The organism is Kitasatospora sp. NPDC002551, from assembly GCF_040296005.1.
Taxonomy (GTDB): Bacteria; Actinomycetota; Actinomycetes; order Streptomycetales; family Streptomycetaceae; genus Kitasatospora.
The window spans coordinates 1-54,629 of the sequence record NZ_JBEOWI010000007.1 but is presented as its reverse complement, the minus strand read 5'-3'; the positions used below and the strand labels follow the sequence as shown (position 1 = coordinate 54,629).

The following is a 54,629-nucleotide window of genomic DNA, read 5'->3' as shown; positions in this document are numbered from 1 at the left end:
CCGCGCGCCAGCGGCACCCGCACACAGGCGGCCTCGACCACGCTCGCCCCGGTGTAGCGCAGCACCGTGCCCAGCGCCGCCTCGGCGCCCAGGCCCCGGCCGGTCCCGGCGGCGTTGATCCAGGCGGTCGGCTTGTCCGCGATCTCGATGCCGCCGACCGTCCAGTCCAGCAGGTTCTTGAAGGCCCCCGGCAGGGTCCCGGCGTACTCGGGCGTACAGATCAGCAGGGCGTCGGCGGCCTCCACCGCCGCCCGCAGCTCGGCCACCGGCTCCGGCAGCGGGTCGGTGTCGAGGTCCGGGTTGAAGTGCGGCAGCCCCGCCAGCCCGGTGTAGTAGGTGGTCGCGACGCCCTCGGTGGCCAGCGCGACGGCGGCGGCGGTGCGCAGCACGGTCTCGTTCACGGACCCGGCGCGCAGGCTGCCCGGGAGCAGCAGGATGTGACGGTCGATCGGCATGGCCAGGAACCTATCGGCCGGCTCAGGGCACGACCACCGGCCGCCAGGGAACGGGACTGGAGAGGATCATCGAGCTGGCCGGCTGCCCGTAGCCGCCGAGGCGGTCGATGAGGGCCTCGAAATCGGCCATCGCCGGAACGGCGACCAGCAGCACGCAGCAGGCGCCCCCGGTGACCCGGTGCAGCTGGAGCACCTCCGGCCACCGGGCCACCTCCGGGTCGCGCAGCACGCAGCGCGGGCCGTAGCACTGGAGCTGGACCAGCGCGGTGATCGGCAGGCCGGAGCGGGTGAGGTCCACGTGGGCGTGGTAGCCGGTGATCACCCCGTCGGCCTCCAGGCGGCGGACCCGTTCGGCCACGGCGGGTGCGGACAGGCTCACCCGGCGGGAGAGTTCGTTGTAGGAGAGCCGCGCGTCGGCCTGCAGCTCGGCCAGCAGGCGGCGGTCGACGGCGTCCACGGCGGCTCCTGAGGGTGTGGTCCGGTTGGCTGGATCCCGCTGCTTTGCGATCGTGAAGAGGATCGGGAGAACACCTCTCGAACGACAGGCGCGGCCGCGGTTGCCGTGCCCGCCGCCCATTCAAATGCGGGACGAGCCGCCGCACAATGGGGCTCCGGTACTCACCGAGGACGTCAGGAGGATCGGGCATGGGGCACGACACGGTGGAGAAGCCCAACCTGTCGTTCGGTCGGGACGGTGCGCCGGAGCGGGGCACCCCCTACGCGCGTTACGCCCGGCTGGACGAGCTGCACAGCCTGCAGCACCCGCTCAGCGAGGTGCCCGCCGAGCTGTCGTTCATCGTCACCACCCAGGTGATGGAGCTGCTGTTCGGCCTGCTGCGGCACGAGTGGACGCTCGCCCAGCGCGCCCTGCGCGAGGACGACCTGCCGGGCGCGCTGGCCGCGCTGCGCCGGGGCACGCACGTCCAGGACGTGCTGGTGGAGTCCTGGGACCTCCTGGCCACGCTCACCCCGCGCGAGTTCAACGCCTTCCGCCCGCTGTTCGGCGAGGCCTCGGGCTTCCAGTCCTCGGCCTTCCTGCACCTGGAGTTCCTGCTCGGCAACAAGAACCCGGCGCTGCTGAACATGTACCGGGACAGCCCGCGGACCCACGCGGAGCTCACCGCGGCGCTGCGCTCCCCCGGCCTGTACGACGACGCGCTCGCGCTGCTGGCCCGCCGCGGCCTGGACGTCCCGGACACCGTCTCCGCGCAGCGGTACCGGCCCGACGAGGCGGTCGCGGCGGCGTGGCGGCGGGTCTACACCGAGGCGGAGCACGCCGGGCTGCTGCCGCTGGCCGAGGCGCTGCTGGACGTCGCCGAGCGGGTGACGCGGTGGCGTCAGCGCCACTTGGCGGCGGTCAAGCGGTCGATGGGCGGCAAGCCCGGCTCCGGCGGCTCCAGCGGTCTGACCTGGCTGCGCCGCTCCGCCGAGCAGGACGTCTTCCCCGAGCTGTGGACGATCAGGGACGAGCTGTGACGGCGCCGGGCGCGGCGGGCATGAACAGGCAGTGGGCACGGGCGACACGATGGAGGGGCAGGGCATGATCACGCGCGAGGAGTGCGCGGCGCTGGACGCCGCCGACCCGCTGGCGGCGTTCCGCGGGGAGTTCGCCCTGCCGCCGGGGGTGATCTACCTGGACGGCAACTCGCTCGGCGCGCTGCCGGTCCGCACCCCGGAGCGGGTGCGGGCGGTGGTCGAGCAGGAGTGGGGCCGGGAGCTGATCCGCAGCTGGAACGACGCGGGCTGGTTCGAGCAGCCGTACCGGCTGGGCCGGCGGATCGCCCCGCTGGTCGGGGCCGCCCCGCAGGAGCTGGTGGTCTGCGACACCACCTCGGTGAACCTGTTCAAGGTGCTGGCGGCGGCGCTGCGGCTGCGCCCCGGCCGCTGTGCCGTGCTGGGCGACCGCGCGGCCTTCCCGACCGACCTCTACATCGCCGAGGGCGTGACCGGGCTGGTCCCGGGCACCCGCAGCGTGCTGATCGACCCGGCCGAGCTGGACGAGCACCTGGACGGGGACGTCGCCGCGGTCGTGCTCTCGCACGTCGACTACCGGACCGGCGAGCTGCTGGACATGCCCGGGATCACCGCCCGGGTGCGGGCCGCCGGGGCGCTGATGATCTGGGACGTCTGCCACTCGGTGGGCGCCCTGCCGGTCGAACTCACCGCGAGCGGCGCCGACTTCGCGATCGGCTGCACCTACAAGTACCTGAACGGCGGCCCCGGCGCACCGGCCTTCCTGTACGTCGCCGAGCGGCACCTGGCGGCCGGGCCGCCGCAGCCGCTGAGCGGCTGGTTCGGGCACGCCCGCCCGTTCGCCTTCGAGCCCGGCTACGAGCCGAAGGAGGGCATCGGCCGCTTCCTCACCAGCTCGCCCTCGCTGCTCGGCCAGGCGGCGCTGGAGGCCTCGCTGGACGTCTGGGAGCGGGCCGACCGGGCCGCCGTGCGGGCCAAGAGCCTGGCGCTGACCGATCTGTTCATCGCTCTGGTGGAGGACCTGGACGGCGTCGAGGTGGTCACCCCGCGCGAGCACGCCCGGCGCGGCAGCCAGGTGGCGCTGCGGCACGCCGACGGCTACCCGGTGGTGCAGGCGCTGATCGCCCGCGGGGTGATCGGGGACTTCCGGGCGCCGGACCTCATGCGCTTCGGCTTCACCCCGCTGTACCTCTCGCACACCGAGGTGTGGGACGCGGCGCGGCACCTGGCGCAGGTGCTGGAGAGCGGTGAGTGGAAGGACGGGCGTTTCGCCCGGCGCGGCGAGGTGACCTGAGCCCGGGAGCCCGCCGCCGGCCCGCGGCGGCGGGCTCCCGGTGTCACGCCGCCGTCAGCTCCTCGATCAGCTTCCCGTACACCGCGAAGGCCGGCTTGGGCGTGTAGTCGTCCCGCAGCAGGCCGAAGCGGTGGAACGGGCCCGGGCCGGCGCTGTCCGCGTCGCGCAGGCCGAAGTGGCCGTAGCCGGTGAGGTTGAGTTCGCCGGCGAGGCCCGCGACCGTCCGGACCACCTCCTCGACCACCTCGGCCTGCCGCTGCTCCGGGCGGCCGGGGCCGGTGGGCCAGCCGTGCTCGCAGACCCGGACCGGCACCCCGGGCCCGATGCCGGCCCGGGTGACGACCTCCCGGCGGAAGCCGGTGAGCACCGCCGCGACCGCCGCGCCGAGATGCGCGGCGGGCACGGGACGGAAGACGTCGGGGAAGAAGTCCAGGCCGACGTAGTCGAGCGCGCGGTGGAACCGCTCGTCGGCGAGCTCGCCGAGGGCGGGCCAGAACGGGTCGGCCGGGTCCGGGCTGAACGCCGCGTTGAACCCCACGGCGAGGTCGAGGCCGAGCGCCAGCGCCTCCTCCTTGGCCGCGACGACCCCCTCGACCAGGGCCCGCCGGACGTTCGGCACGGAGCCGTCGAGCACCGGGAGGCCGACGTTCGGCTCCTCGCAGATCTGCAGGGTGCCGATCCGCCCGCCCTCCTCGCGGACGGTCCGCCGGACGAACTCCGGCCAGCCGTCCAGCCGGCCGTCCGGCGCCCGGAACTGGAGGACCAGGTCGAGCCGGCGCCCGCCGCCGGTGTACTGCTCCGGGGCGGCCGGGGTCGGCGGGGTGGCCGGTCCCCCGGGGTAGGAGCGGTAGGCGCGGACCAGCAGGGCGGGCGCGGCGCCCTGGAGTGCGCGCAGCGCGGCGGTGATCCGCGCGGGGTCGTCGGGGCGGACGGGGGTGATCACACGGCTCTCGTCGCCGAGCAGGCCGCCGGGGTAGATGCCGAAGGTGAAGGTCATGGGCCCCACCGTAGCCCAAATTCCTGGTGTCACTACAAGTTTGGTGCGGCACTATGATTCCCGGCATGGGACTTCGCGAGGAGAAGAAGCGGCAGACCCGGACCCTGCTGGCCGACACCGCGACGGGGCTGTTCGCCGAGCACGGGTTCGAGCGGGTGACGGTGGCCGATGTCGCCCGCGCCGCCGGCGTGGCCGTCACCACGGTGTTCAACTACTTCCCGACCAAGGAGGACCTCTTCTTCGACCGCCAGGACGAGGTGGTCGACCGGCTGGCCCTGGTGGTGCGGCAGCGGCCGGCGGGCAGCTCGCCGGTCGACGCCGTCCGGGCGGAGCTGCTGGCCGGGCTGGACGCCGGCGAGCCGACGTACGGGCTGGACCCGCGGGCCGCGGCGTTCTGGCGGACGGTCGAGGGCAGTACGGCGCTGCGGGCCAGGCTGCTGGAGCTCGGCGAACGGGCCGAGGAGGCGCTGGCCGCCACCCTGGCCGAGGAGGCCGGCCTCCCGGCCGGGGCCCCGCTCCCCCGGATGGTGGCGGGCGCGCTCGCCGGGGCGCACCGGGCGGCCCTCGCGGAGGTCCGGCGGGGTGTGGTGGCCGGCGAGCCGGCGGACGCCGTCCGGGCCCGGGTCACGGCGGCGGTGACGGCGGGCTTCGGCCTGCTCGCCGAGGGGCTCGCCGGGTGGCCGGGCGGGCGCGCGGGGGCCTGAACGCGACGGGCCGCCCGGTCGGGGAGACCGGGCGGCCCGAGCTGTGCGGCGAGCGGCCGCCGCGAACCGTCAGCTGTGGCGGCCGCGACGGCGGGCGGCCAGGACGGCGAGGCCGCCGAGGGCGAGCAGGCCCGCACCGGCGAGGCCGAAGACCACCGGGGCGTTGCCCGCGCCGGTCGACGGCAGCTGGCCGCCGCCCCCGCCGCCGTGACTCGGCGCCGGGTGGTGGGTGGTGGGACCGTGGCTGGTCGGGCCGTGGCTGGTGGGCGCGGCGCTGGAGGTGCTGGACGTCGCGGTCGGGCTGGTCGGGGCGGCCGAGGTGGTGGTCTCGGTCGGCGTCGGGGTCGGCGAGGTCGGCGCCGGGGACGTGGTGGTCGGCGTCGGGGAGGTCGGCGCCGGCGAGGTGGTGGTCTCGGTGGGCGTCGGGGTCGGCGTCGGGGAGGGCGAGGTGGGCGTCGGGCTCGGGGTGACCTCGCAGTCCGGCAGGTCCCCGTCGAACGGGTAGCTGTGGATCTCGTAGCCGCCGCTACCGGTCTGCACCAGATTGCCCGCCAGGTACACCCGGCCGTTGAGGCCCGGCATGTCGATGGTCGTGGTGCCGGCCGGGTTGCCCGCCATCACGGCGCCCTGGAACTGCGCGCTGCCGTTGATCTGCGCACTGGTGGCCGTGGGGAAGTTCCACATCAGCTTGGAGCGCATCTCGGTGGTCGGGTCGCCGGGCAGCCCGGTGCCGGTGTAGGTGTTGATCACCGGGTCGGCGGACAGCATGTTGACCACGACGGTGGCACCGGCCGGGATGTTGTTGAACACCAGGCCGATCTGCCCGCCGGTCGGCGAGGTGAGGTTCCCGGCGACGTTGAAGACCTGCTTCATGCTGGTCCCGTCACCGGTGAAGGTCGCCTCGCTGCTGGTGAGCGCCACGGTGCCGGTGGCGGTGGCCCGCCCGACACAGGCGGAGACGTCCTCGATCTGGGTGAGCACCGACTGGTACGGCGCGGCGGCGTTGGCGTCCTGGATCGCCTGGCCGGTCGGGTCGATGTTGACCGTGCCGGTGAGCGTGCCCGCGTAGCGGAGGTTGCCGAAGGCCTGCCCCTGGGAGTCGCTGCCGCCGATCAGCAGCGAGTTGCCGGGCAGGACGCTGACGTTGCCGCCGACGGTGAGGAAGTCGCTGCCGTTCGGCGGAGGAACCCGCGAGCCGACGCCGACGACGCCCGCGTTGAACGCGCCGCCGCCCTGGCTCTTGTCGACCGTGAAGTTCCCGAGGGTGACGATCTTGCCCTCGGCCTCGGCCGCCCGGCCGGTGACCGTGTAGTTGCCGCCGGTGAAGACGTTGATGGTGGCGTCCCGGCCGGGGAAGTCGCCGTTGTTCGGCGGCGGCCAGGTGGCCGGGCAGTCCGGCCCGCTGCACGCGCCCAGCGGCGGGGCCAGCGGCGCGGCCGAACCGACCGTCAGCACCGCCGCGAGCGGCAGCACCGCGGCGGCGGTCGCCACCGCGATCCGGACGTTCCGCCGGCCGCGGGGGGCGGGGGGCCGCTCCACGGTGGCTCTTCTGTGACCGGGCGCACCGGTTCCCTGACTCATCGACACTTTCCTCCGCGCAGAGAAATGGCAGGTGGGGCGCACCTGCCGTGTTCCGGCTGATCCTGGATCATCCCGGTCGATTCCCAGAGAATCCAGAGATTCGGGATATCCGATACCAAATCGGACGATCCATACCCTACAGACCATCAGCGTTGATCCGAAAATCCTCCGGCCGGGCGAGCCGACCGTGTCTCCCCCGCACGGACGCGGCCCCGCTAGGTTGGGGGCATGACTTCCGCGGGCCTGACCTCCGACGCCTCCGCCGCTCCCGACGTGATCGCCACCGTCGCCACGAGCGCCGACGTGCTGCGCCGCCCCGGGGCCGGCGAGCACCTGCTCACCGCCGTGGAGAAGGAGCGCGCCGCCCGGTTCCGGCACGAGTCCGGGCGGACCGACTTCATCGCCGGGCACGTCCTGGTCCGGCTCTGCGCCGCCGACCTGCTCGGCGTCCCGGCCGCCGCGCTGACGCTCGCCCAGCACTGCCCCGACTGCGACAAGGGCGACCACGGCAAGCCCTACCTGCCCGACCACCCCGGGATCGAGGTCAGCCTCTCGCACACCAGGGGCGTGGTCGCGGCGGCCGCCGGGCACCGGCCGGTCGGCGTCGACGTCGAGCTGACCGACCGCGGCGGCACCCTGCTCGACGTGGCGCCCCGGGTGCTGGCCGAGGAGGAACTGCGGCAGGTCCGGGAGCACACCGACCCGGCCCGGGCCTTCCTGCGGCTCTGGGTCCGCAAGGAGGCGCTGGTCAAGATCGGCCGGACCACGCTGGACGGCCTCGCCTCCGTCGACCTCTCCGGGCTGCCGCTCGACCTGCCCGGCGGGGCGCCGCTGCTCAGCCCCTTCGAGGGCTTCCAGGTGCTCGACTGGGTGGACGAGGCGCACGGCGCGGCCGTCGCGGCGGTCAGCGAGCTGCCGCCGCGGGCGGTGGCGCTCGACGCCCTGCGCGCCTGACCGGGGCGGGCGCCGGCGGGCGGGCGCCGGCGCGGGCGGGGGCCGACCTGGGTGGGGGCCGGTCGGATAAGCGGTGTTAGCGTCCTGGGCGGGGCGAGGAGAACCGTGCGCCCCGGCTGCCCGCGCCGCGACCGCCGCCGGGCCGCCCCCGTTGACTCCCAAGGGTGCCCCGCCATGGCCAAGTTCCTGCTGAGCCTGCACGTCCTCGCCTCGGTGCTGTTCATCGGCCCGGTGGCCGTGGCCGTCAGCATGTTCCCGCGCCGGGCCCGGGCCGCGCTGGCGGGCGGGCCCGAGCAGGCCGCCGACGCCGGCATGCTGCGGCTGCTGCACCGGATCACCCAGGTCTACGCGCTGCTCGGGATCGCCGTGCCGGTCCTCGGCATCGGGCTCGCCCAGGTGATGGACGTGCTCGGCCAGTCCTGGATGATCGTCTCCATGGTGCTGACCGCCGTCGCGGCCCTGGCGCTGCTGCTGTTCGTGCTGCCCGCCCAGCAGGCCGCGGTGGACGCGCTCGCCCTGGAGAACGGCTCGGAGGACCACGGCAAGGCGGTCAACGGCCTCAGGCTGCTGCCGATGACGGCCGGCGTCTTCAACCTGCTCTGGGCGGTCGTCGTGGTGCTGATGATCGTCCGGCCGGGTTCGACCACCGGCGCCTGACGCCCCGGCGCCCGCGGTAGTAGCCTCCGGCCATGACGATCATGGTGGGGATGGGGCCGGAGGCCGCCGGGACGGGCGTGGGCGTACTGCTGCGCGGCTGGCGGGAACGGCGCCGGCTCAGCCAACTGCAGCTGGCCCTGCTGGCCGACTCGTCGGCCCGGCACATCAGCTTCATCGAGAACGGCCGGGCCCGGCCCAGCCAGGAGATGGTGCTCCGGCTCGCCGAGCACCTCGACGTCCCGGTCCGCGAGCGCAACGCGCTGCTGCTGGCCGCCGGGTACGCGCCGCACTACCCCGAGAAGCGGCTGGACGACCCGGCGATGGCGGCCCTGCGCTCCGGGATGGAGCGGCTGCTCGCCTCGCACGACCCCTACCCGGCGCTGGTCGTCGACGGGACCTTCCAGGTCCTCGCGGCCAACCGCGCGCTCGGACTGCTGCTCTCCGGGATCGCCCCGCACCTGCTGGATCCACCGCTCAACGCGATGCGGATCACCCTGCACCCGGAGGGCGTCGCACCGCGGATCGTGAACCTGCGGCAGTGGCGGCGGCACCTGCTGGAGCGGATGGAGCAGCAGGTCGGACTGGTCCGCTCGGAGCCGCTGCGGGCTCTGCTGGAGGAGGTCCGGGCCTACCCCGAGCCGTCCGGAGCGGCGGCCCAGGAGGCCGAGGAGGACATCACCGAGCTGTTCCCGTTCGCGCTGCCGCTGCGGATCGTCCACGAGGGGCGGGTGCTGTCGTTCCTGTCGACGATCGCCACCTTCAACACGCCGATGGACGTGACCGTCTCCGAGCTGGCCATGGAGACCTTCCTCCCGGCCGACCCGGAGACGGCCGCCTACCTCCAGGCCGCCGTCGGGGCGGTGCGGTAGCGGCGACGATCCGGTGCCGTCAGCCGGGCAGGCGGCGCAGGGCGGTGAACTGGAGCACGGCGAAGAGGGCCACGGCGGCGGCCTGGAAGGGGATCCAGACGTAGCCGGCGGTGGTCGGCGCGAACCACAGCTCCATCGCCACCACGCTGAGCACCGTCCAGAGCAGGTTGATGTCGATCACCGCCCGCACCGCGAGGCCCGGCGGCTGCGGGCGGGCCGCCAGCAGGCCGACCGCGAGGCCGAACACCGCCAGCACGGCGCCGAGTTCGAGCAGGGTCGAGCGGCCGACACCCAGCAGCTCGCCGAGCGGCCCGGGGAAGGCCAGGTAGGCGAGGCCGTTGCCGCCGCTGACGACGGCGTCGAGGGCGAGGAAGCCGCGCAGCGCCTTGAACGAGGCGGGGGCGGTGCGGCCGGCGGTGCTCAGGCTGTGCGCGGACATGGCGGATCGGCCTCCGGGAGTGGGGTGGGAACCCGGCCGGCGGTGCCGCCGCCGGGTGGGCACCACTGTGCCGGGGGCCCGGCCGGGCGTCGATTACCTCCGGGGTCATGCCCGGGCGCGCGGCCGACGCGGCGGCACGCCCGCCCGCTTCACGGCCCGCGCCACGATCGTCGTCTCGGCGCGGCCGACGCCCAGCGGGCCGAGGGTGTCAGTGACCCGGGAGCGCACCAGCCCGGCGCCGTCCAGCCGGTACAGCCGGCGCCGCACGGTCGGCTCCGGGGTGCCGACGGCCGCCGCGAGCGCCGCGTGGGACTGCCGGACGTCCTCGCCGAGCCGGGCCAGCAGCGCGCGGTCCAGGTCGTCCAGCACGACGCCGCCCGGGGCGGGGCGGGCGACCGGGGGTTCGGCCGGCGCGGCGGCCTCGGCCTCGCCCAGGTGGCCCGAGCGCCACCGGCCGGCGTCCGCGAAGGCGTGCAGCACCGCGTGGACGGTGGTCTCGGCGACGGCGGCGGTGGCGGGCGTCGGCGTCGGCGTCGGCGTCGGCGAGCATCACCGCGCCGATCTCCTGGCCGCCGGGCATGACGTCGACGAGCGGCACGTCCGGCCGGTCGGCGAGGGCCCGGGCGACGGTGTCGGCCTTGCCGCGCAGCACCCGGATCCGCAGCAGCAGCGCGCCGACCGCGGCGTCCCCGGCGTCGGGCGTCCGGACCACCCGGACCAGGCCGGACCGCTGGAGCCGGGCGAGCCGGCGGGTGACGGTGCGCGGGGAGATGACGAGCACCTCGGCGATCAGTCCGGCCCCGGCCCGGCCGTTCGCCTGCAGCGCGCAGACCAGCCGGCGGTCCAGGGTGTCCAGCACGGTGTCCGGATCGGCGGCTGTGACGTCCATGGTGTCCGGTCTCCGTCGCTCCGTCGCCTTGCGGCGTCCTGTCCGGCCGGTCCGGCGGTACTCCCGGACCACGCGACCGGGACGAACGGGAGGGGGACGACGGGCGGCCACGAGGTGCGGGAACTGCGCGGGTCGCCGCCATGGGCGGCGACCACGCACTCTCCCGCCCAGGGGACGTGACGGTCCGTCATATTCCGAACAGGGCGGCCGCGTTGTCGTGGCAGACGGCGCGCAGCCACTCCTCCCCCAGTCCGAGCCGCTCCAGAGCCTCCAGCTGATGCCCGTACGGGTAGGGGATGTTGGGGAAGTCGGTGCCGAGCAGGACGCGGTCGCCCAGCGCCCGCAGCCGGGGCAGTTCGACGCGCGGGAACGGCGCGTCCCGCTCGGCGAAGTCGGTGAACGCCATGGTGGTGTCCAGCCGCACGCCGGGGTACCGCTCGGCGAGGTCGAGGAAGCCGGTGTACTCGTCCATCCCGAGGTGGGCGACGACCAGGACCAGCCGGGGGTGCCGGGCGAGCACCTCCCCGATCGGCCCCGGTCCGGTGTGCTTGCCGGGGACGGGGCCGGAGCCGCAGTGGGTGACCACCGGGGTGCCGGTCTCGGCGAGCAGGCCCCACACCCCGTCGAGCGGTCCGTCCCTCGGATCCCAGCCGCCGACCTGCAGGTGCGCCTTGAACACCCGGGCGCCGCCGGTGAGCGCCCGCGCGACGTACCCGGGGGCGCCGGGCTCGGGGTGGAAGGTGGCGGTGTGCAGGCAGCCGGGGGTGCGGGCGGCGAAGTCCGCGCCCCAGGCGTTGAGCCACTCGGCCATCCCGGGCTTGTGCGGGTAGAGCATCGCGGTGAACGCCCGGACCCCGAACTCCCGCAGCCGGGCGACGCGTTGCTCCTCCGCCTCGCGGTAGGTGATCGGCCAGGGGCGGCCGGTCAGCGGGCCGGCCGCGTCGAAGTACGCCCACACCTTGTCGAGGACGTTCTGCGGCATGAAGTGGGTGTGGACGTCGATCAGGCCGGGCAGGCCGAGGCGCTGCCAGAAGGCACGCACCCCGGCCGCCTGGCCGGGCACGCTCATGCGGCGGGCACCGGACGGGCGCGGTCGATGATCGCCCCGGCGTCCGGACCGGGCGGCAGGGTGCCGAAGGCCGCGCCGTGGTCGCCGCCGAGCCGCGAGGCGCAGAACGCGTCGGCCACCGCCGGGTCCCCGTACCGGACGAGCAGCGAGCCCTGGAAGGCCAGCGCCATCGCCTCCACCAGCCGGCGGGTGCGGTACTCAAGCCGGTCGAGGTCGGTGAGCTGCTTGCGCAGGTCGGCGACGGCCGTGTCCAGCCGGCGGTCGGCGCCCGCGGCCGCGTCCAGCTCGCCGAGGAGGGCGTCGACGGTCTCCGGGTGCTTGGCCATGGCCCGCAGCGCGTCCAGGGCGGCGACGTTGCCGGAACCCTCCCAGATGGAGACCAGCGGCGCCTCCCGGTAGAGCCGGGGCATGCCGGACTCCTCGACGTAGCCGTTGCCGCCCAGGCACTCCAGGGCCTCGGCTGCGTGCGCCGGACCGCGCTTGCAGACCCAGTACTTGGCGACGGCCAGGCCGAGCCGGCGCACCAGCGCCTCCCGCTCGTCCCCGGCGAGCGCGGCGTCGGTGGCCTGGGCGAGCCGCATCGCCACCGTGGTGGCCGCCTCGGACTCGACGACCAGGTCGGCGAGCACGTTGCGCATCAGCGGCTGGTCGACCAGGGCCCGGCCGAAGGCGCGGCGGTGCAGGGCGTGCTGGACGGCCCGGGTGGCGCCGAGCCGCATCCCGGAGGCGGCGCCGATGGTGCAGTCCAGGCGGGTCATGGTGACCATCTCGATGATGGTCCGCACGCCCCGGCCCTCCTCGCCGACCAGCCGGCCGTAGGCCTCGTCGTACTCGATCTCGGCGGAGGCGTTGGACTTGTTGCCCAGCTTGTCCTTGAGCCGCTGCAGCCGCAGCCGGTTGCGGGTGCCGTCCGGCAGGACGCGCGGCAGCAGGAAGCAGCTGAGCCCGCCGGGGGCCTGGGCGAGGGTGAGGAAGAGGTCGGACATCGGCGCCGAGGTGAACCACTTGTGGCCGGTCAGCCGGTAGCTGCCGTCCGGCTGCGGGACGGCGGTGGTGGTGTTGGTGCGGACGTCGGAGCCGCCCTGCTTCTCGGTCATCGACATGCCGGCGATCAGCCCGCGCTTGCCGTGCGGCTCGCGCAGCCCGAAGTCGTACTCGGTGGCGGCGAGCAGCGGCTCGAACTCGGCGGCCAGCTCCGGGGTGGCGCGCAGCGCGGGGACGGCGGCGTAGGTCATCGAGACCGGGCAGGTGTGGCCGGCCTCGACCTGGCCCCAGACGAGGAACTTGGCGGCGCGGGCGGCGTGCGCGCCGGGCCGCTCGTCCCGCCAGGGGGCGGCGTGCAGGCCGTGGCCGACGGCGGTGCGCATCAGCTCGTGCCAGTACGGGTGGAACTCGACCTCGTCGATCCGGTGGCCGAAGCGGTCGTGGGTGCGCAGCACCGGCGGGTTCTCGTTGGCCAGCCGGCCCCACTCGGCGGCCTGCTCGGAGCCGGCCAGCCGGCCGAGGGCGCGCAGTTCGGGCTCGGCCCAGCCGGCGCCGGCCCGGTGCAGGGCCGCGAGCAGCGCGGGGTCGGCGGCGGTGTCGTGCCCGTACGGCAGCGGGACCTGGTTGGTGACCTCATGCGTCGCTGTCATCGCGTGCTCCCAGGGAACGGAGGGTGAAGGTGACCAGGGCGGGGACCACCGCGTGCGGGGTGGTCCGGGAGGCGGGCGGGGGTGCGGCGGCGAGCGGGCCGGTGAGGGCCTCGGCGGTCGCGCCGACGATCGCGGCGGCGGTCAGCTGCGGGTCCTGGGGCGGCAGCTCGCCGGCGGCGAGGGCGGCGGTGATCTCGGCGGCGAGCACGTCGCGGAAGGTGCGGCGGAAGACCAGGCGCTCGGCGTCCACCACGGTGTCGGCCGGTTCGACCAGCAGGGCGTGGGCGAGCCGGGGGGCGCGCAGGGCGCGGGCGGCGAAGGTCTCGACGACGGCGGCGATCCGTCCCCGGGGGGTGTCGTGGCGGGCGACGGCCTCGTGCACGGCGGCGACCTCCCGGGTGACCACCCGGCGGAAGAGCTCGACGGACAGCTCGGCCTTGCTCGCGAAGTGCTGGTACATCGACCCGGTGGCGATCCCGGCGCGCTCGGCGACGGCGGCCATGCTGCAGCCGCCGTAGCCGCGCTCGGCGAGCAGGCCGGCCGCGGCCTGGAGCACCGCCTCGCGCTGGGCGTCCAGGCGGGCTTGCACGGCGGGGGTGCGGCGGTAGGCCATGGAAGCATTGAAGCACCGATTCACTGCTTCGGGGAGGGGGTGCACGGGCCCGCCGTACGACGAAGGGCCGCCCGGCAGGGCGGCCCTCGTCTCGTGCCCCGTGTCTCGTGGGCAGCGGCGTCCTACAGGCGGACGCGGTCCTGCCGCAGCCCCGCCTCGTCCAGCGGGCCGATCGGCGGCACTTGGTACTGGCCCTTCAGCGCGTGGGCGGCGTCGGAGCCGAGGCCGGCCCACTCCAGCACCTTGGCGGTGGCCGCCGCGGACTCGGCGGCCGGCAGCCGGGCGATGTTCGCGCCGTGGTTGCCGCCGGGCACCGTGTAGACGTAGCTGTCCTCGCTGCCCCGGCCGAGGCGGAACGGCTCGGCGCCCCACGGGTCGTTCTGGCCGTAGACGTAGATGATCCGCTCGGCGGAGTGGCGCACCCAGCGGTCGATGTCGCGCATGGCGGACGGGTCGAACCGCATCGGGATGCTGCGCGGCACGTAGCTGCGCGGCGCGTACAGCTCCTTGTAGTCGTAGCGCAGCAGGCCCTTGAGGGCCGAGACGTCGAAGGAGGGCGAGCCCAGCTCGGTGCCGGCCTGGTAGTAGTACGCGGTGTAGCCGGCGAGCTCCTGGTCGCTGTTGCCGGTGATGCCGACCCGCGCGTCCAGCCAGGCGTACAGCGCGTCGTCGGTGCCGGCGGCGCCCGGGACGTTCGCGCAGTCGGCCTCCAGGCTGTACTGCCAGAACGCCCAGACCGAGTCCAGCACGGCGAGTTCGTAGGCCCGGTCGGCGCTGCCGATGGTGGTGAAGGTGGAGCCGGCGGCGGCGTTGTCGGCGGCGTAGCGGGGCTCCAGCCGGTCGCGGCGGGCCAGCAGCTCACGCTGGGTGGCGGTCAGCGCGGCCCGGCACTCGGGGGTGCCGACGTTCTGGAAGAACCGGCTGTACGCGGAGTCCTCGCGGTCGTCGACGTCGTTCGGCGCGACGTAGGCGATGGTGCCGGCCACGTCGTCCGGGAAGAAGCGGCGGTGGTAGGTGGAGGACATGCCGCCCTTGGAGCCGCCGGTGGAGAGCCACTCCTGGTGGTAGATCCGCTTGAGCGCGGTGATCAGCCGGTGCGCGTCGGTGGCCGCCTGCTCGATGCCGGCCTTGGTCCAGTCGGCGGGCTCGGGGCGCGACGGCGCGAAGTAGCGGTACTCGATGGAGACCTGGTTGCCGTCGACCAGCCGGGCCGGTTCGGTGCGGGTGGGCGCGGTACGCAGGGCGTAGCCGTTGGTGAAGAAGACGGTCGGCCGGTCGTAGCCGCGGTGCAGCACGGTGAGGCGCTGCTGGAAGGTGCCCCGCCAGGGCCGGCTGTGGTCGATCGGCTGGGTGTAGGTGAGCAGGAAGAAGCGGTGGCCGGTGGTGGTGGGCTGCTCCTCGGTGATCGTCAGCCCGGGGATCGCCGCCAGGCGGTCCCCGATGTCGGCCGACGGGTCGTCGGCGGGCGAGGCGCCGCCGGCGGCCCGGGCGGCGCCCGGGGCCGCGCCTGCCGCCGGATCGGCGGCAAGGGCCGTCGGGGCCAGGCCGAGGCCGAGCAGCGGTATCAACAGAACGGCGACCAGCAGCCTTCTGATCGTGGTGGTCATCAACTCTCCATCGGGTCAACGGAACTGGTTGGTGCTCTGGTCCGTACAACTCTCCGGCAGCCGGTGCGCGGCCGCCGGTCGGACCGGCCGTCCGGTAGACGGCCGAATGGGCCACCCGCCGGTCGCGGATGGCCCATCAGGGGCGAACGTGCTGGTCAGGGGCGCGGTAGGGTGCAGCCGGCCTTGGTCAGGTCGAGCTTGTTCCCGGCGCTGAAGCAGGCGGGGATGATGTACGTCTCCTGGGCGTAGCCGATGCCCGGACGGACGGTCACCGCGCCGTTCTGGTCCACCTCGCACGGGTTGTTCAGGGTGCAGCGCTGGCCGCTCTCGTTGATGGTGTTGTTCACCGCCACGACCTGGCCGCTGGTGGCGTCGACGACCGGCGAGCCGGAGGTGCCGCCGATGACGTTGCAGGTGGAGGTGTAGCGGAGGGAGTCCTTGAAGGTCCAGTCCGCTTCCTTGAGCCGGTAGGCGAAGCCGTCGGCCGAGCAGGAGTAGATCTTCTTCCAGTACCCGGAGACGACCTTGATCGAGGTGCCCTGCACGGGGTGGGTGGCCGCCACGGTCAGCGGGGCGATGCCGTAGCGCGACTGGATGGCGGCGTAGGTGGTGTTCAGCTGGTAGATCGACACATCGGTGTCGGTCATGGTGCCGTAGACCATCTTGCTGGCGCGCAGGGTGCCGAGCGATCCGCCGCTCGCGTTCAGCAGGGTGAAGCTGCGGCTGGAAGCCTGGTTGACGACCACCTGGCCGGGGCCGGGCATACCGGTCTCCAGGCAGTGGCCGTTGGAGAGCACCAGCGCCGGGTCGTTGGCGGTGGAGCCGGGGAACCGGACGAGCGAGCCGGAACAGTTGCTCAGGGCCACGGTGCCGGCGAAGGTGACGGCGGCGATCTTGCCGGCCTGGGCCGGCTCCGCGGCGACGGTCGTGGCGCCGGCCGTCGCGGTGGTCGTGGTGGCAGTCGCGGCCGTCGTCGTGGCCGTCGTGGTGGCGGTCGCGGCGGGTGCTCCGGCGAGGGCGGTCGCCCCGGCGGTCAGGAGCGCGGCCAGCATGCCTATGAGCGGCTTCTTCATGAGAGACCTCTCGGTGTGGGGGTGCCCCAAAGCTGGCGCGGACATGACGCCCTGTCAAGGGCCGCGGCGGCGGCCGGTGATCCGGGCGCCGTGTTCCGGCCGCCGGACCCCGGTACTGTGACCGCAACGGCAGGGACGACCACCTGGGGGGCTGACATGACCGGCGACAACCACACGGACGGCACGCGACGGGACGGGGCCGGCGGCCGGCTGCTCGCGGTGAGCGACCTGCACGTCTCCTACCAGCAGAACCGTGAGCTGGTCGAACAGTTGCAGCCCGCCTCACCCGAGGACTGGCTGATCGTGGCCGGTGACGTGGCCGAGTCCACCACCACCATCCGCTGGGCCCTGGGCCTGCTCGCCGAGCGCTTCGCCAAGGTGATCTGGGCCCCCGGCAACCACGAGCTGTGGACCCACCCCAACGACCCGGTCCAGCTGCGCGGCGTCGAACGCTACGAGCACCTGCTGGACATCTGCCGCGAGCTCGGCGTGGTGACCCCCGAGGACCCCTACCCCGTGTGGACCGGCGCGGGCGGCCCGGTCGCCGTCGCCCCGCTGTTCCTGCTGTACGACTACTCCTTCCGGGCACCCGGCACCAGCACCAAGGAGGAGTCGCTGGCCGCCGCCTACGAATCCGGCGTGGTCTGCGCGGACGAGCGCTTCCTGCACCCGGACCCGTTCCCGGACCGCGACTCCTGGTGCCGCGAGCGCGTCCGGCTGACCGAGAAGCGGCTCGCCGAGCACGACCCGCAGCTGCCGCTGGTGCTGGTCAACCACTACCCGCTGGTCCGCCAGCCCACCGAGGTGCTCTGGTACCCCGAGTTCGCCCAGTGGTGCGGCACCGAGCTGACCGCGGACTGGCACCGCCGGTTCCCCACCGCCACGATGATCTACGGGCACCTGCACATCCCGCGGCGCACCAGCTACGACGGCGTCCCGTTCGAGGAGGTGTCGCTCGGCTACCCGCGCGAGTGGGGCAAGCGCGGCGTGCCCGACCCGCTGCTGCGCGAGGTCTTCCCGGGCGCCTGAGCGCAGACGACGGCGCGCCGGGTCCCGCCCGGCGCGCCGTGTGTGCCGCGTGTGCCGCGTGTGCCGCTACTCCCCGGCCTTCTCCTGGGCCTGCTCCCCCGCCTTCTCCTGGGCCTCCTCCTGGGCCTCCTCGAAGGTGGCCGAGCGTTCCGGACGCGCCAGCGCCACCGTCAGCTCCCCGTCCGACACCTCCGCGACCAGGGTGTCCCCCTCCTGCACGGTGCCGTCCAGCAGCAGGTTGGAGATCCGGTTGTCCAGCTCCTGCTGGATCGTCCGGCGCAGCGGCCGGGCCCCGAACTCCGGCAGGTAGCCGCGGTTCACCAGCCACTCCTTCGCGTCCTGCGTCACCTCCAGCTCCACGTCCTGGGCCCTGAGCCGGCGCCGGGAGCGGTCCAGCAGCAGGTCCACCACCTGGAGCAGGTCCTTGCGGGTCAGCGCGTGGAAGACGATCACCTCGTCGATCCGGTTGAGGAACTCCGGCCGGAACCGACCGCGCAGGTCCCGCATCAGGTCGTCCCGGATCTCGTCGACGTCGCCCGCGTGGTCGAGGATCCGCTGCGAGCCGATGTTGCTCGTCATGATCAGCACGGTGTTGCGGAAGTCGACGGTACGGCCCTGCGCGTCTGTCAGCCGGCCGTCGTCCAGCACCTGGAGCAGCAGGTTGAAGACGTCCGGGTGGGCCTTCTCCACCTCGTCGAAGAGCAGCACGCTGTACGGCTTGCGGCGCACCGCCTCGGTGAGCTGGCCCGCCTCGTCGTAGCCGACGTACCCGGGCGGGGAGCCGACCAGCCGGGAGACGGTGTGCTTCTCCTGGAACTCGCTCATGTCGAAGCGGATCATCCGGTCCGGGTCGCCGAACAGCAGCGCGGCCAGCGCCTTCGCCAGCTCGGTCTTGCCGACGCCGGTCGGGCCGAGGAAGAGGAACGAGCCGGTCGGCCGGTCCGGATCGCCCATCCCGGCGCGGCCCCGCCGCACCGCCTGGGCGACCGCGGTGACCGCCTGGTCCTGGCCGATCACCTTCTCGTGCAGGTGCTCCTCCAGCTTCAGCAGCCGCTCGCGCTCGGTCGCGTTCAGCTCGGCGACCGGAATGCCGGTGCGGCTGGACAGCACCTGGGCGATGTCGTCCGCGGTGACCGCCACGACCTCCTCGCGGGACTCCGCGATCGCGGCCAACTCGTCCTCGGTCTGCCGCAGTTCGCTCTTCAGGTTGGCGGCCCGGACGAACTCCTCGTCCGCCACCGCCTCCTCCAGCTCGCGGCGCAGCTTGGTGATCCGGTCCTGGACCGGCATCGCCACCGTGGAGCCGCTCAGGCTGCGCAGCCGCACCCGGGCGCCGGCCTGGTCGAGCAGGTCGATCGCCTTGTCCGGCAGGAAGCGGTCGCTGACGTAGCGGTCGGAGAGGGTGGCGGCCGCGTCCAGCGCCTCGTCGGCGAACCGCACCTGGTGGTGCGCCTCGTAGGCGTCGCGCAGGCCCTGGAGGATCTCGACCGTCTCCTCGACGGTCGGCTCCGGCACCAGCACCGGCTGGAAGCGGCGCTCCAGCGCGGCGTCCTTCTCGACGTGCTTGCGGTACTCGTCCAGGGTGGTCGCGCCGACCACGCTCAGCTCGCCGCGGGCCAGCGCCGGCTTGAGGATGTTGCCCGCGTCCATCGAGCCCTCGCCGCCACCGCCCGCGCCGACCACGGTGTGCAGCTCGTCGAGGAACAGGATCACGCTCTGCTCGGCGGCCGTGACCTCGTCGATCACGCTCTTCAGCCGCTCCTCGAACTCGCCCCGGTACTTGGATCCGGCCACCAGGGCGGTGAGGTCCAGGGTGACGACCCGCTTCTCCTTGAGGCTCTGCGGGACGTCCCCGGAGACGATCCGCTGCGCCAGCCCCTCCACGATCGCCGTCTTGCCGACACCCGGCTCGCCGATCAGCACCGGGTTGTTCTTGGTCCGGCGGGAGAGGATCTCGACGGTCTGCTCGATCTCCTCGGCCCGGCCGACCACCGGGTCCAGCCGCCCCGCCCGGGCCTCCTCGGTGAGGTCGCGCCCGTACTCGTCCAGCGTGGGCGTCTGGCTCGGCCGCGCACCGCCCTGGCTGCGCTCGCCGCCCACCCCGCGCCCGTCCAGCACCGTGCGCAGCGCCTCCTGGGACGGCGCGACGTTGCGCAGCGCCGCCCCGGCACCGGAGCGTTCCTCCTCCAGCAGCGCGCCGAGGATGTGCTCCGGCCCGATGTACGAGGCCCCGGCCCCCTGCGACCGGGCGTGCGCGGCCAGCAGCGCCCGCTTGGCGGCCGGCGTCAGCGCGGGCCGCCCGTCCTCCGCCGGCCCGCCGCCCCCGGACGGCAGCACCTCGGCCAGATCACCGGCCAGCCGGTCCGGATCGATCCCGGCCCGCTCCAGCATCCGCCGCGACGGCTCCACCCGGGTGGCCGCCCACGCCAGATGCGCGGTGTCGAGATCACTGCTCCCGTCCTCGGCGGCCCGCTGGGCGGCCGAGGCGAGCAACTCCTGGGCCGACTCGCTCAGCAGTCGCCCGATCGGCACCCGCTGCACGGCGGGCGGGGAGGCCAGCGGGCTCATCCCGAAGAACCGGCTGAGCAGATCGGAGAACGGGTCGTTCGAACCGAACGGCGGCATGGTCACGGAGGATCACCTCTCCCAAACGGTTGGTGCCCACACAAACACACCCCACCCCACCCCGCCTCCCGAACACCCCCACCCAGCCCACGACAACGGCCCGGGCCGGGACACAAGTCCCGGCCCGGGCCGCAGCCGTCGTTCCGTCATTCACAAGGTGGGCGCGGACGGTTTCGAACCGCCGACATCTGCTTTGTAAGGCTTGGCGTGGGGCACCTGCTCTGACCTGCACCCCGCCCGGCCTGCCTGTTCCCTGGTCGTCACACCGCCGACGCCCGCAACTGACCGCCATGTACCGCCCGATCTGGCACGCCTATGGCACGAGAACCAGCAGCGAGCCATCCTGACCGGCCCTCGTTCCGCCCGATCAGCGCGGGTACTCAGACTTTGGCATGCAGCGAAGCCGGCCAATCAAGTTCGATAATTCCGCGAAGAAGAATCAGGGTTCAGGTTATCAAGAAACCAGTCAACTATCTCGACCACGCACTCATAGAGCGCAATGGCCTTACTGCCAGTAAGCCCCTCGTTCAAACCATGGGCAATCTTGTGGCGACGGTCAAGGAGCAAGAGTAGCTCTCGGCGAATCCGCTGGTCATCGGAATCCAGAAGCCCCTGAAGTCCGAGCTCAAATCCCCCACCAAGCCGCCCGATCATTTCGAGCATATTATCCGGAGAAGGGTTCCTGCTCTTTTCTATCCACGATTTGGCAAACAGCTGTACCGGCCCACCCGACTTCCCCTCGATATAGGCCTTCAAAGTCTCATTAACTACCTGCTCAAGGTAGCCACAAACTCGAACGACGAAGAACCTTACGATCCACATGTTCTCATCGTCGGTTCGATCCTTGGGCGGATGTTTCACCCACTCAGCCAGTGGCTCTATGGCCTGCCGGAGATTCGTAACGTTACGCGGCGGCCATGACGAGGAACTTTTCGTCACGTCTAAACCTCGGAAAAGATCTGAGTGGAGAGCTCAAGTCGCCTCCTGAGATACTCCTCCGTTGCAGTCGATCCAGAAATTGTCACTGCCGTTTCGCGGTGCCCCCGGAACTGCTCCACGGCCCGCTCCACCTGCTCCGCCGAGGGCGGGCTGCCCTGGTCAATGCGACGCATCAGGCCCACATAGAGCGCCTCGGCCAGCGCCGCATTAACCTGGGAGCTCTGGAATCGGAGCGCCGACTTTCCAGGCCCCTGCACCAGAAGCTTGGAGCTTTCCAGGAAAAGAGCCCCTACCTTGTTCCTGTCGATTCCTTCCAAGCTGCGATGCTTCCCAAGGAACTCATTAAGGAACTTCTTCTGGGGCCGGAAGTAATTAGCGGAATTATAGTAGAGTGCAATGATTCGTAGGATGAGCTCCTGATCTCGCAGTCGAAGCGACCTAGCCCCGTAGAGCGTGCGCCAGTTCGCCTCCTTGTTGAGACTTTCAAGGAAGTCCACGAGCGGGCCCGGGTAAAGCGCAATGCGAATCTCATGCGGCGTCAGTTGAGTTCCACCCGAATTGAGCCGCTCAAATACCTGATAAATAGCTTCAAGGGATTCTGAGGTGCCGTCAGTCTTGACAATTGTCGCCTGAATAAAGGTGTTATCAAGCTGCCGCCGCTGCTCCGGGAGAAGCGTCTCGTAGGTAAGGCCCTTGAATTCCTCGGCAACGTTGTCAAGAGCGAAAACCTTACCGGCATGGACGCCGGAATAAAAGGCACCAAGGGTGCGCAAGCGCTGCTGGCCATCAAGAACCAAGTAGCGCCGGTCAACCTGTTGGACGAGCATGATTCCGGGAATAGGGTAGCCCATCAGAAGCGACTCGATAAACCTGTCCATCTGCGGGCGGCGCCAAACAAACCCGCGCTGGAATCCAGCGACTTCCAGTGATTCATCGCCATGTCCAAAGGTGGGAATTACGATGTCTCCTCGCTTGAGGCGCCGAACCAAGCCTTCGACGTCAAAATCGGTCCCGGTATAGCTAACCGGCTCCGCCTCGGGCTCAGCTGCTGCGAGATCTTCCTTCTCATCAGCGGTCAGTGCGTCCTCGTCAAGCTGGAAGAGCATGCTCTCCGTGTCACCGTTGGTCATGCATCACAAGATAGGGCACGTGAGCTTGACTGGGGAGGCCCTGTTGTCGGTCGGCGCGTGCGCCAGCTTCAAAGGACGGGGGAGCGGCTTTGGCCGGTGTCCTGCCTGGTTTGGGGTCGAGCATGATCGGGGGGCCGTAAGCTGTTGCGACTCGGTCAGGGCTTTTGGGCCTGACCGCAATTTGGCCGAGTGGCCCCCCGTTCTTGCTCGACGCGGGCCCCGAGCCAGGGAGGTGGGTAAAACCGCGGAGGAGCCCGTCACCAGCCACGACCAGCAGTAGCCCGAGCCCATCCCCTTCGGTCCGACGCCTTGCGCGGCCGGCCGCCGCCGGAGCGCGGCGAAGACAGGAGCGTCGGCGAGCGGCCGGGCCGCGCGCTGGCGCGCCATGCGCGCCCTTGATGAAGTAGCGAAAGTCGTAACAACTCCCCCTCACACTCCACCCCCAACACGCCAGGGCTCAGCCAGCAGCCTGCTCGCTCAGGAGGTGCCGGCCATCGTGGGTCCGGATGCTCGGGACCGCATCGCTCCGGAGGGCGTCCAGCACGCGCACGGCGAAGACCTCGCCCATGCGGTCCTCGACCTCGGCCGGGGTGAGCCAGTCGACCGCGGTCGACTCGTCGGACAACTGCTCAGTGCCGCCTTCGGGATGGCAGCGGAAGACCAGGGCGACGACCCCACGCGTCACGTTCTTGTAGACGCCGGTGAGCCGTTCGACGCTCACCTTGATGCCGGTCTCCTCGAAGATCTCCCGGCGCACGCCGTCCTCGACGGTCTCCGTCAGCTCCAGCACTCCGCCCGGGGGCTCCCAGGTGCCGTTGTCGGCGCGGCGGATCGCCAGGACCCTGCCGTCCTCGCGCACGACCGCCCCCGCCACGGACACAGAGTGGAGTGGCGTTGAAACTTCTTGCGCGGGGCTGGTACTCATGTAGAGGAGAATAGGAGTCTTACAGGACTATGGCGAGTGACGACGTGGCCTCCTCGGCCAAGGCGAAGTACCTGCAGATCGCGGACGACCTCGCCGCCCAGATCAAATCAGGGACGCTCGCCCCTGGTGCGGCCGTGCCCAGCGAGGCCGAGCTGATGCAGCGGTACGGCGTCGCCTCCGGCACCGTCCGCAAGGCGATCGCGGAGCTCCGGACCTCCCAGCTGATCGAGACGCACCACGGCCGCGGCTCCTTCGTGCGCTCCCGCCCGCCGGTGCAGCGCAAGTCCTCGGACCGATTCCGCCGGGCCCACAGGAACGCCGGCAAGGCGGCCTACCTGGCCGAGGCCGAGGTGTCCGGCGGCGTCCCGTCGGTGACCGTGCTGTTCGTCGGGCCCACCGAGGCTCCCCCGGAGATCGCCGAGCGCTTGGACGTGCCCGTCGGCGCCCAGGTGCTCGCCCGTAAGCGCCGGTACTTCCGCGACGGGGTGCCGACGGAGGAAGCGACGTCCTACCTGCCGTGGGACGTGGTCAAGGACATCCCCGAGGTGTTCGCGGAGAACCCCGGTGGCGGCGGGATCTACGCCCGGCTGGAGGAGCACGGCCACGTCCTGGCGGAGTTCGTCGAGACAGTGCGGGCCCGGCTCGCCACCAAGCCCGAGACCGCCGCGCTGGCGCTGAGCCCCGGCTCGCCGGTGATCCACCTCGTTCGTGACGCCCTCACCGCGGTCGGCCGTGTGGTCGAGGTCTGTGACACCGTCATGGCCGCTGACCAGTTCGTTCTGGACTACAGGTTCGCCGCGCGCGACTGACGCTCGTTCAACTCCCTCAGCCCGTCGCAAGATTCTTTCTCGCGGCGGGTTGACTCATATACAGGAGTGCGCCACTCTTCTACTCATCACTCCTGTACATGAGTGCAGGAGATCACCTCTTCTAGAGGAGAAGCAGCCATGGCTGTGTTCAAGGTCGACACGTCCACCGCGTTCGTGTTCGTCGCGGTTCCGCCGGCGCCGAAGGTGGTGAACCGGCAGACCGGGGAGATCGCGGTCGACAAGGAGACCGGTGCCCGGATGATGACCGTCGGGCTGACGATCGCCGATGACGGTGAGGCGAACCTCTACACCGTGTCCGTGCCGGAGACGGGGATCTCGGACGGGCTGAGCGTCGGGATGCCGGTCGCCCTGACCGGGCTGAAGGCGCGGGACTGGGAGAACGAGTTCAACGGCCAGAAGCGGCACGGGATCTCGTTCCGTGCCGCGGCGGTCACCTCGCTCGCTCCGGTTCAGGGCTGACGGCCGTGTCCTCGGGGGTTCAGCTCCTCACCGAGGTGGCCGCGCCGGTCGCCGCCGTCGCGGGTGGGGCCGCGGTCGCTCGGGTCAAGGCGCCGGGGCTGTACTGGTCGGCGATCGGTCTGCCGGTCACGGCGGCCCGGCTGTCTGCGACCTACGGCAGCACGATGGACGCCTGCGGGCTCACCGTCCCGCCGTCGCGGCTGCGTGTGCTGGTGACCCGGGCGACCAGCCACCGGGAGATCCGGCCGGTCCCGCCGCGCATCCGCCGGGTCACCCCGACCACGACTGGACTGCGGCTCCGCCTCCGGCTGGCGCCGGGCCAGGAGCCGGCTGACGTCGCCGCCTCGGCGGAACGACTGCGGCACGCCTGGGGTGTGCACAGCGTGCATGTGATCGTCGTCCGCCCGGGTGTGGTGGAACTGCGGATGACCGGCTTCGACGTGCTGCGGCGGGTGCGGATGCCGCGTCGTCGGCCGGTCGGGGAGTTGGTCGTGCCGGTGGCGATGAGGGAGGACGGGACGGCGTTCGTCCGGGACTACCTCGCCGTGCCGCACGCTCTCACCCTGGGCACCACGCTGTCCGGCAAGTCCGTCTACATGCGCAACCTGATCAGCGGACTCGCCCGGCTGGACGTGGCGCTGGTCGGGATCGACTGCAAGCGCGGTGTCGAACAGGAGCCGTTCGCTCCGCGGCTGTCGGCGCTGGCCACCGACCCGCAGTCGGCCGGCGGTCTGCTGGACGCGCTGGTGGAGCTGATGGAAGACCGCTACGACTTGCTCCGCGACCATCAGGGACTCGTCGGGTCGGTGGCTTCGTACGAGATCACCTCGGACATCTGGGGCCTGCCGCCGAAGCTGCGGCCGGTGCCGGTGGTCCTCCTGGTGGACGAGGTGGCAGAGCTGTTCATGGTCGCCACCCGCAAGGACGAGGAACGGCGGGACCACATGGTCACCCAGTTGATCCGGCTGGCCCAACTCGGCCGGGGCGCGGGAGTGTTCGTGGAGGCATGCGGTCAGCGCTTCGGCTCTGAGCTGGGGAAGGGCGCGACCATGCTCCGCGCCCAGCTGTCGGGCCGGGTGGTCCACCGGGTCAACGACCGCCCGACGGCTGAGATGGGCCTCGCGGACGTCTCCCCGGAGGCGGTGCTGGCCGCGACGCAGATCGCTCCGGACATGCCGGGCGTCGCGGTCGCCGGGGACTCCTCGGGCGGCTGGTCCCGGATCCGCACACCGCACCTGTCCCTCGCCCGCGCGGCCGAGATCTGCCGCGCCAACGCGCACCGCACTCCGACGCTGGCGGGCCTCGATCGCTTCCGGTCCGTGGTCGCGCCGGTCCTGGCCGTCCCGCCGATGCCCTCGGCCCCGCCGCGCTTCGCCGCGGCCCCGTCCGCCGAGTAGCGCCCCCACTCCCCCATCGGCGCCCCGCGCCATGTCCCTACCCCGCCATGTCCGAATCCCGGAAGGGGACCGACTGTGCGTCTGCCCCGCCCCGACGCCGTACTGATCCAGGCCGCCATAGCCGGCGCCCTCTCCTTCGCCCACCTGCACGACCTGGCCTCGGCGGCCGGGCAGCACGGCTGGAAGGCGTGGGCCTACCCGGTCTCCGTCGACCTGCTGCTCGTCGCCGCGTGGCGCAGGATGCGGATGCTGCGCGCCGTCGGCGAACCGGCCCGCGCCGCCTGGACGTGGTTCGCCATCGCCCTGGCCGCCTCGCTCGGCGCGAACGTGGCCACCGCCGGGCCGCTCGACCTCGGCCACGTCCCGACCTGGCTACGCATCCTCGTCGCCGGGTGGCCCGCCCTCGCGTTCTTCGGCGGCACCCTGCTGGCCCACAGCAGCGGGGAGCCAGCCACCATCCCGGCCGTTGTCGAAGACGCGCCGCCCGTCTACGAGCAGCCGGTCGCTGTGACGGAGCCCGAACCAGTCGCTGAGCCGCTGCCGGTCGCCGAGGAACTGCCCAGCCTCCCGCCCGCACCGGTGCCGGCCCCCGCACCGCCGAGCCCCACTCTCCCCGCCGCGCTGGTCGACCACGCCCGCAAGGTCGCCGACGACCACCGCGTCCGCACCGGCGAGCCGATCGACACCGACACCCTGGGCGCCCGTCTCGGTGTCCCACCTCAGCTCGCCTCTGCCATCGCCGTCCAGCTCGCCTGATCCGACAGGAGGCACGAATGCCCCGCCCGATCCGCCCCCGCAACGTGATCCGCATCGGCCCGGTCCACGTTGCCACCTTCTACGACGGCCGCGGCCGGGAGAGGCACAGCGCCGTCTGCACCGCGCCGCGCTGCGGCTTCTCCGCCACGTACGACTCGCGCGCCGCCGCCGAGATCGCCGCCCGCACACACCGCTGCACCGTCCGCTGACAGGAGCCCCGCCATGTCCGTCACCCTGCCCCTGGTCCTCGTCCTCGGCATCGCCGCCTGGGCCGCCATCCGCTTCCTCGGCGTCCGGCTCTGGGTCGCCGTCCTGATCGGCCTCTTCGGCTTCTACCTCGCCGACACCTTCGTCGCCCCGCTGATCGACGGCACCGCCCGCACCGGTGTCCAGGTCGTCAACGACACCCAGCGGGGCAAGCCGTGAGCACCGCGCTCCTGCTGCCGCGCTCCCTCGCGCTCACCCCCGAGGGCATCGCCCTGGTCGCCGAGATCGAGCGCTACCTCGCCCAACTGGCAACCACCGCAACGCCGACCGTCCCGTACGTGTGCCCGCTCGGCTCCACGCTCCAGCCCTGGCACTTCGGCTTCCCCGTGCCCCGCCCGACCCTGCTGGACCGCCTCGTCCACCGACCTACCCGCCCGGTGCCGGTGACCGTGGCCGACCACCTCCGGCTCGCCTCCCGCTACATCTCCGCCTTCGGCTGGCTCCAGGGCGCCATGTGGGACTCCGCCGGCCGGGTCTGCCTCCTCGGCGCCCAGACCGCCGTCCTGCTCCACGGCTACGGCACCCCGGCCACCGTCACCACCGCCCGGGTGCAGGTCATGGAAGTCCTCCACGCCACGGGCCGTCCGGTGAACTCCCCGGACGAGTACAACGACCGCCCCACCACCCGCCAGGCGGACGTCCACCTCCTGCTCGACCGCGCCGCCGCCCGCGCGCAGTCCCTCGGCTTCTGACGGCTGCCCGTACCGCCCACAACCCGTGGGCGATGCGGGGAACCGGACAGCCCGGCTCCACCAGCCCCGAGGAGACCGACCGTGAAGTTCTACCGCCGCAAGGCCGAGGTCCTGCCCCAGCACAAGACCGGCCACACCCTCGACATCCGCCGCCACGGCCAGGACCTCTACGAGACCCGCTGCGACAGCCACCGGATGACCGAGCCCTTCAACACCCGCGAGAACGCCGAGCGCATCCGCGACGAGCACAACGACCAGTACCACCGCTGATCCCCGACCGTGACCGGCTCCGGGGCGGAAAAGCCGCCAAGCATCCCACCGCCCCGGAGCCGCAACCCCCACCAGCCCGACCGTCCTGAAGGAGAACCACCGTGTCCCGGTTCAGGAACCACCGACAGCAGCAGCCCTCCGAGGCGTTCGCCGCCGAAGAGCAGCACCGCGCCGACGGGCTCGCCCGCAAGATCGGCGAGATCACCGCCGACCCCACCAGCGCCCTGACGGGCAGCCTCCCGCACTACCAGGCCGCCTACCGCCAGGCTTCGACGCTGGCCGCCGCCCACACCGCCCAGCCCGAGCGCCCCACCCGCCGCTGGGGCCGGCCGTGAGTGCCGCCCTCGCCTCGCTGGTGGCCGCTGCCGCTCCGCTCGTCGGCTGGGGCGCGCACGGCACCTGGCTCCACCGCCGACTCGCCCACGCCCGCCGCGACCCGCTGACCGGCCTGCTCACCCGCGACGGCTTCACCGCCCGCGCCGAACGGCTGATCCGCTCGCACCCCGAGCACGTGACCGTCCTGCTGGTCGACCTGGACGACTTCAAGGCCGTCAACGACACCCACGGCCACGCCGCCGGGGACGCCGTCCTCGCCGCGACCGCCGACCGGCTCACCCGCTGGTGCGGCTCCCACGGCCTGGCCGCCCGCCTCGGCGGGGACGAGTTCGCCGCCGTCGTCCTCGACTCCGCCCACCGGCTGGACGACCTGCGCGCCGCGCTGCACGAACCGGTCCCGTACGCCGGCGCCCTGCTCCCGGTCGGGGCCTCCGTCGGCGCCTCGCACCCGGCCGCACTCCTGCTCACCGAAGCGCTGTCCGCCGCCGACCGCGACATGTATACCCGCAAGCCCAACGGCCGCAGCGCACGCCGACGTTAGATGTGCGGCCGGCGCTGACGGGAGCCGCTCTTGGCCCTCGACCTGGCCCGGCCGTCGGTTAGGTCCCAGGCGCTACCTGGGCCGCCCCCTGACAAAGCCGGGGAGTACGGCTGCTCTGCACAGCTGGATTCCCCGGATGCCGACCGCACGCCCGCACCGTACGACCCAGCACTGACAGACCGGCTCCGGGGCGGCAAAAGCCGCCAAGCATCCCGCCGCCCCGGAGCCGCAACCTTCCCGAACCGAAGCCCAGAAGGAGAGCACCATCATGCCCCAGCACCACCACGCCCCGGCCCGGACCGCTCGGATCTGCCCCGCCTGCAACGGCTTCGCCCGAGCCGCCGTCGCCACCGGCAGCCGCCTTCCGGACGGCACCCGCGCCACCCTCCACACCGCCTGCCGCACCTGCGAGGGCACCAGCACCGTCACCCGCCGCACCGCCGCCGCGGCTCAGCTCTGAGGTGACCCGCTTGCCCATCACCACCCAGGTCGTCCCGGACCGGCTCGCTCTGGCAGACCTCGCCAGGCTCGCCGCCCGGGGCGACCTGCCCCAGTTGACCGAGCAGATCCGCCGCACCGGAGGCTGCGCCAACCCCATCCACCTCCAGGGCTTCCGCACCCTCACCCACGGCCCGACCGGTGCCGTCTGGCACCGGTACTCGACCGAGCACGAGCCCGGCCACCGGCTCAAGGTCGCCTGTGGCAACCGCCGCGCCTCCCGCTGCCCGTCCTGCGCCCGCACCTACGCCGCCGACACCTTCCACCTGATCCGCGCCGGGCTCGCCGGGGACCAGGCCAAGGGGGTGCCGGCCACCGTCCGCTCGCACCCCCGCGTCTTCGCCACCCTCACCGCCCCGTCCTTCGGCCCGGTCCACAACCGCCCGAACTCCGGGGCCTGCCGCTGCGGCACCGCCCACCCCGCCGGGTCGCCGCTCCTGGGCACCCCGCTCGACCCCGACACCTACGACTACGCCCACGCAGTGCTCTGGAACAACCACGCCCCGGACCTGTGGCGGCGCTTCACGATCTACCTGTTCCGCACCATGGCCAAGCTGTCCGGGCTCACCCAACAGGACTTCAAGGCACGGGCGAAGATCTCCTTCGGCAAGGTCGCCGAGTACCAGCGGCGCGGCGCCGTCCACTTCCACGCCGTCATCCGTATCGACGGCCCCCATGGACCGGACACCCCGCCGCCCGCCTGGGCCACCCTCGCCCTGCTCAACGCCTCGATCCGCGCTGCCGCCCGCCGCGCCGGCATCCCACTCGCCACCGCCGGGGGCCAACCCGCCCGCGTCCTCCAGTGGGGCACCCAGGTCGACGTCCGCCCGATCGGCGCCTTCGCGACCGGCGAGATCAGCGAACAGGCCGTGGCCTCCTACGTCGCCAAGTACGCCACCAAGTCCGCCGAGACGACCGACTCCGTGGACCGCCGGATCCTGGAGCGCCACGAACTCGACCGCCACGACCTCCCGGCCCACACCCGCCGCCTGATCGAAGCCTGCTGGGACCTCGATCCGCACTACCCGGACCGCCTCCTCGCCCACTGGTCCCACATGCTCGGCTTCCGAGGCCACTTCTCCTCCAAGTCGCCCACCTACTCGACCACCCTCGGCGCCCTCCGCCAGGCCCGCACCGACCACCGCGCCGAACAGTCCCGCCAGGAACTGCGCGAGCAGTTGCTCGCCGCCGGCCTCCCGGACCTCGACGACCTGGCCGACGCCGAAACCCTCGTCCTCGCCCACTGGACCTACGCCGGGTCCGGCAACACCCCCGGCGAGTCCATGCTCGCCGCCGCCGTCGCCCGCGAACTGCACGAACGCCACACCGCTGACCGCCAGGAGCTACGCGCCCAACTCGCCCGGGAAGAGGGGGACACCGCATGAACCGCCTGCTAACGGTCAAGGAAGCCGCCGAGCTGCTCGGCACCTGGGAGACCAGCGGGGAGCGTTTCCCCCGCCGCCTGGTCGCCGAGCGCCGGATCGCCTTCGTCAAGGTCGGCCGCCATGTCCGCATCCCCGAGGACGCGCTCGCCACGTACATCGCCGAGCGCACCGTCCAGCCGGTCACCCGGTCCCGTCGGCTGCGGAGGGCTGCCTGATGGCCAACGCCAAGGGAAGCCGCCGGCGCTTCGGATCGCTCCGTCAGTTGCCCTCCGGGCGCTGGCAGATCCGCTACCCGGACCCGGTCACCGGGCTGACGCGCAAGGGTGAGGAGACCTACCCGACCAAGACCGATGCCGAGATCGCGCTCACGCTCATCGAGGCGGACATCAAGCGCGACAAGTGGACCGACCCCGACGCCGGGAAAGCCAAGCTCGGCGACTTCGCCGCGACCTGGCTGCGGGACCGCAAGCTGGAGGAGAGCACCCGCGAGCGGTACGCCATCACGCTCCGCCAGTACATCCAGCCCGGCCTGGGCCACCGGACGCTCGCCGAGATCACCCCGGCGCGGGTGCGCTCCTGGCGGTCCGCGCTGCTGGAGGGCGGGGTCGGCGAGCCCTCGGTGGTCAAGGCCTACCAACTACTGCGGGCCATCATGAACACCGCCCTCGACGACGAGCTGATCCAGCGCAACCCGTGCCGGATCAAGGGAGCCGACACCTACGACGTGCCGGAGCGTCCCATTCTCTCTGTGACCGAGGTGTTCGCCGTCGCCGCGACGATCGGACCGCGCTGGCGGGCCCTGGTCCTGCTGACCGCCTTCACCACGCTCCGCTTCGGCGAGCTGGCCGCGCTCCGTCGGCGGGACGTCGACCTGGCGAACCGGCTCGTCCGGGTGCAGCGCAACCAGGCGGAGCTGAACAGCGGGCGGCTGTACGACAAGGCTCCGAAGAGCCGCGCGGGCTTCCGACCGGTGGCCTTCCCCGCCGAGATCATCGACGACCTGGCCCACCACCTGGACCGGTACGCCGGCCCCGGTCCGGACGGCCATCTCTTCATCGGCCCCCGGGGCGGCAAGCTCCGCCGGAGCAACTTCCGGGACGACTGGATCCGAGCCCGCACCGCGGCCGGGGTGAGTGAGGATGCCCACTTCCACGACCTCCGCCACACCGGCAACACGCTCGCCTCGCAGAACGGCGCCAGCACCCGTGAGCTCATGACCAGGATGGGCCACAGCAGCACTCGGGCCGCGCTGATCTACCAGCACATGACCAGCGACCGGGACCGGGCCATCGCCGACCGCATGGGTGCAGCCGTCCGGAAGGCACTCCAGGGCGACGAACAGCCCCCGGAAGCCAGTCAGTAGCCGCGGCAGGCAATGAGGCCGGTCCGATCTCCCGGACCGGCCTCACTCGCGCCTCCTCTCCCGCGAAAACTGCCCCGGTGTCAGCGCTTGATCACGCACGCGAGAGACTCCCTGTTCGCACAGATGTACTGCCCGCCGAGCAGAAACGAGCCCGAGCACGTGCCCGCGCCCAGCACACCGTCACCGCAGATCGAGCAGCCCGCCGCAGCCTTCGAGGAACTGGGCAGCGTCGACCTCCAGCTCGACGCCTTCTATCCGGGCGGCACGAGAGGTAACAGCTCGGACGACCCCATCAATCGGCTGATCCCTGGTGTAGGCAACCAAGGCGGCTTCCGCATGGCTGGCTCACCGTGGAAGCAGACCGTACGCCTGGCCGTCCTCTACACGACCGGACGCCAGCCCGACTGGCCGGACACGCTCGACGCTCAGACCGGCGCCTTCACCTACTACGGGGACAACCGGACTCCCGGCCACGAGCTGCACGAAACCCCGCGGGGCGGGAACCACTTGCTGCGGGACACCTTCGAGGCCTCCCATGCAGGGCCCGCGGAGCGGCGCCTGATCCCACCGTTCCTACTCTTCGAGAAGGCTGGCTCCAGTGGCCGCTCCGTACGGTTTCGCGGGCTGGTCGCACCGGGCGGCCCGGCGCTTACCTCTGATGACGAACTTGCCGCTATCTGGCGAACAACCAGCGGCCGACGCTTCCAGAACTACCGGTCCCGCTTCACCGTCCTGGACCAGGCCGTCATTCCCCGAGGCTGGATCCAGCACGTCCTCGGCGGCGGCGACCCGCTGGACGGCGGATGCCCCGATGTCTGGCGGACCTGGGTCGAGGCCCGCGCTTTCGTACCGCTCACCGCCCCGGCGACAACGGTCATCCGCACGCAAGCCGAGCAGCTGCCGGGCGACCCCGCGTCCCAGGCCGTCCTGGAGGCAGTCCGCGAGCACTTCCGAGGCCGCGAGCACGACTTCGAAGCATGCGCGGTCGAGCTGTGGCGGCTGCTTGCGCCAGCGACCGGGCAGGTGGAGGTGACCCGCCGCACCAGCGACGGCGGGCGCGATGCAGTCGGCCAGTACCACCTGGGCCCGCCCACCGACCGGATAGCCATCGACTTCGCTCTCGAAGCCAAGTGCTACTCCCCCAGCCACTCCGTAGGCGTCAAGGAAGGCAGCCGACTGATCTCACGCCTGCGCCACCGCAACTTCGGTGTGCTCGTCACCACGTCGTACTTCCACCGCCAGATGCAGGAGGAGATTCGGGACGACCAGCATCCCGTCGTGCTGATCAGCGGGCGGGACATCGTCGACCTGCTCCGGGAGCACGGCTACGCCTCAAAGGAGGCAGTCGAGGCCTGGCTGGTCCAGCGGTTCCCGGCGCCGGAGGCTTCTGGCACGGTGGTGGCACGGGAGGAGTAGGACCCCGGGAACGATGAAGGGCCAGTTCGGGAGGATCCTGCCTCCAAACTGGCCCTTCGTGTCTGTGGGCGCGGACGGTTTCGAACCGCCGACATCTGCTTTGTAAGAGCAGCGCTCTACCGCTGAGCTACGCGCCCCGGGGGTGTGGTGGGCCCGGTTCGGGCGCACGACGAATGCTTAGGGTACCTGGTCCGTGGGGTGGTGTGGTGCAGGGTGGTCGGGGGTGGGGCGGGTGGGGTGCCGGTCGGGCGGGGTGATCGGGAAGAATGGGCCGTGGATCAGTGGTCGGGAACCAGGGAGCGCGCAGTGAGGGTGGCCGGCGGAGGCGGGCGGGGGCGGCGGTGGCCGGGGAGCGCGATGGCCGAGGCGCTGGTGCTGCCGCTGGTCGTCGCGGGTGCCCTCGGGGCCGCCGGGGCGGCGTCGTTCGGGGCCGGCGGGGGCTGGTGGGGGCGGCGCGGCGGGGAGGGCATGCGGGCGGACGCCCGGGCGGCGCGGGACGCGGCGCAGCAGGCGTTCTACGACGTGGACTCCACCCAGCGCGAGGCGCGGCTGGCGGTGGAGACGGTGCGCTCCGCCGGGGACGGCGCGACGGCGCGGCGGGCGGTGGCGGACTTCGAGGCGATCTCCGGCCGGGTCGACCAGGTGACCGTGAACTACCTGACCGCCCTCGACGCGCACGACCTGGACGCGGAGGACCTGGAGTCCGGGACGGCGGCCCGCGCCAAGCACCAGCTGGACGACGTGAAGGGGCAGCTCGGTTCGGCGCTCGCGGAACTGAACGACTTCCTGCGCAAGCTGCAGCCGGCGCTGGAGCGGGCCGAGCAGCAGCTGATGCGGGTGACCCCGGCGGTGGAGCAGGCCAGGGCGGCGCTGCTGGCCGCGAGCAACGCGCTGGACGCCGCGCGCGGCGCCGGGCTGCGGGCGGACGAGCTGGCGACGCGGCTGGCCGAGCTGGCCCCGGAGCTGGCGCGGCTGAACGAGGGCGTGGCGCAGCACGGGGTGCCCGGCACGCTGGAGCGCGCGGAGCGGGTGCGCGAGCGCGCCGAGGCGATCGCGGCGGAGTCCGGGCAGCTGCCGGAGCGGGCCCGCGAGATCGACCGCCGGGTGGCCAGCCTGCGGACCAGGATCCAGGCGCTGGAGACCAAGGCCGGGACGGTGGAACCGGCGCTGAGCGAGTTGCGCCGGCGGTTCTCGACCTCGTGCTGGCAGGACCTCCAGCGGGTGCCGGTCCAGGTCGCGGAGACCCGGCGGGCCGCCGAGGAGAAGCTCGCCGAGGCCGCCCGGGCCCGGGACGGCCAGCGCTGGGCGGACGCCACGGGCGCGCTGGGCACGGTGCGCGCGCTGCTGGACACGGCGGACGGCTCGGTGGTCGCGGTGAACGACCGGCTGCGGCAGCTGAACGAGGTGCAGATCGACCCGAACAAGGAGGTCGAGCGGGCCCGCTTCGCCCTGCGGGACGCCCAGCGGCTCGCGATGGCCGGGCGGCACGCGCCGGACCCGCGGCACGCCGGGCCGCTGGACGCCGCGGTGGCCCGGCTGGACCGCGCGGTGGCCGAGCTGGAGTCGGCCGGACGGCACCCGGACTACTGGCGCTTCCTGACCGAGCTGGCCGCGGTGCGGGAGACGGCGGCGGACGTGGTGGAGCTGATCCGCGGGGAGCTGGGCGGCGGAGTGCGGTAGCGGGCCGGGCAGCGGGCTGGGCAGCGGGCCGGACAACGGGCCGGACAACGGGCCGGACAACGGGCGGCGGCGCGGATACGCTGGCGGACATGCCTCGTTATGACTTCCGCTGCCGCGCCTGTGGCGCCACCTTCGAGCTCCGCCGTCCGATGGCCCAGGCGGGCGACCCCGCCGTCTGCCCGCAGGGCCACCAGGACACCGTGAAGCTGCTGTCGACCGTCGCCGTCACGGGCGCGGCCTCCGCCGGCGGCGCGCCGCAGCAGGCCCCGTCGGCCGGTGGCGGCGGGGGCTGCTGCGGCGGCGGCTGCTGCGGCTGACAGGCGCCTGAGCGAACGGCCGGAACGGCGCAGCCGGCGGCTCAGCCCGCCGTGACGGCGGCCGGGTCGGCCTCGACGGCCTCGCCCCGGACCCGGGCCAGGAAGCGGCGGACGATCTCCTCGCCCGCCGCCACGCCCACCTCGTCGAGCGCGGTGACGCCGGGCGCCGTCCACCCGGTGTCGGCCAGCTCGCCGTGGCCGGGCCGCCAGGCGGCGTCGGCGGCGCGCAGCAGGTCGGCGTCGAGCAGCGAGTCCCCGGCGGAGAGCACGGTGGCCCCGCCGACCCGCCGCACGACCTCGGCCAGCGCCGCGCTCTTGCTGAGCGGCGCCGGCACCGCGTACACCTTGCGTCCCTGGAGCGAGACGGTCCACCCGCGCTCCGCGCACCAGCCGGTGAGCTCCGCGAGCCAGCCCTGCGGCAGCTCGGCGCGCTCCACCACCAGGTAGGCGAACAGCTCGTCGGCGACCCGCCGCTTGTGCGTCCACTCGGGGTCCGCGCAGAGCGCCAGGTGCTCGACCACCTCGGCCAGCGGCGCCGCCAGGCCGGCCAGCCGGGCGGCCATCTCGGCCTCCCAGTCGGCGTCCGGCACGCCGTCGACGAGCAGCCGCCCGCCGTTGGCGCAGATCGCGTACGGCGGGACCCAGCCGGGCGTCGGGCCGGGCAGGTTGACCCGCTCGTACTGGGCCCGGGTGCGGGTGGTGGCGGGGACCAGCAGGGCCTGGCCGGCGAGCTCGACGAGCAGCGCGGCGGCCTGCTCGGTCATGAAGGAGAGCGCCTTGCCGTCGTGCACCTCGACGGAGAGCAGGCGCGGCGCGAGCCGGTCCGGCACGTCGAGGGCGAGGGCGCGGTTGGAGTAGATCAGGGTGCGGTCGAGGTCGCTCGCGACGACGAAGCGGCCCGCGGCGCCGCCGTTCATGCCGCCGCTCAGGTAACCGGTCATCGGGGCTCAGGACTCCTTCACGAGAACGGCCGTGCCCGAGGCGCCGGTCGCCCCCCGGGTGTAGCGGGGGTGGATGAGGCCGACGCAGGAGTACGGCAGGTCGTCCACCTCCTCGACCGGAACCCCCCGTTGGGCGGCGAGCAGCCGGACGTGGTCCAGGTCGGCGCCCGCGCCGCGCCGGGCCAGCACCCGCCAGGGGACGCGGCGCAGCATGACCCGGGTGGTCTCGCCGACGCCGGGCTTGACCAGGTTGACGTCGTCGATGCCGAACTCGGCGCTGATCCGCTCGACGGCGGCCCAGCCGGCCCAGTCGGGGGTGCGCTCGGCGGCGTGCCCGGCGTCGAGGAAGCGCCCGGCCGCCGCGACGGCCTCGGCCCGGACGTCCGCGAAGTGGTCGGCGACGGTGTCCAGGAAGGCGCCGGAGACGTCGGCGCCGGCCAGCTCGGTGTAGTGCTTGGCGCCGTGGAAGTCGTCCGGGCCGATCAGGTCGGCGCGCAGCACGGTGCGCGAGACCAGGCCGGAGACGGTCGAGTTGAGGCAGGCGGACGGGATCAGGAAGTCGTCCCGGGTGCCGAAGGTGGACACGCAGCGGCCGGGGTCGGCGAGGACGGCGAGGCCGGGGTCGAAGCCCGTCCCGGCGAGCGCCGCGGCGAGTTCGCGGGTGATCGCGCCCTTGCCGGTCCAGCCGTCGACGAACACCACGTCGGCGGCCCGGTGGTGGGCGTCCAGATAGCGCAGCGCGACCGGGTCGATGCCGCGGCCGCGGACGATGGAGACGGCGTAGTGCGGGGCGTCGACGCCGTGCCCGGCGGCCAGCCAGCGGCGGATCAGGACGCCGACGGGCGTGCCGGCGCGGGCCAGCGAGGCGAGCACCAGGCCGGGGCCGCGCTCGCGCAGCAGGGTCTCGGCGACGGTGCCGACGGCGAGCGCGATCCGCCGGGCGGAGGTCCGCAGGGCCTGGTGGAACAGCTCCTGGTACTCGGGGCTCGGCTGGTACTCGACCGGCAGCGACTCGGCGTAGTGGGCACCGCCGCGCTGCACGGCCTCCTCGCGCTCCTCGGTGGGCGCCTCCAGGGCGACGCCGGAGAGGTCCTTGAGCAGCCAGGCGACCTCGTCGGCGCGGTAGGAGGAGAACGCCGGGCCGTAGAGCGGCCGCGGGAGCGCGGCGGCGGGCCGGTGGGAGGGCAGCACGGCGAGCACCACCCGGTCGGTGACCCGCCGCAGCTGGCCGAGCAGGGCGCGCTCGCCCCGGTGCAGGGCCGGGGTGTCGGCGACGTCGTCGACGACCAGCACCACGGTGGCGAAGCGGCGGGCCGGGTCGGCGCCGGGGGCGACGTTGTAGGCGTAGCGCTCGCGCGGGGAGTCGTCGGCGGGGTCGTCGTGGGCGGGGAACGCCAGCCGGGTGCGGATGGCGTAGCCGGGGTCGTCGACGGCGAGGACGGGCGAGCGGGTGGTGGTCGAGCTGTGGACGCGGTCGGCGCCGCCGGGCAGCCGCTCGGCGAGAGCGCCGGCCAGCCGCAGCGGCGCGTACATCAGCTCCTCGAAGCCGAGCACCAGCACCCGCCCGCCGTCGACGGAAGCACCGCCCTCCCCTGCAGCAGCACCGCCGTCCGCAGCACCGCCCTCCCCTGCACCGCCGCCCTCGACGGCCGCCGCCAGCTGGTCGGCCAGCGCCGGCAGCGCCTCCTCCAGCCGGGCCCGGTGCGCCGGGGTGAAGCCGTGCCGCCCGCCGTCCGGCAGCCCCTCCGGCCAGTCCAGCTCGACGCGCACCAGCGGCGCGGCCGGGCCTGCCGCCGGCTCGGGGGCCGGCCCGGCCTCGGCGATCAGCCGCTCGGCCCGGTCCAGGATGTCCGCGGGCAGCTCGACGCCGCCGCCGGCCAGGGCCACCAGGTCGAGCCGGACGCCGAGTTCGGCGGCGGTGTCGGCGAGCCGCCGCCGGTCGGCGGAGCCGCGCAGGTCGACCAGCGCGACCACCACGTAGTGCTCGCGCGGGTGGCGGGCGTGCAGGGCGCGGATGGTGTTGAGCACGGTGGTGCCGGTGGAGAACTCGTCGTCCACCAGAACGAGCGGCCCGTCCGCGGCGAGCAGCCCGGGGTCGGCGGGCAGCAGCAGGTGGGAGGTGGCGTGCGAGTGCTCCTCCTCGAACCCGCCGACCGGGGTGAGTCCGGGCACCGGACGGCGGGTGGAGTGCAGGTAGGGGGCGTCCAGGCCGTCGGCGACGCTGTGGCCGAGGCCGGTGGCGGTCTCCGCGTAGCCGAGCACGACGGCGCGCGCGAGCGCCTGCCCGCCGAGCCCGTCGAGCAGTTCGCGGACCCGGCGGCCGAGTTCGAGGCCGGCGCCGTGCACCACGTCGGGACGCTGCGGCACGTGCTTGCCGAGCACGGTGGAGACCAGCAGGTGGGCGCGCTTGCGGTTCTCCCGCAGGGCGAGGCCGACCAGTTCGGGGAGGCGCTCGGAACCGGTCAGCGCGACGCCGGCCCGCTCGGCCACCCAGCGGCCGGTCCACTCCTGCGGGACGGCGCGCTGCCGCGCTCCGGTCCGCTCCTGCTCTGCTGCTGTCACGAAGGGGTCCTGCTTTCGGTGGTGCGGTGCGATGGGCAAGGTCTGGGGAGGGGGGACGGGCGGCTCAGCGGCAGAGGCAGGCCGACAGGAGCTCCGCGAAGCTGACGTCCTCGCGGGCCACCCCGAACACCTCGGCGCGCAGCATCACCCGCTCCGCCCAGGCCCGGTGCGGCTTGGCCTCGTTCATCTTGTTGGTGTACGCCGAGCGCAGCACCCCGCCCCCGCCGCGCTCCTGGCGGAGGATGTCCCGGGCGTCGCTGTACTCCTCGTGCGTCACGACGGAGAGCGCGTGCACCGCGGGCACATGGCTGGGGTGGATGCAGGTCTTGCCCAGCAGGCCGTTGGCGCGGTCGAGTTCGATCTCGCGGATCAGCCCGTCGAGGTCGTGCTCGATGATCCGCCGGCGGACCGCCTCCCGCGAGGGCTCGGCCTCGGCGAAGGGCGTGCGGCGCAGCTGCGGCTTGAACATGCGCTCCTGGACCGGGAAGTACTCCCAGACCGGGCCGGTGACGGTGAACCCGGTGCCGTCGGCGCGGCCGAGCACGTTGACCACGTCGCCGATCACCGAGGCGACCAGGGCGACGTCGTACGCGGTCAGGTCGGGCGAGCGGCGCAGGCCGTAGGCGGAGCAGAGGTCGGTGACGCCGAGGCGCACGGCGAGGATCCGCCCGCGGTGCTTGTCGAGCAGCCGGGCTATGCCGAACAGCTGGTCGCGGCGGGTCTCCAGGTGGGCCAGCTCGGGGGACTCCAGGACGGGCATGGCGAACAGCCGGTGGCCGGCGGCGGTCTCGGCCGCCGCGAGGGCCTCCAGGAAGTCCCCGCCGCTCTCCTCGGTGAACTTGGGCAGGACGAAGCCGGTGAGCACGCCGATCGCCGGTCCGAGCCGCTCGGCGAGGTCGGTGAGCTGGGCGGCGGTCCGCACTCTGATGAAGAGGAGGGGAAGATCCTGTGTGCAAGTGGTGGAGGCACCGGCCGTGCCGACACCCTCCGTGACCTCCGCCCACAGCTCGCCGAGCCGGGCCACCAGGTTGGCCTCGGCGTCCGGCACCTCGTGGTCGGCGATGGCGTCCTCCAGGCAGAGCACCATCGAGACGACCCCCTGCGCGGCCTGCTTGCGGATGTCCGCGCGCAGGGTGGGCCGGGTGGCCGGGCTGTAGAGCGTGGCGCCCAGGGCGGTGGCCAGCAGGGCCGGGTCGCCGTCGGGGGCGAACTCCCCCGGCGCCTGGAGAAAGAGCCGGTCGCGAACGTCGTCCGCGAGGTGGCCGAAGTGGCGCAAGATGCTCTCCTCAGGAGTTCGGCCGCCGGTCCGGCGGAGGCGGGGAGGGGCGGCGACGAGCCCCGGTGCAACACCCGGTTCAACCGGCGCGACGGCCCTGGTGGTTCCCCGCCCGGTTCCGGCCGGTCACCGTCGACCGGGCCCCGGAGCCTCCCGCCCGCCCATCGTACGGACGGCTCCGGGCGTGCGCTGGTTCCGCAAGGGCGAATTCTCGGAAGGTTACCCTCCACTTCACAAAGCGCAAGCGTTGGCAAAGTCCCACCACGACGCCTCCCCCGGTCACGTTGTCCGAAGGGGTGGCGAACAGGCAGGATGGTCGGCTATGACGCACGTGATGGCCAAGGGCGCCAACATCGCACTGCCGGTGGCGGCGGTCCGCGCCGTGCTGCGCTGGAGCGCCACGCCCGGTGCGCCGGACGTGGACGCCTCCGCACTGCTGCTCGGCCCGGGCGGCAAGGTCCGTTCGGATGCCGACTTCGTCTTCTACAACCAGCCGCGCCACCCGTCCGGCCTGGTGCGCCACCTGCCCAAGCAGCAGAGCGCCGGCGGCGGCGAGATCACCGACACCGTCGAGGCCGAGCTCGCCAAGCTGCCGGCCGACGTCGACCGGGTGGTGCTGGCCGGCTCCTCCGAGGGCGGCTCGTTCCGCGCGGTGGCCGGGCTGCGCCTGCAGCTGTTCGACGCCGCGGCCGGCGACGGGGCACCGGCCCTGGCCGAGTTCGCGATGGCCGACGGGGACGAGGTCACCGCGCTGGTCGCGGGCGAGCTCTACCGCCGGGCGGGCGCCTGGAAGTTCCGGGCCGTCGGCCAGGGGTACGCGTCCGGGCTGATCGGCCTGGCCACCGACTTCGGCATCACCGTCGAGGACGAGGGCGGGACGGGCACCCCGCCCCCGGCCGGACCGTCCGCCGCCCCGGCCGCGGACCCGCGGACCGCGCTGCCCGACCCCCGGCCGGCCGGCCGGCCCGAACCGGGCACCTTCACCCTGGCCCCGGCCGTCCCGCAGCCGCAGGCCGCCGCCCGGACCACCCCGGCACCGGCCGGCGTCCCGGTCAACACGCCCCCGCCGCCGCCCAACCCGCCCACGATGCCGCCGAACGTCCCGCCGGCCCCGGCCGCGCCGCCGGCCCGGCAGCCCGGCTACGGCTACCCGCCGCCGGACACCGCGCCCCGGCCGCCCCAGCAGGGCGGGTACGGCTACCCGCCGCAGGCCCCGCGGCCGGACGGCTACGGCTACCCCCAGCAGCCCGCGGCGCCCGCCCCGGGCTACGGCTACCCGCAGCAGCAGGCCCCGCAGCAGGGCGGCTACGGCTACCCGCCGTCGAACACCGCGCCCCAGCAGCCGCCCCAGCCCGCGCCGCTGCCCGCCGCCGAGGAGTTCGCGCTGCCCCCGCAGGGCCCGCAGTTCCAGCCGCGCTGAACCGACGCCGACGCCCACGCCCCGCCGACGCCCCCGCCCAGGGGGTCCGGCGGCGCGCCCCGCGCCTCACTCCGGCTTGTAGCCCCGCTGCCACTGCATCCCGAAGCCGTACAGCCGGTCGATGTCCGCCTGGAACCCGTTGACGTAGCGCACCTCGCGCCGCACCGTCAGCGCGTTGTCCCCGCTGTTCTCGATCAGCACCACCGCGCAGGACCGCGCCGCCGGGGCCCGCTCCTCCAGCTGCACCTCGATCCGCGGCCCGGACTGCGGCACGATCGTCACCACCGCGTTGGTCTGCTCGAAGGCGGGCGTGCCGTCGTAGATGTACACGAAGACCAGCAGCCGCTTGAACTGGTCCTTCTTCTCCAGGTTGATGTACATCGTCTCGCCGGACGGCGCGCCGTACTGGTCGTCGCCGCTGAGCTTGACGTACGGCGCGTGCTGGAGGTCCCCGAGGAAGCCGCCCAGCGGCTGCACCACGCCCCGCTTGCCGTCCGTCAGCTCGTACATGCAGGCCAGGTCGAGGTCCACGTTGACCTGCGCGTTCGCACTGGAGTCCGGCTCCATCGGCCTCAGGATGCGTGGGCTGAGGAACCGTCGCACGGCCTCCCGGGGGGACGTCCGCGGTGCCCCGGTCCGGGTGGTCCAGTGCAGGTTGACGTAGAGGTAGCCGGTGGTCGCCGCCGCGCCGGTGATCGCGTGCTGCGGGGAGGCCTTGGTCAGGGTGACCTTGAACTGGCCGCCCGTGTCGAAGGTGTTCCGCTCCCCGCGCAGGTACTCCCAAATCGAGGCCATGCCGCCCTCCCCCAGCCCCGCCAGTCGCTCTGACGGTCCGCCGTTCCATGATCGGGCATCAACCCGCCCGCCGGGTACCCGAACTCCCCTACCCACCGCCGTCCCGCGGACACCGCCCGGACACCGGCGGGTCGATTGGCGGGGCGAAGCCCACCTCCCGTACCATGCCGCCTCTTCGGACGCGATATCGTCTAGCCGCACAGGTGTACCGCGCGCCCCTCGTCCGGGCGTGCCGGGCGCACCCGTCCGACCACGACGCACCGTCAGGCCCGGTCCCGGGGACGGATCCTGACCACCGTGTCGCACTGTGACCTGTCCCCTGCGGAAACCCGAGGCCCGACCCGCAATGAACCTGACCTCCATACAGCTGGTCTGGACCGTCATCGGCGGCGCAGCCCTGCTGTTCACCGCCATCCTGGTGGCGACGCTGCGCTTCAAGAACAACAACCGGAAGCAGGACTCCGGCGACTCCTGGGAGCGCAGCGAGGAGCGCCGCCGGCGCAAGGAGATGATCTACGGGATCTCCTCCTACGTGCTGCTGTTCTGCTGCGCCGGCGTCGCCGCGGCGCTCTCCTTCCACGGCCTGGTCGGCTTCGGCAAGGAGAACCTCGGCCTGTCCAACGGCTGGGAGTACCTGGTTCCGTTCGGCCTGGACGGCGCCGCGATGTTCTGCTCGGTGCTCGCCGTGCGCGAGGCCAGCCACGGTGACGCGGCGCTCGGCTCGCGCCTGCTGGTCTGGGTCTTCGCGATCGCCTCGGCCTGGTTCAACTGGGTGCACGCCCCGCGCGGCATCTCGCACGACGGCGCCCCCGAGTTCTTCTCCGGCATGTCGATCTCGGCCGCGATCCTCTTCGACCGCGCCCTGAAGCAGACCCGCAAGGCCGCGCTGCGCGAGCAGGGCCTGGTCCCCCGCCCGCTGCCGCAGATCCGCATCGTCCGCTGGCTGCGCGCCCCCCGCGAGACCTACGCCGCCTGGTCGCTGATGCTGCTGGAGAACGTCCGCAGCCTGGACGAGGCCGTCGAGGAGGTGCGCGAGGAGCGCCAGGCCAAGCTGGACGCCAAGGTGCGGGCCCGCAGCGCCGACCGCCGCGAGCGCGCCGAGCTGAAGGCGATCTCCCGTCAGTCCGGCGGCATGCTCTCCCGCAACCGCGGTGGCCGCCAGGTGCCCGCCCTCGCCTCCGCCGGAGACGGCCAGAGCGCTACGGAGCCTGCCCTAGCCTCCGGGGCCGACGCTCTCTCCGCCACCACCGCCGGCGCCTCCGCGCTGGAGCCCGCCGCGCTGAGCACCCTGGAGACCGGCCGCCGCCCGCGCGGCTCCGTCGGCAGCAGCGCCGCCTCGGCTTCGTCCTCGTCCTCGTCCTACCGCAGCAGCTCGACCATCGACCTGACGCCGGACGACGACACCCTGTCGATGCCCAAGCTGGACTCGCTGGAGCGCAAGCTGCGCGCCATCGAGCAGCAGCTCGGCTGAGCCCGCGCCCCGTACACGCCGAACGGCCGTTCCCCACTCGGGAGGAACGGCCGTTCGTCGTCGTGGCGCCCGTGGCGCCCGTGCCGCGCCGTGGACTACTGGGCGCTGCCCACCAGCTCCCGCTCCCCGTCGCCCCCGCCGCCGGTGCCCTCGCGCCGGTTGCGCAGGATCGACGAGCCGAGGGCGAGGCCGATGAAGGCCACGCCGATCAGGCCGGTGACGATCTCCGGGATGTGGTACTCGATGCCGACCATCAGGATCACCGCGAGCGCGCCGATCGCGTAGTGCGCGCCGTGCTCCAGGTAGACGTAGTCGTCCAGGGTGCCCTTGCGGACCAGGAAGACGGTCAGCGAGCGGATGTACATCGCGCCGATGCCCAGGCCCAGGGTGATCTGGAAGATGTCGCTGGAGATGGCGAACGCGCTGACCACGCCGTCGAAGGAGAAGGACGCGTCCAGCACCTCGAGGTACATGAAGAGGAAGAACGCGGCCTTGCCGCCGACCTGGACGATCGACTTGCCGGACTTCTCGGCCTCCTCCTCCTTCTCGGCCTCCTCCTCCAGGCCCGACTCGAAGACCGAGGCGAGCCCGTTGACACCGAGGTAGGTGACGAGACCGAGCACGCCGGCGAGGAGCACCGTCTCGGCGTGCTCACCGGCGAAGAAGTTGGACGCCAGCAGCAGGGTGACCAGGGCGACGACGGTGGAGAAGGCCTCCAGCTTGCCGACCTTCTCCAGCGGGCGCTCGATCCAGGCCAGCCAGTTGTAGTCCTTCTCCTGGAAGATGAAGTCGAGGAAGATCATCAGCAGGAAGACGCCGCCGAAGGCCGCGATGGCCGGGTTGGCCTCCTCCAGGTACTGACCGTAGGTGAGGCCCTCGTACGTCTTGTCGCTGTGCAGGGCGAGGTCGATGACCGTCGCCGGGTTGAGGTGCGCGGTGAGGCCGACGACCAGCAGCGGGAAGATCAGCCGCATACCGAACACGGCGATCAGCACGCCGATGGTCAGGAAGATCTTCTGCCAGTACGGGTTCATCCGCTTCAACACCGTGGCGTTGACCACCGCGTTGTCGAACGAGAGGGAGATCTCCAGGATGGAGAGGATCAGCACGACGCCGAATCCCTCGGCTCCCCAGAGCAGGCCGGCGGCGATCAGTCCGATGATGGTGATCGCGAATGACCAGCCGAATGTGCGGAGGAACACGGGACTTGGTTACCTTTCGGGTTCATGGCGGGACGATCAGGACGATCGCGGCCTTTACTGTACGTTTACGCCGAAATCGAGAGCAATGCCCCGCAGACCGGAGGCGTAGCCCTGGCCGACCGCGCGGAACTTCCACTCGCCCGCGTACCGGTACAGCTCGCCGAAGATCATCGCGGTCTCGCTGGACGCGTCCTCGGTGAGGTCGTAGCGGGCGATCTCCTGGCCGTCCAGCGAGTTGACCACCCGGATGTACGCGTTGCGGACCTGGCCGAAGTTCTGCGACCGGTTCTCGGCGTCGTAGATGGACACCGGGAAGGCGACCTTGTCGACCTGCGGCGGCACGAGGTCCAGGTTGACCAGGACCACCTCGTCGTCGCCGTCGCCGTCACCGGTCAGGTTGTCACCGGTGTGCTCGACCGAGCCCTCGGGGCTCTTGAGGTTGTTGTAGAAGACGAAGTACTCGTCCCCCAGCACGCGGCCACTCGAGCAGAGCAGCGCGCTCGCGTCGAGGTCGAAGGGCGCGCCGGTCGTGGACCGGGCGTCCCAGCCGAGGCCGATCTGCACCTGCGTCAGATTCGGCGCGGCCTTCGTGAGCGAGACATTGCCACCCTTGGCGAGCGTGACACTCATGGCTGTCCTTCCTCCCTTTGCCTCCCGGGGCGCATCTCAGGTCTATTCCCCCGCGACCCCGACCGGCCCCCGTGGACCGGCTGAACTTTCCTGAACTCCCATCCTTCCAGTGCGCCGGGAACGACGGAACGGCCGGGGCGGCCGCCGACGCCCTCGCGTCCGCGGCCGCCCCGGCCGTTCGTGCTGCCGCACCGGGCCGTCACCGGCCCCGCCCGACTCAGACGTTCACGCCGAAGTCCTGGGCGATGCCGCGCAGGCCGGAGGCGTAGCCCTGGCCGATCGCGCGGAACTTCCACTCGGCGCCGTTGCGGTAGAGCTCACCGAAGACCATCGCCGTCTCGGTGGAGGCGTCCTCGCTGAGGTCGTACCGGGCCAGCTCCTTGTTGTCCGACTGGTTCACCACGCGGATGAACGCGTTGCGGACCTGGCCGAAGTTCTGCGACCGGTTCTCGGCGTCGTAGATGGACACCGGGAAGACGATCTTCTGCACGTCGGCCGGCACGGTCGCCAGGTTGACCTTGATCTGCTCGTCGTCGCCCTCGCCCTCACCGGTGAGGTTGTCACCGGTGTGCTCGACCGAGCCGTCGGGGCTCTTGAGGTTGTTGAAGAAGACGAAGTTGCCGTCCGTGCCGACCTTGCCCTGGTCGTTGCAGAGCAGGGCACTGGCGTCCAGGTCGAAATCCGTGCCCGTGGTGGTGCGGACGTCCCAGCCGAGGCCGACCACCACGGCGGTCAGGCCGGGGGCCTCCTTGGTGAGCGAGACATTGCCGCCCTTGCTCAGGCTGACACCCACTTGTCCTCCAAGATTCGGGAGGCACTCCTCGGTGCCCCCGTGGTGCGGTCCGAGGCTCCGGCGGCGAACCGTCCCGGGCCTCTGACCAGCCAACGAGCCGATCGTAGTGCGGGGTTCCCGTCCGCGCCGGGGAACCGGCACAACGCGGGCGGGGCGAGGCCCTCGGCGGGCTCAGAGGGCGCCGAGGGCGGCCAGGTACTCCTGCTCGTCACGGGCGTCCGGCAGGCCGTTCACGACGCTCCAGCGGACCACGCCGGCCTTGTCGATCACGAAGGTGCCGCGGACCGCGCAGCCCTTCTCCTCGTCGAAGACGCCGTAGGCGCGGGAGACCTCGCCGTGCGGCCAGAAGTCGGAGAGCAGCGGGAACTCCAGGCCCTCCTGCTCGGCGAAGATCCGCTGGCTGAAGGGCGAGTCGTTGGAGACGCCGAGCACCTGCACCTCGTCGTTCTGCAGCCGCGGCAGCTCCTTCTGGATCGCGCAGACCTCGCCGGTGCAGACACCGGTGAAGGCGAACGGGTAGAAGACCACGACGACGTTCTTCCCGCCCCGGAAGTCGGAGAGCTTCACCGGCTCGCCGTGCTGGTTCCTGAGCTCGAAGTCCGGAGCCTCGGTGCCGATCTCGATGGCCATGCGGGGACCTCTCCCACTCGACGCGACTGGGCCGCACGGGTGGCGCGGCGAGCGCCATCCTCGCATTCGCCGGCGGCGATTGGTCCGGACGGGTGAGTGCTGGGCCGTCCGGGGCCACCGCTTTCGCCCAGGGCGAACAGTTCGGCCGTCCGGGTCCGGTGCCGCCGGACGGGCCCCGGACGGACGGGACCGGACGGGACCGGGCGGGCACGGGCGGCAACGGACGAAAACGCGACGGGACGGACGAAAACGACCGGGCCCCGCCGGAGGATGCTCCGGCGGGGCCCGGCGGGGCCCGTCAGGCGGCGCTCAGCGCTTGCCCGGCTTGGCGGTCGACTTGGTCGCCAGGCGGGTCGCGGCCCAGTCCTTGGCGACCGCGATCGAGCTGGTCTGGGAGAGGCCGGCGGTGCGGGCCGCGTCGGCGATGTCCGAGGCCTCGATGTGGCCGTCCCGGCCGGTCTTGGGCGTCAGCAGCCAGATCAGGCCGCCCTCGGCCAGGTATTCCAGGGCGTCGACGAGGGCGTCGGTGAGATCCCCGTCGTCGTCGCGGTGCCACAGCAGGACGGCGTCGGCGACGTCGTCGTAGTCCTCGTCGACGAGTTCCGTCCCGGTGATCTCCTCGATGCCCTCGCGGAGGTCCTGGTCAGTGTCTTCGTCGTACCCCAGCTCCTGGACGATCTGGCCCTCTTCGAAGCCGAGACGAAGTGCCGGGTTGGACTTGTCCGCGGGGTCCGCGGTCGCGCTCACGGGAATAACCTCCAGTATTCGGCCCGGCGTCCATGCCGAGGCTGTGGCCGTAGTCCACACGGGCGCGGCGGTTCGCGCAAGTACCCGACCCCCGATCCCCTCCAAAGGTTGACGTGTCGCACCGGGACACGCCGTGCGACGTGTCGGGAATCACACCGATTTGCCCTTCTCTGCACAGGACAAGGATGCTTCGGGTGGTCCTGGTCCACAGGCCGTACGCACGCCCGAGATGCGAACGGCATTCGGGTCCGCGCGTGCGCGGGCGTAGAGTCTCCTGTTGGCCCTCACCCCGGCCGTCCGCCATCGGACGGAAGGGAAACCAGGTCGGACCACCTCTGTTCGTAACACCCGGGGGTGCGCGGCCCGGACGACGCTGTCCGAACCGCACATCACCAGACCGCTCCTTCTGTCAGGGAGAGCGGTTACCGATCGGTAGAGATGACGGATCTCCGAGCGCGGTAGCACGATGGAGGCGGCGCGACACACCTCAGTTTCGACCGACAGTGAAGGAACAGCGTGGCTTCCGGATCCGATCGCAACCCGATCATCATTGGCGGCCTTCCGAGTCAGGTCCCGGACTTCGATCCCGAGGAGACCGCGGAATGGCTGGAGTCGCTCGATGCGGCCATCGACGAGCGGGGGCGTGAGCGTGCCCGTTACCTGATGCTGCGCCTGATCGAGCGCGCCCGCGAGAAGCGTGTCGCCGTGCCCGAGATGCGCAGCACGGACTACGTCAACACCATCGCCACCAAGGACGAGCCGTTCTTCCCCGGCAACGAGGAGATCGAGCGCAAGATCCTCAACGCGACCCGCTGGAACGCCGCGGTGATGGTCTCCCGGGCGCAGCGCCCGGGCATCGGCGTGGGTGGCCACATCGCCACCTTCGCCTCCTCGGCGTCGCTCTACGACGTCGGCTTCAACTACTTCTTCCGCGGCAAGGACGCCGAGGGCGAGTCCGGCGACCAGATCTTCTTCCAGGGCCACGCCTCCCCCGGCATCTACGCCCGCGCCTTCCTGCTGGACCGGCTCGGCGAGCAGCAGCTCGACGCCTTCCGCCAGGAGAAGTCGAAGTTCCCGAACGGCCTCTCCAGCTACCCGCACCCGCGGCTGATGCCGGACTTCTGGGAGTTCCCGACCGTCTCGATGGGCCTCGGCCCGCTCGGCGCGATCTACCAGGCCCGGATGAACCGGTACCTGGAGCACCGCGGCATCAAGGACACCTCCGACTCGCACGTCTACGCCTTCCTCGGCGACGGCGAGATGGACGAGCCCGAGTCGCTCGGCCAGCTCTCCCTGGCCGCCCGCGAGGGCCTGGACAACCTCACCTTCGTGGTCAACTGCAACCTGCAGCGCCTCGACGGCCCGGTCCGCGGCAACGGCAAGATCATCCAGGAGCTGGAGTCGCAGTTCCGCGGCGCCGGCTGGAACGTCATCAAGCTGGTCTGGGACCGCAGCTGGGACCCGCTGCTCGCGCAGGACCGCGACGGCGTCCTGGTGAACAAGCTGAACACCACGGTGGACGGCCAGTTCCAGACCTACGCCACCGAGTCCGGCGCGTACATCCGCGAGAACTTCTTCGGCGGCGACCTGCGGCTGCGCAAGATGGTCGAGTCGATGACCGACCAGCAGATCCAGCACCTGGGCCGCGGCGGCCACGACCACCGCAAGATCTACGCGGCGTTCAAGGCGGCCCGCGAGCACAAGGGCCAGCCGACCGTCATCCTGGCGCAGACCGTCAAGGGCTGGACGCTGGGCCCCAACTTCGAGGGCCGCAACGCCACCCACCAGATGAAGAAGCTGACGGTCGAGGACCTGAAGCGCTTCCGCGACCGGCTGCACCTGCCGATCACCGACAAGCAGCTCGAGGAGGGCTACCCGCCCTACTACCACCCGGGCCGCGACTCGGAGGAGATCCAGTACATGCACGACCGCCGCCAGGAGCTGGGCGGCTACGTGCCGACCCGCAAGGTGCGGCCGCGCAAGCTGGAGCTGCCGGGCGACGACGCGTACAAGGCGGTCAAGAAGGGCTCCGGCAACCAGACCATCGCCACCACCATGGCGTTCGTCCGGCTGCTCAAGGACCTCATGCGGGACAAGGGCATCGGCAACCGCTTCGTACCGATCGCACCCGACGAGTACCGCACCTTCGGCATGGACTCGCTGTTCCCGTCGGCGAAGATCTACAACCCGCTCGGCCAGACCTACGAGTCGGTCGACCGCGAGCTGCTGCTGGCGTACAAGGAGTCGCCGACCGGCCAGATGCTGCACGACGGCATCTCCGAGGCGGGCTGCACCGCCTCGCTGATCGCCGCGGGCTCGGCCTACGCCACCCACGGCGAGCCGCTGATCCCGGTGTACGTCTTCTACTCGATGTTCGGGTTCCAGCGCACCGGCGACCAGTTCTGGCAGATGGCCGACCAGCTGGCCCGCGGCTTCGTGCTCGGCGCCACCGCCGGCCGCACCACGCTGACCGGCGAGGGCCTGCAGCACGCCGACGGCCACTCGCACCTGCTGGCCTCGACCAACCCGGGCGTCGTCGCGTACGACCCCGCGTACGGCTTCGAGATCGCGCACATCGTCAAGGACGGTCTGCGCCGGATGTACGGCTCCAGCGAGGAGCACCCGAACGGCGAGGACGTCTTCTACTACCTCACCGTGTACAACGAGCCGATCAAGATGCCGGCCGAGCCCGAGAACGTGGACGTCGAGGGCATCCTCAAGGGTCTGTACAAGTACGCGGACGGCACCGCCGGCCGGATCCCGGCGCAGATCCTCGCCTCCGGCGTGGCCGTGCCGTGGGCCCTGGAGGCCCAGCGGATCCTGGCCGAGGAGTGGAACGTCAAGGCCGACGTCTGGTCCGCGACCTCCTGGAACGAGCTGCGCCGCGACGCGGTGGAGGCCGAGGAGTTCAACCTGCTGCACCCCGAGGAGCAGCAGCGCGTGCCGTACGTCACCAGCAAGCTCCACGGCGCCGAGGGCCCGTTCGTCGCGGTGTCCGACTGGATGCGCGCGGTGCCGGACCAGATCGCCCGCTGGGTGCCGGGCCAGTGGCAGTCGCTGGGTGCGGACGGCTTCGGCTTCGCCGACACCCGCGGTGCGGCCCGTCGCTTCTTCCACATCGACGCGCAGTCCGTCGTGCTGGCCGTGCTCACCGAGCTGGCCAAGCAGGGCAAGATCGAGCGCAGCGTGCTGAAGGACGCGATCGACCGCTACCAGCTGCTCGACGTGGCGGCGGCCGACCCGGGCGCCGCGGGCGGCGACGCCTGAGCCGGTAACCGGTAGCCGTTTCCCGAGGGGCCCGGTCCTCCCGCTGCGTGCGGGAGGACCGGGCCCCTCGGGCTTTTCACTGTGTCTCCGGTCACACCGACTTGAACCTCACACCGGTGTCAGCTCCTAGGCTCGTCCCGACGAACCGGTCCAGAGGAGGGTCACCGATGTACACCGCGCACCCCCAGCCCGCCGACGGCGGCAACGACTACAACCGCCAGGTGATCGCCGAGTTCCGGGCGGCCGAGGGCGTGGTCGGCGGCGACTTCGCCGGCAGGACCCTGCTGCTGCTCACCACCCGCGGCCGGCGCAGCGGCGAGTCCCGCACCACCCCGCTGGTCTACCTGGAGGACGGCGGGCGGGTGATCGTCTTCGCGCTGAACGGCGGCGCGCCCACCGACCCGGCCTGGTTCCGCAACCTCGCCGACGGCCCCGAGGTCACCGTCGAGCTCGGCCCGGACACCTTCGCCGCGCACGCCGTCCCGCTGGACGCCGCCGAGCACGAGGCCGTCTGGACCCGGCAGATCGCGATCGAGCCGCTGTTCGCCGAATTCCGTGCCCGAACCACCCGGGTGGTCCCGCTGGTGGAGCTTCGCCGGGCGGCCTGAAAGCGCCGCGCAGCGGTTCCGGCTCCTGCTCCCTCTTAACCTTCCCAAAAATCGCCCTTAAGGTGTCACCGAGGGGGCGAGGGGAGGGGGGCCGGTACCGTGCGTACACCGAGGACGGGGGCGTTGCCCCTGGCGTTGCTGGTCGGGGTGACGACCGGCGCCCTGCTGTCACAGCTGCTGCCCGCTCCGGAGGAGATCGGCGGGCCGTCGGTGTCGCTGCCGGCCGCCCCGGACCGGGCCCTGACCGACCTGGCACCGGTCCCCGCCCCTGCCACCCCTGCTCCCGGCCCCGACCCCGGGCCCGGCCCGGCCGCCCCCGCACCCGCCGACCCGGGCGCGCCCGCCGACCCCGTCGGACCCGGTGCCTCCGCGCCGCCGGCCGCCCCGCCCGCGACCTCGGCCGCCCCGCCCGCCGTTCCCCGCGACCGGCCCGTGCCGGGCCGGTCGCCCTCGCTCGGGCTCGTCTCCGCCGAGGTGGCGCCGACCGCCCCGGCGACGCCCCCCGCCCCGCCGGCGCCCCCCGCCGCGTCCGCGGACTCCGCCGCCCCGAGCACGCCTGCCGCCCCGGCGCCGAGCCCCACCCGCACCCCGCCGGTCCCGCTGCCCGCCCCGGCCCCGACCGGCGGCGGCAACCACTTCGGCCCCACCCAGGTGCTGCCCACCCCGAGCCCGTCGGCGACGCTGTCGGAGGAGGAGTACTGGCAGCGGGCCGAGCAGTGCTGGGCCGCCGCCGAGACCGACCCGACCCTGGACTGCCCGACCTCCTGACCACGGCCGGAGCGGGAAGTCGGACCTGCCGACTTCCCACTCCAGGGGCCAAGGGTTCAACGGGGTATGCGCCGCCGGTCCGGCTCGGGGTTGGTCTCGGGGCTGAACCGGCCGGCCTGGCGGGCGATCCACGCGTACTCGGCGGTGCCGTCGGGGAGCGTGCGGAGTTCCCAGCGCCCGTGCCGGGTGATGGGCGGCGGGGCGAAGGTGTCGCGCATCCGCAGGCTGGTGACGACGCCCGTGACGACGGTGGCGATCGCGAGGGCCAGGAGCACGGCGAAGGCCGCGCCGACGAGGAAGCCGCTCATCGGCGGGCCGCTTCACGGAGGAGGTCGAGCAGGTTCAGGAGGGTGGAGACCGGCGCGTGGCCGAAGTCGACGCGGAGGAGGCCGTCGTCGCCGGTGGGGTCGGCGACGACGGCGGAGTCCCGCTGGACGCCGAGGCTCCCGCCCCGCTCGCGGAGTTCGCCGAGCAGAGAGGTGACCTCGGGCTCGGTGTAGGTGCGGAGGATCTTGTCGTGGGGGCCGACGGGCTCCCGTCCGGCGGTGCTCACGCGGCGAAGTCCAGCTCGAACCAGACGGACTTGCCGTTCTTGTGGGCGTCGATCCCGAAGCGGTGGGCGAGGGCGCGGACGAGGCGGAGTCCACGCCCGGAGAGGGCGTAGGGGTCCGCGGGGGCGGGGGGCTCGGGCAGGGTCGGGCAGTCGTCGCAGACCGAGACGCGCAGGGAGGCCGGCCGGAGGGTGATCACCACTGAGGGCGCCCGCGAACCGGCGTGCGCCCAGGCGTTGACGAAGAGTTCGAGGAACGCGAGCTCCGCATCGGCGATGTCGTCCGGCCGCCAGCCGGACTCGGAGAGGACGGCACGCAGCTCGCAGCGGGCGACCGAGCAGTCCGGCGGGTTGAGGGCACGCATGGGAGACCTCCATGGGGAGAGGCGGAGGGAGGGAGGAAAGGGGAGACGCCGACGGATCGTCGCCGTGAACCAGGCCAGCCCGGAGCCGGCTGCTCTGCGGCGCAAAAGGGCAGCAGGCGCCTACTGCCCGGACGAACAGGCCTTACTGACGACCCGTCGGATCACCATGGGATCGACCATGGCCCACGGCGTCTTCAATTGAAGGAGATGTTCGCGAGAATCCCTCTTCCGAGGGAAGGACCACGTCCAGGATCGTCGAAGCTGGTTGGACCACCTCACGATCCGCGCGGCAGACTGGCCGCACACCATCCCCCGAAAGGACGCCATGCCTCTTCGTCGCGACCCGACCTTGCGCCAGCGTCGCCTGGGCGCCGAGATGCGGAAGATGCGAGAGCAGGCCGGTCTTGGTGGCAGCCAGCTTGCGCGCGGCCTTGGGCTGAACCCCACGCAAGTCACACAGATGGAGACCGGCAGAATCGGTGTCAGCGCTGATCGCCTTCGGACCGTGGCCGCCGCCTGCGACTGCAGAAACACCCCGTTGATCAACGCCCTCGCCGACATGGCCGTCGAACGAGGGAAGGGCTGGTGGGAGGACTACCGAGGAGTCTTGTCCACGGACTTCCTTGAGGTTGCGGAGGTTGAGGGCCACGCCCAGAAGCTCTACACCTGCACGACCACCTACATCCCCGGACTCCTTCAAACGAGCGACTACGCATCAGCGGTCTTCTCGCGAGCCACCCCGCTACCCACCCGGCAAGACATCGCCCTGCGAACCGAGTTCCGCATGAGACGGCAACAGGTTCTCCACTCGCAGAAGGTCCCCTACCTTGCCTTCGTGCACGAGGCTGCGCTGAGGATGCAGTTCGGCGGATCCGAGATCCTTGCCGAGCAACTTGCCGCACTTATCCAGGCGTCCGAGACCCCGGGAATCTCGGTACGGGTGATGCCGTTCAGCACCGACACCTTCCCCGGATCCAGCGAGAACCTCACCTTCGCCGAAGGTGTGACTCCCGAGCTGGACACCGTACAGATGGATGTCGCCCACGCAGTCCAGTTCTTCGACTCACCAGCTCATCTGGCGAGCTACCGAGCCGTCTTCGCTCGCCTGGACTCCAACGCCCTGCCTGAGGATGGGTCGCGAGAGCTCATTCGATCCATCATGAAAGAGGTCGTGAACAGGTATGCCTGAGAACACTTGGCAGAAGTCCAGCTACAGCGGTGCACACGATGAGTGCGTGGAGGTGCGCAGCGCCGGAGGACTGATCGAAGTCCGGGAGTCCGATGACCCTGACGTCATAGTCAGCACCAACACCTCCGCCTTCACCTCCCTGCTCCACACCGTCAGAGCCGGCGAACTCGACCACCACGCCTGACCTCGGCGGCGCCGCCCCGCCCCCCGGCGGAGCCCCCCCCCCCCCGCACCCCCACCCCGCGCGCGGGG

Annotated in this window: 58 protein-coding genes, 1 tRNA gene and 1 pseudogene (1 of these 60 running past the window's edge); 31 read left to right on the top strand and 29 right to left on the bottom strand. The window is 72.5% G+C overall.

Annotation, left to right across the window (positions count from 1 at the left end; all coding sequences use genetic code 11):
* Both ABT093_RS09320 and ABT093_RS09315 read right to left on the bottom strand, forming a co-directional pair.
* Nucleotides 1-455, bottom strand: the 5' portion of a protein-coding gene (locus ABT093_RS09320) for an NADPH-dependent FMN reductase (protein WP_350562082.1). 88 nt of this gene lie to the left of the window's left edge; the window shows 455 of its 543 coding nt (coding positions 1-455); it begins with the start codon at nt 453-455; its stop codon lies beyond the left edge, outside the window.
* A gap of 22 nt (nt 456-477) precedes the next feature.
* The gene (locus tag ABT093_RS09315) at nt 478-912 is read right to left on the bottom strand and encodes an Lrp/AsnC family transcriptional regulator (RefSeq protein ID WP_350562080.1); all 435 of its coding nucleotides are present in this window, start codon (nt 910-912) and stop codon (nt 478-480) included.
* Between the two features lie 188 nt (nt 913-1,100).
* On the opposite strand from ABT093_RS09315, the gene ABT093_RS09310 reads away from it, so the two are divergent.
* Both ABT093_RS09310 and kynU read left to right on the top strand, forming a co-directional pair.
* Nucleotides 1,101-1,931 carry a tryptophan 2,3-dioxygenase gene (locus ABT093_RS09310; protein ID WP_350562078.1) on the top strand — a complete coding sequence of 277 codons (831 nt, stop codon included), beginning with the start codon at nt 1,101-1,103 and terminating at the stop codon, nt 1,929-1,931.
* 64 nt (nt 1,932-1,995) lie between these two features.
* On the top strand, nt 1,996-3,222 hold the full coding sequence (gene kynU, locus ABT093_RS09305; protein WP_350562076.1) for a kynureninase: 1,227 nt from the start codon (nt 1,996-1,998) through the stop codon (nt 3,220-3,222).
* A gap of 43 nt (nt 3,223-3,265) precedes the next feature.
* Here the strand turns inward: kynU and ABT093_RS09300 are convergent, their stop codons facing one another.
* Nucleotides 3,266-4,219: a hypothetical protein gene (locus tag ABT093_RS09300; RefSeq protein WP_350562074.1), complete on the bottom strand. Its 954-nt coding sequence runs from the start codon at nt 4,217-4,219 to the stop codon at nt 3,266-3,268.
* 65 nt (nt 4,220-4,284) lie between these two features.
* Here ABT093_RS09300 and ABT093_RS09295 point away from each other — a divergent pair, with 65 nt between their 5' ends.
* A complete protein-coding gene (locus ABT093_RS09295; RefSeq protein ID WP_350562072.1) occupies nt 4,285-4,923 on the top strand; it encodes a TetR/AcrR family transcriptional regulator in 639 nt (212 codons plus the stop codon).
* A gap of 69 nt (nt 4,924-4,992) precedes the next feature.
* Here the strand turns inward: ABT093_RS09295 and ABT093_RS09290 are convergent, their stop codons facing one another.
* Nucleotides 4,993-6,462, bottom strand: a complete 1,470-nt coding sequence (locus ABT093_RS09290; protein ID WP_350562070.1) for a choice-of-anchor A family protein — start codon at nt 6,460-6,462, stop codon at nt 4,993-4,995.
* Between the two features lie 270 nt (nt 6,463-6,732).
* On the opposite strand from ABT093_RS09290, the gene ABT093_RS09285 reads away from it, so the two are divergent.
* The 3 genes from ABT093_RS09285 (at nt 6,733) to ABT093_RS09275 (ending at nt 8,984) form a co-directional block, all read left to right on the top strand.
* On the top strand, nt 6,733-7,458 hold the full coding sequence (locus ABT093_RS09285) for a 4'-phosphopantetheinyl transferase family protein (protein ID WP_350562068.1): 726 nt from the start codon (nt 6,733-6,735) through the stop codon (nt 7,456-7,458).
* A gap of 174 nt (nt 7,459-7,632) precedes the next feature.
* On the top strand, nt 7,633-8,115 hold the full coding sequence (locus ABT093_RS09280) for a DUF2269 family protein (RefSeq protein WP_350562066.1): 483 nt from the start codon (nt 7,633-7,635) through the stop codon (nt 8,113-8,115).
* Between the two features lie 32 nt (nt 8,116-8,147).
* A complete protein-coding gene (locus tag ABT093_RS09275) occupies nt 8,148-8,984 on the top strand; it encodes an MmyB family transcriptional regulator (RefSeq protein WP_350562064.1) in 837 nt (278 codons plus the stop codon).
* Between the two features lie 19 nt (nt 8,985-9,003).
* On the opposite strand, the gene ABT093_RS09270 is transcribed toward ABT093_RS09275, so the two are convergent.
* The 8 genes and pseudogenes from ABT093_RS09270 to ABT093_RS09235 form a co-directional block, all read right to left on the bottom strand.
* The gene (locus tag ABT093_RS09270; protein WP_350562062.1) at nt 9,004-9,423 is read right to left on the bottom strand and encodes a hypothetical protein; all 420 of its coding nucleotides are present in this window, start codon (nt 9,421-9,423) and stop codon (nt 9,004-9,006) included.
* A gap of 105 nt (nt 9,424-9,528) precedes the next feature.
* Nucleotides 9,529-9,903: an Lrp/AsnC family transcriptional regulator gene (locus ABT093_RS09265; protein WP_350562060.1), complete on the bottom strand. Its 375-nt coding sequence runs from the start codon at nt 9,901-9,903 to the stop codon at nt 9,529-9,531.
* Nucleotides 9,904-10,195: 292 nt separating this feature from the next.
* A pseudogene (locus ABT093_RS09260) lies at nt 10,196-10,312 on the bottom strand (Lrp/AsnC family transcriptional regulator); the annotation flags it as partial.
* 187 nt (nt 10,313-10,499) lie between these two features.
* Nucleotides 10,500-11,381, bottom strand: a complete 882-nt coding sequence (locus ABT093_RS09255) for an amidohydrolase family protein (RefSeq protein WP_350562058.1) — start codon at nt 11,379-11,381, stop codon at nt 10,500-10,502.
* Nucleotides 11,378-13,015: an acyl-CoA dehydrogenase family protein gene (locus ABT093_RS09250; protein WP_350562056.1), complete on the bottom strand. Its 1,638-nt coding sequence runs from the start codon at nt 13,013-13,015 to the stop codon at nt 11,378-11,380. Before ABT093_RS09250 ends, ABT093_RS09255 begins: the two co-directional genes overlap by 4 nt.
* Complete coding sequence (locus tag ABT093_RS09245; protein WP_350562054.1) at nt 12,999-13,628, bottom strand: TetR/AcrR family transcriptional regulator; 630 nt, start codon at nt 13,626-13,628, stop codon at nt 12,999-13,001. The genes ABT093_RS09250 and ABT093_RS09245 overlap by 17 nt, the downstream gene beginning before the upstream one ends.
* Nucleotides 13,629-13,750: 122 nt before the next feature.
* Nucleotides 13,751-15,235, bottom strand: a complete 1,485-nt coding sequence (locus ABT093_RS09240; RefSeq protein ID WP_350562052.1) for a S28 family serine protease — start codon at nt 15,233-15,235, stop codon at nt 13,751-13,753.
* A gap of 155 nt (nt 15,236-15,390) precedes the next feature.
* Nucleotides 15,391-16,308, bottom strand: coding sequence for a S1 family peptidase (locus ABT093_RS09235; RefSeq protein WP_350562050.1), 918 nt, complete (start codon nt 16,306-16,308; stop codon nt 15,391-15,393).
* Nucleotides 16,309-16,464: 156 nt separating this feature from the next.
* On the opposite strand from ABT093_RS09235, the gene ABT093_RS09230 reads away from it, so the two are divergent.
* Nucleotides 16,465-17,337: a metallophosphoesterase family protein gene (locus ABT093_RS09230; protein ID WP_350562048.1), complete on the top strand. Its 873-nt coding sequence runs from the start codon at nt 16,465-16,467 to the stop codon at nt 17,335-17,337.
* Nucleotides 17,338-17,403: 66 nt separating this feature from the next.
* Here the strand turns inward: ABT093_RS09230 and ABT093_RS09225 are convergent, their stop codons facing one another.
* The 4 genes from ABT093_RS09225 to ABT093_RS09210 all read right to left on the bottom strand — a co-directional run bounded on the left by ABT093_RS09225 (nt 17,404) and on the right by ABT093_RS09210 (nt 22,968).
* Complete coding sequence (locus ABT093_RS09225) at nt 17,404-19,962, bottom strand: ATP-dependent Clp protease ATP-binding subunit (protein WP_502884186.1); 2,559 nt, start codon at nt 19,960-19,962, stop codon at nt 17,404-17,406.
* A gap of 411 nt (nt 19,963-20,373) precedes the next feature.
* Nucleotides 20,374-20,823, bottom strand: coding sequence for a HEPN domain-containing protein (locus ABT093_RS09220; protein WP_350562456.1), 450 nt, complete (start codon nt 20,821-20,823; stop codon nt 20,374-20,376).
* Nucleotides 20,824-20,903: 80 nt separating this feature from the next.
* Nucleotides 20,904-22,031 carry a GmrSD restriction endonuclease domain-containing protein gene (locus tag ABT093_RS09215; protein ID WP_350562044.1) on the bottom strand — a complete coding sequence of 376 codons (1,128 nt, stop codon included), beginning with the start codon at nt 22,029-22,031 and terminating at the stop codon, nt 20,904-20,906.
* A gap of 457 nt (nt 22,032-22,488) precedes the next feature.
* Entirely contained in the window at nt 22,489-22,968 is a 480-nt protein-coding gene (locus ABT093_RS09210) for an NUDIX hydrolase (protein ID WP_350562454.1), read from the bottom strand.
* A 17-nt stretch (nt 22,969-22,985) separates the two neighbouring features.
* Here ABT093_RS09210 and ABT093_RS09205 point away from each other — a divergent pair, with 17 nt between their 5' ends.
* From ABT093_RS09205 to ABT093_RS09135, 15 genes are all read left to right on the top strand, one after another.
* On the top strand, nt 22,986-23,765 hold the full coding sequence (locus ABT093_RS09205; RefSeq protein WP_350562042.1) for a GntR family transcriptional regulator: 780 nt from the start codon (nt 22,986-22,988) through the stop codon (nt 23,763-23,765).
* 138 nt (nt 23,766-23,903) lie between these two features.
* Nucleotides 23,904-24,245 (top strand): SCO3933 family regulatory protein, encoded by a 342-nt coding sequence (locus tag ABT093_RS09200; protein WP_350562452.1) that lies wholly within the window; start codon nt 23,904-23,906, stop codon nt 24,243-24,245.
* Nucleotides 24,246-24,250: 5 nt separating this feature from the next.
* A complete protein-coding gene (locus ABT093_RS09195; RefSeq protein WP_350562040.1) occupies nt 24,251-25,642 on the top strand; it encodes an FtsK/SpoIIIE domain-containing protein in 1,392 nt (463 codons plus the stop codon).
* Nucleotides 25,643-25,717: 75 nt separating this feature from the next.
* Entirely contained in the window at nt 25,718-26,398 is a 681-nt protein-coding gene (locus ABT093_RS09190; protein WP_350562038.1) for a DUF2637 domain-containing protein, read from the top strand.
* Between the two features lie 17 nt (nt 26,399-26,415).
* Nucleotides 26,416-26,607, top strand: a complete 192-nt coding sequence (locus ABT093_RS09185; protein WP_350562036.1) for a mobile element transfer protein — start codon at nt 26,416-26,418, stop codon at nt 26,605-26,607.
* Between the two features lie 13 nt (nt 26,608-26,620).
* Nucleotides 26,621-26,824, top strand: coding sequence for a hypothetical protein (locus ABT093_RS09180; RefSeq protein WP_350562034.1), 204 nt, complete (start codon nt 26,621-26,623; stop codon nt 26,822-26,824).
* Nucleotides 26,821-27,357, top strand: coding sequence for a DUF6197 family protein (locus ABT093_RS09175; RefSeq protein WP_350562032.1), 537 nt, complete (start codon nt 26,821-26,823; stop codon nt 27,355-27,357). The genes ABT093_RS09180 and ABT093_RS09175 overlap by 4 nt, the downstream gene beginning before the upstream one ends.
* A gap of 81 nt (nt 27,358-27,438) precedes the next feature.
* Nucleotides 27,439-27,627, top strand: a complete 189-nt coding sequence (locus ABT093_RS09170) for a hypothetical protein (protein ID WP_350562030.1) — start codon at nt 27,439-27,441, stop codon at nt 27,625-27,627.
* 101 nt (nt 27,628-27,728) lie between these two features.
* On the top strand, nt 27,729-27,962 hold the full coding sequence (locus ABT093_RS09165; protein WP_350562028.1) for a hypothetical protein: 234 nt from the start codon (nt 27,729-27,731) through the stop codon (nt 27,960-27,962).
* Nucleotides 27,959-28,504: a GGDEF domain-containing protein gene (locus tag ABT093_RS09160; RefSeq protein WP_350562026.1), complete on the top strand. Its 546-nt coding sequence runs from the start codon at nt 27,959-27,961 to the stop codon at nt 28,502-28,504. Before ABT093_RS09165 ends, ABT093_RS09160 begins: the two co-directional genes overlap by 4 nt.
* A gap of 268 nt (nt 28,505-28,772) precedes the next feature.
* Nucleotides 28,773-28,964 carry a hypothetical protein gene (locus ABT093_RS09155; RefSeq protein ID WP_350562024.1) on the top strand — a complete coding sequence of 64 codons (192 nt, stop codon included), beginning with the start codon at nt 28,773-28,775 and terminating at the stop codon, nt 28,962-28,964.
* Nucleotides 28,965-28,974: 10 nt separating this feature from the next.
* Complete coding sequence (repSA, locus tag ABT093_RS09150; protein WP_502884183.1) at nt 28,975-30,387, top strand: replication initiator protein RepSA; 1,413 nt, start codon at nt 28,975-28,977, stop codon at nt 30,385-30,387.
* Nucleotides 30,384-30,602 carry an excisionase family DNA-binding protein gene (locus ABT093_RS09145; protein WP_350562022.1) on the top strand — a complete coding sequence of 73 codons (219 nt, stop codon included), beginning with the start codon at nt 30,384-30,386 and terminating at the stop codon, nt 30,600-30,602. The genes repSA and ABT093_RS09145 overlap by 4 nt, the downstream gene beginning before the upstream one ends.
* Nucleotides 30,602-31,750 carry a tyrosine-type recombinase/integrase gene (locus ABT093_RS09140; RefSeq protein ID WP_350562020.1) on the top strand — a complete coding sequence of 383 codons (1,149 nt, stop codon included), beginning with the start codon at nt 30,602-30,604 and terminating at the stop codon, nt 31,748-31,750. Before ABT093_RS09145 ends, ABT093_RS09140 begins: the two co-directional genes overlap by 1 nt.
* Nucleotides 31,751-31,909: 159 nt before the next feature.
* Nucleotides 31,910-33,166 carry a restriction endonuclease gene (locus ABT093_RS09135; protein ID WP_350562018.1) on the top strand — a complete coding sequence of 419 codons (1,257 nt, stop codon included), beginning with the start codon at nt 31,910-31,912 and terminating at the stop codon, nt 33,164-33,166.
* A 65-nt stretch (nt 33,167-33,231) separates the two neighbouring features.
* Here ABT093_RS09135 and ABT093_RS09130 read toward each other — a convergent pair.
* Nucleotides 33,232-33,303, bottom strand: a tRNA-Val gene (locus ABT093_RS09130).
* Nucleotides 33,304-33,523: 220 nt separating this feature from the next.
* Here ABT093_RS09130 and ABT093_RS09125 point away from each other — a divergent pair.
* Together ABT093_RS09125 and ABT093_RS09120 are read left to right on the top strand one after the other, a co-directional pair.
* Nucleotides 33,524-34,846: a hypothetical protein gene (locus tag ABT093_RS09125; protein ID WP_350562016.1), complete on the top strand. Its 1,323-nt coding sequence runs from the start codon at nt 33,524-33,526 to the stop codon at nt 34,844-34,846.
* 89 nt (nt 34,847-34,935) lie between these two features.
* A complete protein-coding gene (locus ABT093_RS09120) occupies nt 34,936-35,163 on the top strand; it encodes an FmdB family zinc ribbon protein (protein ID WP_350562014.1) in 228 nt (75 codons plus the stop codon).
* Between the two features lie 41 nt (nt 35,164-35,204).
* Here the strand turns inward: ABT093_RS09120 and ABT093_RS09115 are convergent, their stop codons facing one another.
* From ABT093_RS09115 to ABT093_RS09105, 3 genes are all read right to left on the bottom strand, one after another.
* The gene (locus tag ABT093_RS09115) at nt 35,205-36,104 is read right to left on the bottom strand and encodes an HAD family hydrolase (protein WP_350562012.1); all 900 of its coding nucleotides are present in this window, start codon (nt 36,102-36,104) and stop codon (nt 35,205-35,207) included.
* A 6-nt stretch (nt 36,105-36,110) separates the two neighbouring features.
* A complete protein-coding gene (locus tag ABT093_RS09110; protein ID WP_350562010.1) occupies nt 36,111-38,666 on the bottom strand; it encodes a phosphoribosyltransferase in 2,556 nt (851 codons plus the stop codon).
* A 64-nt stretch (nt 38,667-38,730) separates the two neighbouring features.
* Complete coding sequence (locus ABT093_RS09105) at nt 38,731-39,942, bottom strand: HpcH/HpaI aldolase/citrate lyase family protein (protein ID WP_350562008.1); 1,212 nt, start codon at nt 39,940-39,942, stop codon at nt 38,731-38,733.
* A 322-nt stretch (nt 39,943-40,264) separates the two neighbouring features.
* On the opposite strand from ABT093_RS09105, the gene ABT093_RS09100 reads away from it, so the two are divergent.
* Nucleotides 40,265-41,362, top strand: a complete 1,098-nt coding sequence (locus ABT093_RS09100) for a TerD family protein (RefSeq protein WP_350562006.1) — start codon at nt 40,265-40,267, stop codon at nt 41,360-41,362.
* Nucleotides 41,363-41,428: 66 nt separating this feature from the next.
* Here the strand turns inward: ABT093_RS09100 and ABT093_RS09095 are convergent, their stop codons facing one another.
* Nucleotides 41,429-42,157, bottom strand: a complete 729-nt coding sequence (locus tag ABT093_RS09095) for a Tellurium resistance (RefSeq protein ID WP_350562004.1) — start codon at nt 42,155-42,157, stop codon at nt 41,429-41,431.
* Between the two features lie 346 nt (nt 42,158-42,503).
* Between ABT093_RS09095 and ABT093_RS09090 the strand changes: the two genes are divergently transcribed.
* Nucleotides 42,504-43,628, top strand: coding sequence for a DUF2637 domain-containing protein (locus tag ABT093_RS09090; protein WP_350562002.1), 1,125 nt, complete (start codon nt 42,504-42,506; stop codon nt 43,626-43,628).
* A 95-nt stretch (nt 43,629-43,723) separates the two neighbouring features.
* On the opposite strand, the gene ABT093_RS09085 is transcribed toward ABT093_RS09090, so the two are convergent.
* The 5 genes from ABT093_RS09085 to ABT093_RS09065 all read right to left on the bottom strand — a co-directional run bounded on the left by ABT093_RS09085 (nt 43,724) and on the right by ABT093_RS09065 (nt 47,630).
* Nucleotides 43,724-44,830: a DUF475 domain-containing protein gene (locus ABT093_RS09085; protein WP_350562000.1), complete on the bottom strand. Its 1,107-nt coding sequence runs from the start codon at nt 44,828-44,830 to the stop codon at nt 43,724-43,726.
* 54 nt (nt 44,831-44,884) lie between these two features.
* Nucleotides 44,885-45,460 (bottom strand): TerD family protein, encoded by a 576-nt coding sequence (locus ABT093_RS09080; RefSeq protein WP_350561998.1) that lies wholly within the window; start codon nt 45,458-45,460, stop codon nt 44,885-44,887.
* Nucleotides 45,461-45,677: 217 nt separating this feature from the next.
* Nucleotides 45,678-46,253 carry a TerD family protein gene (locus ABT093_RS09075; RefSeq protein WP_350561996.1) on the bottom strand — a complete coding sequence of 192 codons (576 nt, stop codon included), beginning with the start codon at nt 46,251-46,253 and terminating at the stop codon, nt 45,678-45,680.
* 171 nt (nt 46,254-46,424) lie between these two features.
* Nucleotides 46,425-46,883, bottom strand: coding sequence for a peroxiredoxin (locus tag ABT093_RS09070; RefSeq protein WP_350561994.1), 459 nt, complete (start codon nt 46,881-46,883; stop codon nt 46,425-46,427).
* Nucleotides 46,884-47,192: 309 nt separating this feature from the next.
* A complete protein-coding gene (locus ABT093_RS09065; protein WP_350561992.1) occupies nt 47,193-47,630 on the bottom strand; it encodes a DUF3052 domain-containing protein in 438 nt (145 codons plus the stop codon).
* Nucleotides 47,631-48,146: 516 nt separating this feature from the next.
* Here ABT093_RS09065 and aceE point away from each other — a divergent pair.
* The 3 genes from aceE to ABT093_RS09050 all read left to right on the top strand — a co-directional run bounded on the left by aceE (nt 48,147) and on the right by ABT093_RS09050 (nt 52,273).
* A complete protein-coding gene (aceE, locus tag ABT093_RS09060; RefSeq protein WP_350561990.1) occupies nt 48,147-50,897 on the top strand; it encodes a pyruvate dehydrogenase (acetyl-transferring), homodimeric type in 2,751 nt (916 codons plus the stop codon).
* 167 nt (nt 50,898-51,064) lie between these two features.
* The gene (locus ABT093_RS09055; protein WP_350561988.1) at nt 51,065-51,505 is read left to right on the top strand and encodes a nitroreductase/quinone reductase family protein; all 441 of its coding nucleotides are present in this window, start codon (nt 51,065-51,067) and stop codon (nt 51,503-51,505) included.
* 123 nt (nt 51,506-51,628) lie between these two features.
* Nucleotides 51,629-52,273, top strand: a complete 645-nt coding sequence (locus ABT093_RS09050; RefSeq protein WP_350561986.1) for a hypothetical protein — start codon at nt 51,629-51,631, stop codon at nt 52,271-52,273.
* A 56-nt stretch (nt 52,274-52,329) separates the two neighbouring features.
* Here ABT093_RS09050 and ABT093_RS09045 read toward each other — a convergent pair whose 3' ends face one another.
* From ABT093_RS09045 to ABT093_RS09035, 3 genes are read right to left on the bottom strand one after another with little or no spacing between them, the layout of a single operon-like run.
* Nucleotides 52,330-52,581, bottom strand: coding sequence for a hypothetical protein (locus ABT093_RS09045; RefSeq protein ID WP_350561984.1), 252 nt, complete (start codon nt 52,579-52,581; stop codon nt 52,330-52,332).
* Nucleotides 52,578-52,826, bottom strand: a complete 249-nt coding sequence (locus ABT093_RS09040) for a hypothetical protein (RefSeq protein ID WP_350561982.1) — start codon at nt 52,824-52,826, stop codon at nt 52,578-52,580. The genes ABT093_RS09045 and ABT093_RS09040 overlap by 4 nt, the downstream gene beginning before the upstream one ends.
* The gene (locus tag ABT093_RS09035; RefSeq protein ID WP_350561980.1) at nt 52,823-53,188 is read right to left on the bottom strand and encodes an ATP-binding protein; all 366 of its coding nucleotides are present in this window, start codon (nt 53,186-53,188) and stop codon (nt 52,823-52,825) included. Before ABT093_RS09035 ends, ABT093_RS09040 begins: the two co-directional genes overlap by 4 nt.
* Before the next feature lie 325 nt (nt 53,189-53,513).
* Between ABT093_RS09035 and ABT093_RS09030 the strand changes: the two genes are divergently transcribed.
* Complete coding sequence (locus ABT093_RS09030) at nt 53,514-54,377, top strand: helix-turn-helix domain-containing protein (RefSeq protein WP_350562448.1); 864 nt, start codon at nt 53,514-53,516, stop codon at nt 54,375-54,377.
* Nucleotides 54,370-54,561, top strand: coding sequence for a DUF397 domain-containing protein (locus ABT093_RS09025; protein ID WP_350561978.1), 192 nt, complete (start codon nt 54,370-54,372; stop codon nt 54,559-54,561). The genes ABT093_RS09030 and ABT093_RS09025 overlap by 8 nt, the downstream gene beginning before the upstream one ends.
* Nucleotides 54,562-54,629: the final 68 nt, after the last annotated feature.

Coding starts and splice junctions, on each gene's coding strand:
- ABT093_RS09310 (WP_350562078.1), top strand. CDS start 1,101: ATGGGGCACGACACGGTGGAGAAGCCCAACCTGTCGTTCGGTCGGGAC.
- kynU (WP_350562076.1), top strand. CDS start 1,996: ATGATCACGCGCGAGGAGTGCGCGGCGCTGGACGCCGCCGACCCGCTG.
- ABT093_RS09300 (WP_350562074.1), bottom strand. CDS start 4,219: ATGACCTTCACCTTCGGCATCTACCCCGGCGGCCTGCTCGGCGACGAG.
- ABT093_RS09295 (WP_350562072.1), top strand. CDS start 4,285: ATGGGACTTCGCGAGGAGAAGAAGCGGCAGACCCGGACCCTGCTGGCC.
- ABT093_RS09285 (WP_350562068.1), top strand. CDS start 6,733: ATGACTTCCGCGGGCCTGACCTCCGACGCCTCCGCCGCTCCCGACGTG.
- ABT093_RS09280 (WP_350562066.1), top strand. CDS start 7,633: ATGGCCAAGTTCCTGCTGAGCCTGCACGTCCTCGCCTCGGTGCTGTTC.
- ABT093_RS09275 (WP_350562064.1), top strand. CDS start 8,148: ATGACGATCATGGTGGGGATGGGGCCGGAGGCCGCCGGGACGGGCGTG.
- ABT093_RS09270 (WP_350562062.1), bottom strand. CDS start 9,423: ATGTCCGCGCACAGCCTGAGCACCGCCGGCCGCACCGCCCCCGCCTCG.
- ABT093_RS09255 (WP_350562058.1), bottom strand. CDS start 11,381: ATGAGCGTGCCCGGCCAGGCGGCCGGGGTGCGTGCCTTCTGGCAGCGC.
- ABT093_RS09250 (WP_350562056.1), bottom strand. CDS start 13,015: ATGACAGCGACGCATGAGGTCACCAACCAGGTCCCGCTGCCGTACGGG.
- ABT093_RS09245 (WP_350562054.1), bottom strand. CDS start 13,628: ATGGCCTACCGCCGCACCCCCGCCGTGCAAGCCCGCCTGGACGCCCAG.
- ABT093_RS09240 (WP_350562052.1), bottom strand. CDS start 15,235: ATGACCACCACGATCAGAAGGCTGCTGGTCGCCGTTCTGTTGATACCG.
- ABT093_RS09235 (WP_350562050.1), bottom strand. CDS start 16,308: ATGAAGAAGCCGCTCATAGGCATGCTGGCCGCGCTCCTGACCGCCGGG.
- ABT093_RS09230 (WP_350562048.1), top strand. CDS start 16,465: ATGACCGGCGACAACCACACGGACGGCACGCGACGGGACGGGGCCGGC.
- ABT093_RS09225 (WP_502884186.1), bottom strand. CDS start 19,962: ATGCCGCCGTTCGGTTCGAACGACCCGTTCTCCGATCTGCTCAGCCGG.
- ABT093_RS09215 (WP_350562044.1), bottom strand. CDS start 22,031: ATGACCAACGGTGACACGGAGAGCATGCTCTTCCAGCTTGACGAGGAC.
- ABT093_RS09205 (WP_350562042.1), top strand. CDS start 22,986: ATGGCGAGTGACGACGTGGCCTCCTCGGCCAAGGCGAAGTACCTGCAG.
- ABT093_RS09200 (WP_350562452.1), top strand. CDS start 23,904: ATGGCTGTGTTCAAGGTCGACACGTCCACCGCGTTCGTGTTCGTCGCG.
- ABT093_RS09185 (WP_350562036.1), top strand. CDS start 26,416: ATGCCCCGCCCGATCCGCCCCCGCAACGTGATCCGCATCGGCCCGGTC.
- ABT093_RS09180 (WP_350562034.1), top strand. CDS start 26,621: ATGTCCGTCACCCTGCCCCTGGTCCTCGTCCTCGGCATCGCCGCCTGG.
- ABT093_RS09155 (WP_350562024.1), top strand. CDS start 28,773: ATGCCCCAGCACCACCACGCCCCGGCCCGGACCGCTCGGATCTGCCCC.
- ABT093_RS09145 (WP_350562022.1), top strand. CDS start 30,384: ATGAACCGCCTGCTAACGGTCAAGGAAGCCGCCGAGCTGCTCGGCACC.
- ABT093_RS09140 (WP_350562020.1), top strand. CDS start 30,602: ATGGCCAACGCCAAGGGAAGCCGCCGGCGCTTCGGATCGCTCCGTCAG.
- ABT093_RS09125 (WP_350562016.1), top strand. CDS start 33,524: ATGGCCGAGGCGCTGGTGCTGCCGCTGGTCGTCGCGGGTGCCCTCGGG.
- ABT093_RS09120 (WP_350562014.1), top strand. CDS start 34,936: ATGCCTCGTTATGACTTCCGCTGCCGCGCCTGTGGCGCCACCTTCGAG.
- ABT093_RS09115 (WP_350562012.1), bottom strand. CDS start 36,104: ATGACCGGTTACCTGAGCGGCGGCATGAACGGCGGCGCCGCGGGCCGC.
- ABT093_RS09100 (WP_350562006.1), top strand. CDS start 40,265: ATGACGCACGTGATGGCCAAGGGCGCCAACATCGCACTGCCGGTGGCG.
- ABT093_RS09095 (WP_350562004.1), bottom strand. CDS start 42,157: ATGGCCTCGATTTGGGAGTACCTGCGCGGGGAGCGGAACACCTTCGAC.
- ABT093_RS09090 (WP_350562002.1), top strand. CDS start 42,504: ATGAACCTGACCTCCATACAGCTGGTCTGGACCGTCATCGGCGGCGCA.
- ABT093_RS09080 (WP_350561998.1), bottom strand. CDS start 45,460: ATGAGTGTCACGCTCGCCAAGGGTGGCAATGTCTCGCTCACGAAGGCC.
- ABT093_RS09070 (WP_350561994.1), bottom strand. CDS start 46,883: ATGGCCATCGAGATCGGCACCGAGGCTCCGGACTTCGAGCTCAGGAAC.
- ABT093_RS09055 (WP_350561988.1), top strand. CDS start 51,065: ATGTACACCGCGCACCCCCAGCCCGCCGACGGCGGCAACGACTACAAC.
- ABT093_RS09045 (WP_350561984.1), bottom strand. CDS start 52,581: ATGAGCGGCTTCCTCGTCGGCGCGGCCTTCGCCGTGCTCCTGGCCCTC.
- ABT093_RS09035 (WP_350561980.1), bottom strand. CDS start 53,188: ATGCGTGCCCTCAACCCGCCGGACTGCTCGGTCGCCCGCTGCGAGCTG.
- ABT093_RS09030 (WP_350562448.1), top strand. CDS start 53,514: ATGCCTCTTCGTCGCGACCCGACCTTGCGCCAGCGTCGCCTGGGCGCC.
- ABT093_RS09025 (WP_350561978.1), top strand. CDS start 54,370: ATGCCTGAGAACACTTGGCAGAAGTCCAGCTACAGCGGTGCACACGAT.